Genomic DNA, 57,221 nt, shown 5'->3' on the forward strand with positions numbered 1-57,221 from the left:
TGATGCGCCGCTACGGGCTGTGCACCGTGCAGCTCAAGACCGCCGCTGCGGCGACCGACGCCGTCATCCCGGGCGCCTCCCGCGAGGAGGGCGCTCGGCTGCGTGAAGAGCTCTCCGTGCGCGGCCAGGCTCGCCTGGCCGGTCTGTGAGTCCGCACATGAACGAACCGGCCACCGAGGATCACACCGCTGGGGATCCCAGCTCAGGGGAGCCCGCCGGCGCCGAACGCTGGTTCGACGCGACCTGGACCAAGGTCCACCCGCTGAGCCCGATCGTGCGCGGCGGGCTCGCCGTCGTCGCCATTCCCGGCATCCTGCTCAGCTACAACTGGGAGACCTGGACGAGTGCCTGGCAGGCGTTCCGCAGCGGCGAGATCCAGCGCAACGTGGAGTCCAACCCCACCCCCTTCCTGCTGGGAGCCGGCGCTGTCCTGCTGGTGATCGCGCTGATCTTCGGCGGCTTCGCGCTCTCCTGGTGGTTCACCCGGTACAAGATCACCGCCGAGCACGTGATGGTGAAGTCCGGGATCTTCGTGCGCCAGCACCGCCAGGCCCGGATCGACCGGGTCCAGGCCGTGGACCTGCGCCAGCCGCTGCTCGCCCGGCTCACCGGCCTGGCCGAGCTGAAGTTCGAGGTGGCAGAGGGTGACGGCACCGCCGCGACCCTGGCGTTCCTTACCAAGGCGCAGGCCGAGGCGCTGCGCTCCGAGATCATGGACCGCGCGTCAGGCCGGGATGAGTCCCCCGTGACCGCAGACGGCTCCTCCGCCGCGCAGGGACATCCGGCTCCAGAGCAGCCGTACGGCGCTGCGCACCCTGGCCTCCCAGGCCCGCACCACCCGGATGGCACCTCCTCGGCCCACCATATGTCTGAGGTCCACCCCGAGATGGCTCCGCGTCCGGCCATGGCTGCGGACCGGCTGATCGCGAAGGTCCCCACCGGTCGGCTGATCGGTTCGGTGCTCAGCGGCTGGGGAACCGTCTTCATGCTGATGTTGATCCTCCTCGGAGTCGGCGCCGTCGTCGTCGGCATGATCGTCTCGTCGCTGACGCCTGATGAGGGGTTCGCCGAGATCTCGCCGGCGCTCGTCGCGGCAGGGCTGCCCGCCGCCATCCCGATGGGAATCGCCGCGGTGACCATCTACTACCAGCAGTTCAGCTCCGGCTTCGGGTTCACCTCCACCGCCACCAGCTCCGGGCTGCGTGTGCGCTACGGACTGCTCGAGACCACCAACCAGACCATCCCGCCGGGCCGGGTGCAGGCGCTGCAGATCCAGCAGCCGGTGCTGTGGCGCCCCTTCAAGTGGTTCAAGATCGTGGTCACCGTCGCCGGGTATGGCATCGGTGAGAAGCGCTCGGTGCTGCTGCCCGTGGGTCGGCTCGACGACGTGATGGCCACCGCCGCAGAGATGTTCCCCGACCTCCAGGTGGAGAACCCGGAAGAGGTGTTCACCGCCGGGCTGACCGGGACCGGCACCGATCTGGGCTACACCGAGGTCCCACACCGGGCGCGCTTCTTCGACCCGATCGTGCGGCGTCGCCGTGGGTTCCGCACCACCCCCACCGCGCTGATGTTCCGCGACGGGCGGGCCTCGCGCCGGCTGACCATGGTCCCGCACGAGCGGATCCAGTCGCTGAGCCTGAACCAGGGACCGCTGCAGCGCCGTCGGGAGATCGCTGACATCCTCATCCACTCCCCGGCCGGCCCGTTCGCGGCGAAGCTGAAGAACCAGGACCTCGAGGCGGTCAAGGACCTCTTCGAGTACGAATCGGAGCACGCCGCCCAGGCCCGGCGCTACAGCGACCGCAATCACTGGATGCGCCCCGAGGAGCTTCAGGAGTTCGAGCGCAAGGCAGCCGAGGCGCTCGCCGCCCCGGAGGGCCTGGAAGCGGATGAGACCTCCCAGCACGAACCAGCCACCCCGAGCCAGCCGGGGCTCCCGCTGGAGCCCGCGCCCGCGCCCTCTCCGGAGCCCGCGCGTCCACCGGAGCCCGCGCTCCCACCGACCCACCAGGAACAGGACCCCCGTGACCGCTGAGCAGCCCGTGGACCCCTATGCCGCGGAGCTCCCGCCCTCGCAGCGGGAAGGGCGCCTGGGCGTCGGGGTGATCTCGGCCGGAAAGGTCGGCTCGGTGCTGGGCGCGGCGCTGCGCGGTGCCGGTCACTCGGTGATCGGCGTCCATGCCGTCTCCGAGGACTCGCGCAATCGTGCGGAATCCCTGCTGGGCGGGGTGCCGGTGCTGGGGATCCCAGAGATCATGCGCCGCGCCGAGCTGGTGCTGCTGGCGGTGCCCGATGACGCCCTGGCCGAGCTGATCAATGGGCTGGCCGAGGCCGGGCACATCCAGGCCGGCCAGCTGATCGTTCACACCTCGGGTCGCTGCGGCACCGAGGTGCTCGCCCCCGCGCAGCGCAGCGGCGCCATCGGCCTGGCGATCCACCCGGCGATGACCTTCACCGGGCTGAGCATGGACCTGCAGAAGCTGCACACCTGCGCCTTCGGGGTCACAGCCCCGGGCCCGGTGCTGCCGATCGCGCAGGCCCTGGTGGTGGAGATGGGCGGGGAGCCGGTCGTGATCCGCGAGACTGATCGGCTCACCTACCATGCGGCGCTGGCGCACGCCTCGAACCACCTGAACACGATCACCGGGCAGTCCGCGGAGATGCTGCACCGGATCGGAGTCGACCACGCCGAGACGGTGCTGCGCCCGCTGATGCAGGCATCGCTGGACAACGCGCTGGCCTCGGGCGAGGGGGCGCTCACCGGGCCGGTGGCACGCGGGGACGCCGGCACCCTCCGGGACCACGTGCGGCTGCTGGCGGGATCGGAGCTGCCCGCAGACATCCGCACCGCCTACATGGCGATGGCGCGCGCGACCACCCAGCGCGCACTGGACCGCGGGATCATCAGCTCGGGCAAGGCCGCGGAGCTGCTCGACGTCCTCGACGCCTGACCCGCGCCGAATCGGATCCCGTCCCCGGCGGAGACCCGACCTCCCGGTGCGGACCTAGACTGAACCGGTGATTCAACCGCAGGTCCACACCACCATCGCCAGCCTCCGCGCCGCGCTCGCCGAGGCCGTGGCCGCGCACCTCCGTGACCACGGGGACGCCCCCACCGTGGGGCTGGTCCCCACCATGGGCGCGCTGCACCCCGGCCATGGCATCCTGGTCGACGCCGCCCGGGCCGCCTCAGACATCGTGGTCGCCTCGATCTTCGTGAACCCGCTGCAGTTCGACGACGACGCCGACTACCTCCACTACCCGCGCACGCCGGAGCAGGACGTCGCCCTGCTCGGCGAGCACGGGGCGGACCTGGTCTTCGCTCCGGAGATCGCCGAGATGTACCCCGGCTACCCGCATGCGCCGCTGATCCGGGTCAGCGCCGGTGAGCTCGGGACCCGCTGGGAGGGGGCCGCACGCCCCGGACACTTCGACGGGGTCGTCACCGTGGTCACGAAGCTCTTCAACATCATCAGCCCCCCGGCACCGGCGAGGCTCGAGGCCTGGTTCGGCGCCAAGGACGCCGAGCAGGTCGCGATCATCACCCGGATGATCGCAGACCTGAACCTCGACGTGACCGTGCGCACGATGCCGACCGTCCGCGATGAGAACGGACTGGCCCGATCCAGCCGGAACCAGCGTCTGGATGAGTCCGACTACGCCGCCGCGCTGGCGATTCCGGCCGCGCTCTTCGCCCTGCGTGCGGACGCCGAGTCTGGTGAGCCGCTGGGACTCGCCGATCAGGTCGCCGAGCTCAGCTCGGCCGAGGGCGTGGGGCTGGACTACCTGGTGGTGGTCGACCCCGGCTCGCTCCAGGAGCTGCGGCCCGGTGACGGGCTGCTCGATGACCGCGGCGTCCTGCAGGGGACCGCGCTGGCGCTGATCGCCGCCCGTGTGGGTCCGGTGCGGCTCATCGACAACGTGACGCTGAATCCAAGCAGGTCACAGCCCCGGGAGTAGGCTTGGGCCATGACCGACACCGCGAGCAGCAGCCCGTCAGCACCCGCTTCCTTCCCGTACATCGATCACGACGTGCGCCCGCAGGACGACCTGCAGCGGCACGTCAACGGGGAATGGCTCAAGACCGCCGAGATCCCCGCCGACATGGACGCCTACGGGTCCTTCCACGAGCTGCGGGACAAGGCTGAGGCCGATGTCCGAGAGATCCTGGAGCAGGCCGCGGCAGCTGAGATCGACGCCGGCGAGAGCGGCGGCGACGGATCCATCGCGGCCCGGATCGGTGCCTTCTACACCTCCTTCATGGACGCCGAGGCCGCTCAACGGCGCGGACTGACCCCGATCGAACCGATGCTGGAGAAGCTGGACGCGGTCAGCACCGTGGAGGACCTGGTGCGGCTCTCCGCATCCTGGCAGCGCCAGGGCGTGGGCGGACTCCTGGCCGCCGGTGCGATGCGCGACGCCGGGGATCCCACCCGGATGCTGTGGCACATCATGCAGTCCGGCCTCGGCCTGCCCGATGAGTCCTACTACCGCGAGCAGAAGCTCGCCGAGATCCTCGCCGCCTACCAGGACCACCTGGTCCGGGTGCTTCAGCTCAGCGGAGTCGACGACGCCGCAGACGCGGCCGCCGGCGTCGTCGAACTCGAACGCGTCATCGCCGGCGAGCACTGGGACAAGGTCACCATGCGGGATGCGCAGAAGCGCTACAACCTGGTCACCGACTCCGAGGCCGAGGCGCTGATGCCGCTGCTGCGCGAGGCCTTCGCCGGCTGGGGACTTCAGCCCCGGCACACCGAGCAGCTGGTGCTCGCCCAGCCCGACGTGCTCCCCGGGATGCAGGCGGCGCTCACCGAGCAGCCGCTGCAGACCTGGAAGCTCTGGCTGCGGGTGCAGCTGCTGCGCTGGGCCGCCCCGCTGCTGCACGAGGAGCTGGTCGAGGAGAACTTCGACTTCTACTCCAAGCGGCTCTCCGGAGCCCAGCAGCTCAAGGAGCGCTGGAAGCGCGGGGTCGCGCTGACCAACGCCCACCTGGGCGAGGACGTGGCGCAGATCTACGTGGCGCGGCACTACCCGCTCCAGGCGCGCGCCGCGATGGACGAGCTGATCAGTGCGCTCATCGAGGCGTACCGCCGGTCGATCAGCACGCTGAGCTGGATGGGCGAGGAGACCAAGGGCCGCGCGCTGGAGAAGCTGGACGCGTTCAAGCCGATGGTCGGATTCCCTGACCGGTGGATCGACTATTCCAGCGTCGAGGTGGACCCTGAGGACGTGGTGGCCAATGTCCGGCGCGCCGCCGCGTTCGAATGGGAGCGCGACATCGCCAAGCTCGATGAGGGCCCGGACCCCGACGAATGGCACATGAACCCGCAGACGGTCAACGCCTACTACTCTCCGCTGGAGAACGTGATCTGCTTCCCGGCCGCGATCCTGCAGCCCCCGTTCTTCTCCGCCGAGCGGGACATGGCGCAGAACTTCGGCGCCATCGGAGCCGTCATCGGCCACGAGCTGGGCCACGGCTTCGACGACCAGGGGTCCCGCTACGGGGCCGACGGCTCGCTGAGCAACTGGTGGACCGAGGCGGACCGCAGCGCCTTCGAGGAGCGCACCACGAAGCTCGTGGAGCAGTACAGCGCGCTGCGCCCCTCCCAGGCGCCGGACCACACGGTCAACGGCGAGCTGACCCTGGGTGAGAACATCGGTGACCTCGGGGGCCTGGGCATCGCGCACAAGGCCTACCGGGTCTGGCTGCAGGCACAGGGAGCTGAAGCCGGCGAGGTCGAGGGCTACAGCGCCGACCAGCGGTTCTTCTTCGCCTGGGCGCAGGCCTGGCGGAACCTCACCCGGCCCGAGCGCGCGGTCACGCTGATCAGCATCGACCCGCATTCCCCGGCGGAGTTCCGCGCCACCCAGGTGGTGAAGAACCTCGACGCATTCCACTCCGCATTCGAGACCGAGCCCGGGGATGGGATGTACCTGCCCCCGCAGGAGCGCGTCACCATCTGGTGAGCGTGGGGCCCGCGGTCGGCGCGGTGACTTCTCTAGGGCCTCGCAATCCAGGCAGGTCGCGCGGCGCGTAGAATGGCCGACTGTGACTGCCCAGAATTCCGCCGCCTCCGGCGCCAATGACCTTGACACCAACGACCAGCGCGCGGTCCGCCTGGACAAGCGGGAGCGACTGCTCGCCGCCGGGGTTCAGCCCTATCCGGTGACCGTCGAGCGTTCGGCCTCGCTGGCCGAGGTTCGTGAGCGCTTCCCGGACCTGGAGCCGGGCGCCTCCACCGGCGAGACCGTGGCGGTGACCGGGCGCGTGATGTTCGTGCGCAACACCGGCAAGCTCTGCTTCGCCACGCTCCAGGAGGGCGGACCCGATGGAGCCGGGGTCCGGCTTCAGGCGATGATCTCACTGGCCGAGGTGGGGGAGGCCGCGCTCGCGGACTGGAAGGCGCTGGTGGACCTCGGTGACCATGTCAGGGTCAGCGGCGAGGTCATCGCGTCGCGCCGCGGGGAGCTCTCCATCATGGCGAGCTCCTTCGAGATCGCCTCCAAGGCCGTCCGGCCGCTGCCGGTGCTGCACGCGGAGCTCAGCGAGGAGACCCGGGTGCGCCAGCGCTACGCGGACCTCATCGTGCGTGACGAGGCGCGCCAGATGGTGTTCCGCCGGGCCGCGATCACCCGCTCCATCCGGGAGACGCTGCATGGTCGCGGCTATGTGGAGGTGGAGACTCCCATGCTGCAGCTCATCCACGGCGGTGCCCAGGCTCGGCCGTTCCAGACGCATCTCAACGCCTTTGACCAGGACATGACGCTGCGCATCGCGACCGAGCTCTACCTCAAGCGTGCCGTGGTCGGCGGCATTGATCGGGTCTTCGAGATCGGGCGGGTCTTCCGCAATGAAGGCGTGGACTCCACGCATTCCCCCGAGTTCACCACGCTGGAGTCCTATGAGGCCTGGGCCGACATGTATGTCATGGCCGAGCGGATGCGCGAGATGATTCTCCAGGCGGCGGATGCCGCAGGTGCCAGCCGCCAGATCGAGACGGATCAGGGCATCATCGATCTCGACGGCGAGTGGGCCTGGGTCTCGGTCTACCCCGGCCTCTCCGAGGCGGTGGGGGAGGAGATCACCCCCGAGACTTCCGCCGAGTCGCTGCGCGGCATCGCCGCCAGGCACGAGGTCTCGGTGGACCCGGCCTGGGACGCGCAGAAGCTGGTCATCGAGCTCTTCGGCGAGATCGTCGAGCCCACGCTGATCCAGCCCACCTTCGTCTGTGACTACCCGCCTGCGGCCCAGCCGCTGGCCCGCGCCCACCGGGAGAAGCCCGGTGTCATCGAGGCGTGGGACCTGATCATCGGGGGCATGGAGCGTGGGACCGCGTTCTCCGAGCTGGTGGATCCGGTGCTGCAGCGCGAGCGTCTCATGGAGCAGTCGCGGATGGCCGCGGCCGGTGATGACGAGGCGATGCAGCACGACGAGGACTTCCTGCGCGCGCTGGAGTACGGCGCGCCACCGATGGGCGGCATCGGTCTGGGCATCGATCGACTGGTGATGTTATTCACAGGCGCCGGCATTCGCGAGACCATTCTGTTCCCGCTGCTGAAACCTGAGGCACAGGCTTGAACGTTTTGGAGCTCCAAGACGTAGCATGTAAATCAACGTCATCGGCACTTTTTATACCTGAATGCAGGCAAGGAATTTAATGGAAAACTTCTGGACGTACTTCGAAGTTCTCGCCCCCTCGATCGGTGTCGGGCTGGTCTTCTGGCTGGCGATCCGCGCCATCTTCCGGGCTGATCGCAATGAGCGGGCAGCCGAGACCGAGGTCCGCGAAGAGGTAGCCGACAAGGGGTTTAAGCGAGATCGGCCGTCTTCTGAGCCGCACCGCTGAATTGCTGGTCCGGCGTCGAGTCAATTTCTCCGGGGCTGGGTGTCAGGTCCGAACCCGGTCGAGAACTTGTTGCTGATTGGAATCATCTTCCTATCTGGGAAAACCCTGAATATCTCCGGCTTGACCGCTTATTGTATTTCTTGAAATACTAGTACTCACTTAGATCGTTCTTGATCTATCGCAGTGACTAAAGCGTCGCGAGAGATGGCATCCATTGAGTCTCGACGTGTGAGTGAGCAGTGAGGTAAGAGATGGCCCAGAAGGTAGAAGTAGTTCTCGTCGATGATCTTGACGGCAGCGAAGCAAAGGAGACAGTCACTTTCGGACTGGACTCCCGTTTTTATGAGATTGACCTCAGCGAAGAGCACGCCAAAGAGCTGCGCGAGACGCTGAAGAAGTACATCCGCAAGGGCCGGGCCATTGCCCCGCCCTCGCCGCAGAATGAAGCCCGTCAGATTCGTGACTGGGCTGTGAAGAACGGATATCAGGTCTCCAGCCGAGGTCGCTTGCACCGCGACATCGTGGAGGCCTACCGAAACGCCAAGAAGCGCTGATCCTTTACGCGTCGGCGGGCGGTCTTCCCACGGGGGACCGACCGCACGCGGAGAGTGAAGCCCGGACGCAGCATGGAGCTGCGGCCGGGCTTCACCTGTCTCCTGCCGCGCACCGGCATCGGGGAGAACTTTTCCCTACGGCGAACAGCGGCGACGGGACCGCTCGATGCCCGTAGCCTTGAGGCAGAGCACCAACGCTAGGAGTGTCTGTGGCTATGTTCGAGAGATTTACTGATCGCGCCAGGCGCGTGGTTGTGCTTGCCCAAGAAGAGGCACGCATGCTGAACCACAACTACATCGGCACCGAGCACATTCTGCTCGGGCTGATCCATGAAGGTGAGGGTGTCGCGGCCAAGGCCCTTGAGTCGCTGGACATCTCCCTCACCGGTGTGCGCGAAAAGGTGCAGGAGAAGATCGGACCCGGCCAGAATGCGCCGAGCGGTCACATCCCCTTCACCCCGCGCGCCAAGAAGGTCCTGGAGCTCTCGCTGCGCGAGGCGCTCCAACTGGGCCACAACTACATCGGCACGGAGCACATCCTGCTGGGTCTGATCCGCGAGGGCGAGGGTGTCGCAGCCCAGGTCCTGGTGGAGCTCAACGCTGACCTGAACAAGGTCCGCCAGCAGGTCATCCAGCTGCTCTCGGGCTACTCCGGCGGCAACCAGGAGAAGGCGGGCGCCGGCGTCGGCCAGGGAAGCTCCAATGAGGGCGCCCCTGCCGGTTCCGTGGTGCTCGACCAGTTCGGCCGCAACCTCACCGCCGCCGCCCGCGAGGCGCAGCTGGACCCGGTGGTCGGCCGTGACTACGAGCGTGAGCGCGTGATGCAGGTGCTCTCCCGCCGCACCAAGAACAACCCGGTCCTGATCGGTGAGCCCGGCGTCGGCAAGACCGCCGTCGTCGAGGGTCTGGCCCAGGCCATCGTCAACGGGGATGTGCCGGAGCTGCTGAAGGACAAGCAGCTCTACACGCTGGACCTCGGGTCCCTCGTGGCCGGCTCCCGCTACCGCGGTGACTTCGAGGAGCGCCTGAAGAAGGTGCTCAAGGAGATCCGCACCCGCGGCGACATCATCCTGTTCATCGACGAGATCCACACCCTGGTCGGTGCAGGTGCCGCCGAGGGCGCGATCGACGCCGCGAACATCCTGAAGCCGCTGCTGGCCCGTGGTGAGCTGCAGACCATCGGCGCGACCACGCTCGATGAGTACCGCAAGCACATCGAGAAGGATGCCGCGCTGGAGCGGCGCTTCCAGCCGATCCAGGTCGAGGAGCCCTCCGTGGAGGTCACCGTGCAGATCTTGCGTGGACTGCGCGACCGCTACGAGGCTCACCACAAGGTCTCGATCACCGAGGAGGCCCTTGAAGCGGCCGCCTCGCTGGCGAACCGGTACATCAACGACCGGTTCCTTCCGGACAAGGCCATCGACCTGATCGATGAGGCCGGTGCCCGGCTGCGGATCCAGAAGATGACCGCCCCGCCGGAGCTCAAGGAGTTCGACGGCAAGATCGAAGACGTCCGGCGGGAGAAGGAATCCGCCATCGACGCCCAGGACTTCGAGGGCGCCGCCAGCCTGCGCGACAAGGAGCAGAAGCTTGTCGAAGAGCGCCAGGCCAAGGAAGACGCCTGGAAGTCCGGCCAGATCGACGAGATCGCCGAGGTCGACGCGGATCTGATCGCTGAGGTCCTCGCGTTCTCCACCGGCATCCCGGTCTTCAAGCTCACCGAGCAGGAGTCCGATCGCCTCCGCCGCATGGAGGAGGAGCTGCACAAGCGGGTCATCGGTCAGGACGAGGCGGTGAAGTCGCTCTCGCGGGCGATCCGTCGCACCCGTGCCGGGCTGAAGGACCCCAACCGTCCCTCGGGCTCGTTCATCTTCGCCGGGCCCACCGGCGTCGGCAAGACCGAGCTGGCCAAGTCCCTGGCCGAGTTCCTCTTCGGCGACGAAGAGGCACTCATCACCTTGGACATGTCCGAGTTCTCCGAGAAGCACACGGTCTCCCGGCTCTTCGGCGCCCCTCCAGGCTACGTCGGCTATGAAGAGGGTGGTCAGCTCACCGAGAAGGTGCGCCGCCGTCCGTTCTCCGTGGTCCTCTTCGACGAGGTGGAGAAGGCTCACGCGGACCTGTTCAACTCGCTGCTGCAGATCCTGGAGGACGGTCGACTCACCGACTCCCAGGGTCGGGTCGTGGACTTCAAGAACACGGTGATCATCATGACCACCAACCTCGGCACCCGGGACATCTCCAAGGGCGTGATGACCGGCTTCACCTCCAGTGAAGACACCACGACCAACTACGAGCGGATGAAGGCCACGGTCAGCCAGGAGCTGCGCCAGCACTTCCGGCCCGAGTTCCTCAACCGCGTCGATGACACGATCGTCTTCCCGCAGCTGAAGCAGGAAGAGATCGTCCAGATCGTGGATCTCTTCGTGGACCGGCTGCGCAAGCGGCTCGCCGAGCAGGCCATGACCCTCGAGGTCACCCAGCCCGCTCGGGTGTTCCTCGCTGAGACCGGCTACGATCCGGCGATGGGTGCCCGGCCGCTGCGCCGCACCATCCAGACCCTGATCGAGGACGAGCTCTCCGAGCGGATCCTCTACGGCGAGATCCCCCACGGTGCCGGCATCGCGATCGGCGTCGAGGGTGAAGGCAAGCAGCGCAAGCTCACCTTCGAGTGGCACGATCCGCAGGACGAGATCGAGGCGGCGGAAGAGCCGGCCGCCATCGAGAGCTGATCCACCGGGTCGATCAGCATCGACCCATACACGCGTGAAGCGCCGTCGGATTCTTCCGGCGGCGCTTCACGCGTGTGTGCCTTCTCTCGCGGCCAGGTGAGCCTCGGCGCGGCGACGCGTCGGGGCCGCCAGCTCTGCCGCGCGGTCCACCCTGCCGGGCTGCTAGCCGCCTGGCGGGCCGATGATCAGCAGCACCACGAAGAGCGCGACGACGCCGGCGGCCAGCACTCCGCCGACCAGCGAGGGCCGGTTCAGCAGCACTCGCAGGGCGCGGTCGTGCCAGCTCCGGTCCCGCGGATCCGCAGTGACCTCGGTGCGCCAGGGTCCGTCGAGTCGGCCGCTGCGCGAGAGCCAGAGGTCCACCGGGATGGTCGCGTAGGGGATCACCGCGCTGATCACTGCGATCGCGGTGGGCCCGGCGCTGAAGCGCTGGTTCTTCGCCACGATCACCGCGGTGGCGGCGTAGGCGAGGAAGACGAACCCGTGGATGCCGCCGCCGATGCTCACCGCGATGTCCAGGTCGTTGGTCGCGCGCAGGATCATCCCGCCGATCAGCAGGGTCCAGGACACCGCCTCGGCGAAGGCCAGCACGCGGAAGAAGGTCTTGGGGGTGCGGAACACGGAACTCCTGGGAGTCAGCGGGGGATGGTGGGCTCCGAGCATCGTACGGGTTCTGTCTGAGCTGCACCGGAATATGTCAGTGCTCGGCGGTAACGTAGGAACCATGGCAACTCGCACCGCGTCCCGGAGCACCGGGAAGTCCCGGTCCAAGGGATCCCCCTCCTTCGAATGCACCGAATGTGGCTGGCAGACCGTCAAGTGGGTCGGCCGCTGCCCGGAGTGCCAGGCCTGGGGCTCCGTGGAGGAGAAGGGCCAGGTCACAGCCAGGACGACGGCGGCCAGCCAGCTCGCCCAGCCGGCACGGGTGATCCATGAGGTGGACGCCTCGGAGGCCGAGTTCCGCCCGACCTCCATCGGGGAGCTGGACCGGGTCCTCGGCGGCGGCCTTGTTCCGGGAGCCGTGATCCTGATGGCCGGTGAGCCCGGCGTCGGCAAGTCCACGCTGCTGCTGCAGGTCGCCTCCGCGGTGGCCCGCGCCCACCCCGACTCCCCGGTGCTCTACCTCACCGGTGAGGAATCCGCGGCCCAGGTCAAGAAGCGCGCGGAGCGCATCGACGCGATCTCCGACGGCCTCTATCTGGCGGCGGAATCGGATCTGGGCCAGGCGCTGGGCCAGGTGGAGAAGCTCTCCCCGCAGCTGACCATCATGGACTCGGTGCAGACCTTCTCCTCGGCCGAGGTCGACGGCGCCCCCGGCGGGGTCACCCAGATCCGTGAGGTCACCGCCTCGATGATCGAGTCGGCCAAGCGCAAGAACATGACCACGATCCTGGTCGGACATGTGACCAAGGACGGCAGCATCGCCGGACCGCGGATGCTCGAGCACCTGGTCGACGTGGTCTGCCAGTTCGAGGGGGACCGGCATTCCCGGCTGCGGCTGCTGCGCGCGGTGAAGAACCGCTATGGCCCCACCGATGACGTCGGCTGCTTCGACCTCAACGAGGACGGCCTGACCTCGCTGGCGGATCCCAGCGGACTCTTCGTCTCGGCGATGACCGAACGTGTCCCCGGCACCTGCATCACGATCACGCTGGAGGGGCGCCGACCGCTCACCGCAGAGGTCCAGGCGCTGGTGGCGGAGTCCCAGGCGGCACAGCCCCGGCGGGCGGTGTCCGGACTGGACTCGCCCCGGGTCTCGATGCTGCTCGCGGTGCTTCAGCGCCGCGCCAAGCTCACCGCCCTGATGAAGTCCGAGGCGTACGTGGCCACGGTGGGCGGGGTCAAGATCACCGAACCCGCGGCGGATCTCTCCATCGCCCTCGCGGTGGCCTCCGCGGCGCTGGAGAAGCCGCTGCCGAACCGGTTCGTGGCCTTCGGCGAAGTCGGGCTGGCCGGGGAGGTCCGCCCGGTCCCCGGACTGCGTCAGCGGCTGGAGGAGGCTCAGCGGCTGGGCTTCACCCACGCGATCGTGCCGCGGAAGTCCACCGGCACCGAGAAGGAGGCCACCCCGGAGGGGATGCGCGTCCGTGAGGTCGGCTCGCTCGCCGAGGCGCTGAACCTGGTGCTCGACGGCGGCCAGTCAGGCTGAGCCGGCGGGTGCTCCAGCATGTGCACCTGCAGGCGTACCTGGAGTCGGCGTCGGCGTTCCGGGCAGGCTGATCTGCCCGCCGTCCTCCGCGGCAAGGCCGTCGCGCAGCAGCGAATCCAGGCAGCGGTGCCGCTGCTCCGGGGAGGACTCGGGCAGCGGCAGTCCCTCCAGGAGCTCTCCGCGGGCCACGGTGGCCCCGGTGCGCAGCACCGCCATGATCGCCCCGCGCACCTGACGGTCGGTGCCGGACCAGGCCTGTCCGCGGGTCTGCTGCTCCTGCGTGGGCGGTGGGGATCCTGCGGCTCGCCAGGCGCAGAGGTCCGCCACCGGGCACACCTGGCACTGCGGGGAGCGTGCGGTGCAGATCAGCGCGCCCAGCTCCATGGCTGAGGCGTTCCAGGCGCAGGCGGTGGCGCCGTCGTCGGCCTCGGTGGCGGGCATCAGCTCGTGGGCGAGCCGACGCTGCGCCGAGGTGTAGGTCTTGCCCGGCAGGGCGTCCCCGGTGAAGGCACGCGCGTGGACCCGGCGGATGTTGGTGTCCACCACCACCTCGGGGTGCTGGAATGCGAAGCAGGCCACGGCGGCCGCGGTGTACTCTCCCACGCCCGGAAGTGCGCGCAGCTGCGCGGCGGTGCCCGGCACCTCTCCGCCATGATGCTCCACGATGGCCTGGGCCGCGGCCTGCAGGCGCAGCGCGCGACGGGGGTAGCCCAGCCGGTCCCAGGCCGTGAGGACCTCGGCGGTGGGTGCCTGCGCGAGGTCGACCGGCCGGGGCCAGCGCTGCATCCAGAGCTCCCAGCGGGGGAGCACCCGCACCACAGGTGTCTGCTGCAGCATGATCTCGCTGACCATCACGCCCCAGGGGGTGCAGTCGGGATCGCGCCAGGGCAGCGGCCTGGCACTGTCCTCGAACCACTCGATCACGCGGTCATGGACCAGCGTGGGCTCGGGCGTGAAGCCGGCGTCAGGTCGGGCGGAGCCGCCCTGGGCGGCGACGGGGGTGCTGGTGGGAGTCGTGCTGGGGGGTGTCATCGGCACGAGTCTAGAGAATCGCGGCCCGCGCCGTGATCATCAGCTGCGGCGCGCGCCGCGCGATGCTGAGCCGCACCCGGCGCCGCCCGTTCCGGCTCAGCCATCGAGATCGAGGCTGCTGACAAGCTCTTGCACCCGGGCGCGGATGTCATCCCGGATCACTCGGACCGTCTCGATGCCCTGACCGGCCGGGTCGTCGAGCTTCCAGTCCTCATAGCGCTTGCCGGGGTAGAACGGGCACTCGTCGCCGCAGCCCATGGTGATCACCACGTCCGACTCCTTCACCGATTCATCGGTGAGCTTCTTCGGGATGTTCTCGGCGATGTCGATCCCGAGCTCGGTCATGGCCTCGACGGCGATCGGGTTGACCGAATCCTTCGGAGCCGTGCCGCCCGAGAAAACCTGCACCGCGTCGCCTGCGATCTCGCGCAGGAATCCGGCGGCCATCTGCGAGCGTCCAGCGTTGTGGACGCAGACGAACAGGACGGCGGGCTTGGAGCTGCTCATGGGGTTCCTTCCAAAGATGTGCTTGACCGGAGGGGGTCAGAGGCCGTGCGGGGCGGTGGCTGCGATCGGGCTCTCCTGCTTGGCCGGGATGTTCGAGCCGGTGAAGAAGCGCCGGGTCCACAGCGCCACGTAGACCAGGGCGACCAGCACCGGGACCTCGATCAGCGGACCGACCACGCCTGCCAGGGCCTGGCCGCTGGTGGCGCCGAAGGTGGCGATCGAGACGGCGATGGCGAGTTCGAAGTTATTCCCGGCTGCGGTGAAGGACAGCGTGGTGGTGCGCTCGTAGCCCATCCGCAGCATCCAGCCGATCACCATGGAAGCGGCGAAGATGACCACGAAGTAGACCAGGAGCGGGACGGCGATCCTGACCACGTCCATCGGGCTGCTGAGCACCTGCTCGCCCTGGAGCGCGAAGAGCACCACGATGGTGAACAGCAGGCCGTAGAGCGCCCAGGGGCCGATCTTCGGCAGGACCTTGGCCTCGTACCATTCACGGCCGCGGGCCCGTTCGCCCAAGGTTCGGGTGAGGTAGCCCGCCAGCAGCGGGATGCCCAGGAAGACCAGCACAGAGACCGTGATCGCGACGATGGAGAACTCCGCCGAGGTGGTCTCAAGCCCGAGCCAGCTCGGCAGGACCTGGAGGTAGAACCAGCCCAGCACACCGAACATGAAGACCTGGAACACCGAGTTGATCGCCACCAGCACCGCGGCCGCCTCGCGGTCGCCGCAGGCCAGGTCGTTCCAGATCAGCACCATGGCGATACAGCGGGCCAGGCCCACGATGATCAGCCCGGTGCGGTACTCCGGCAGGTCGGCGAGGAAGACCCAGGCCAGGACGAACATGAAGGCCGGAGCCAGGATCCAGTTGATCAGCAGCGAGGTGACGACCAGCTTCTTGTCCTTCAGCACCCGGCCGGTCTCGTTGTAGCGGACCTTCGCCAGCACCGGATACATCATGATCAGCAGCCCGACCGCGATCGGCAGCGAGACGCCTGCGACCTCCATGGACTCCATGGCCTGACCCACCTGGGGGACGACGGCGCCGAGCGCGAGCCCCAGCCCCATGGCGGCGATGATCCAGACGGGAAGGAATCGGTCAAGCACCGAGAGCTTGGCCACCACGGCCGAGGTGTCGGGGACGGGTGGGGCAGACTGGCGCACGAACACTCCTGGGAAGATCGACAAACTTCGATGCCCCGAGTATCGTCAGAAACATCGACGGATGTCAATCCATATGGAGTGCGCAGGAAACGGCCGCAGATTCGCGCCGGGGGCCGTGCATGCCGATGCCGAAAGACCTGAGGAGAAGCGATGACGACCCAGACCGACTGCAAGGTCCCGCCGGCCCCGCTGGCCGAGACCGTCACGCTGGACCCAGAAGGTGCCGCCGAGCTGGCGATCGGATTCAAGGCGCTCGCAGACCCCAACCGGATCACGCTGCTCACCCTGATCGCCGCCGAGGAGACCGGCGAGGCCTGCGTCTGTGACCTCACCGAGCCGCTCGGCCTCGGCCAGCCCACCGTGTCCCACCACCTGAAGGTGCTCGTCGATGCAGGCTTCCTCACTCGGGAGAAGCGCGGCACCTGGTCCTACTACTCTGTGGTGCCCGGCGCCCTGGAGCACCTGTTCAACACCATGACCGAAAGGACCGCACACTGATGCGCGAGACAGCCATGCACCACTCAGCGACCGAACCCGCCCCGGAGACCACCACCAGCCCCTCGGATCAGCCGGTGCGCGGCGCCGAGGAAGAGGTCGCCCCGGTGGCTGACTCCACCGAGCGCACCGAGACCCCGGCGGTGCTCTTCGTCTGTGTGAAGAACGGCGGCAAGTCTCAGATGGCGGCCGGACTGATGCGCCAGGATCTGGCGGCGGCAGCGCTCGAGGGCGCCGTCGTCGTCTCCTCGGCCGGCACCCATCCCGGTTCGAAGGTCAATGCGCTCTCGGCAGAGGTGCTCGCCGAGGTCGGTGCCGACATCGCCGGCCAGACTCCCACCCAGCTGACGCCTGAGGCGATGCGTGAGGCTGGGCACGTCGTGATCATCGGCGCGGAGGCCGAGGTCGAGCCGCTCGAAGGCGTCGAGATCGAACGCTGGGAGGTCGATGAGCCCAGTGAGCGCGGGATCGAGGGGCGAGCGCGCATGGAGCTGGTCCGTGACGACATCCAGCTGCGGGTGCGCGAGCTCAGGGAACGACTGCTCGGCTGAGAATCGGGGTCAGTCTCCTCCGCTAACCTGGGGCCATGAGTTCCCAGCGAAGGCGGCAGTCTGCCGAGGTCTACAGGCGCCGACGCATCCTTGCCGGGGTGCTCGCCGTGGTGCTGCTGGTCCTCGCCGGATGGCTCACCAGCCTCGCCATGGGCTGGGGCCAGGACGCAGAGGACGCCGACACCTCGGAGACCGCCGAAGGTGACGTCGGAGAAGCCGCGGGGGAGGACCAGGCCGGGCCAGTTCCAGCGGCCAGCGAGGAGCCGGGATCCGACACCGAGGACGCCGAGGGGCAGGACGCCGCGGAGGAGCAGGACGCCACCGAGGAGCAGGCTCAGGATGAGCCGGCCGAGGATGGCAGCTGCCGCACCGGGGATCTCGAGGTCCGCGCGTCCACCGGCTCGGAGTCCTATGGGCCCGGCTTCGCGCCCATGCTGGTGATGGAGGTGGAGAACACCGCCGACTATGCCTGCGAGGCTGACCTCGGCACCGCGGAGCAGGAGTTCCTGGTCGAACATGCCGGAGCCACCGTCTTCTCCACCGCCGAGTGCTCGGTCTCCCGGGAATCGCTGCCGGTGCAGCTGGAGCCCGGACAGGTCGAGCAGGCGCACTTCACCTGGCCACGCTCAGACTCTGCGCAAGACTGCGCGGAGCCGACCTCGCTGGATCCCGGCAACTACGAACTGACGGTGAGCCTCAGCGGCGTCCGTTCTGAACCTCATGAGTTCAGCATGAACGCAGGCTGATCGCACCAGGTCGAGGAGTCACGTCGTGACACCGCCCCGGTGCGACGTCGGCGCATAGACTGTGCCGATGGGTTCCTTCATCATCAGGCCAGCGCGCACCGCCGATGTCGCCGCCATCATGGGCATGGCAGAACCCCTGGTCGACCAGCGGGTGCTGGTGCCCAAGGAGGCCGTCGCCTACTACGAGGCGATCCAGGAGTTCATGGTCGCCGAGACCCAGGACGGCACCCTGATCGGATTCGGCGCGCTGCACGTGATGTGGAAGGACCTCGCCGAAGTGCGCACCCTGGCCACAGATTCCCGCTGGCGCGGACAGGGCGTCGGCTCCGGGCTGCTCACCGAGCTCACTGCCCGGGCCCACGCCCTCGGCGTCAGCCGGGTCTTCTGCCTCACCTTCGAGGTGGACTTCTTCACCCGGCATGGCTTCGGGGTGATGGATGACCAGGCCGCGGTGGATCCCGAGGTCTACGCGGAGCTGCTGCGCTCACCCGATGAGGGCGTCGCGGAGTTCCTGGACCTCGCCAGGGTCAAGCCCAACACCTTGGGCAACACCAGGATGATCCTGCAGCTCTGAGCCCATGAGCTCGGCCTCGGGTCGATGCTCGGCCGGTCACAGCTCGGGCAGCTGCTCCCGCGCGTCCTCGTGGCTTGATCCGGCCGCCTGCAGCAGGTCCACCACCAGCGTGCGCAGCAGCAGCACCACGGTCTCGCCTTCCAGGGTCCCGATGCCCAGCGACTTCGGGTGCAGCCGCTGCGCCAGCGCCGAGAGCGCCTCCTGGGCGGTCTCCATCCGCCGGGTGTAGGCCGAGCCCGGCTCGGCCACCGCCTGGGAGAGCAGCAGCGAGCATTCGGCGAACTCGTCCAGGATCGCTGCGAGGTTCTCCACCGCCTCGTCACTGAGGCTGGCGTGGTCCACGGTGCTGATGATCCGGCGAGCCACCACGCGCATGCTGCGCACCGCGAGGTCCACCTGGTCTGCGACCTCGGCCATATGTCGCACGTAGTGGCGGTGTTTGCGGTAGGCGGGAGAGAAGACGGTGAGCTCCTTCGCGGAGTTCACCGCGCTGCGCAGCTCATCGATCTGCGGCTGCAGGCCGCGGCAGCGGATCAGCGAGTGCCAGGCCTGGCGGGAGTCGGAGTTCCGCACCGCCTCGGCGACGTCGCGCAGCGAGAGGGTCATCGCGTCGACCACGCTCTTGAGCTCGGCGATCGGTTCGCGGCGGGGATCCTTCGGGGTCAGCAGGGTGATCGCCATCGCCACCGCTCCGCCGATGATGGCGTCGAGGCTGCGTGTGAACGGTCCGAGCGCGGCCGCCTCAGGGGGCGGGATCAGCACCACCAGCAGCGCCTGGAGGCCCATCTGCATCGCGAGCACCGGACCTGAGTCCAGGAACCGGGCCAGCATGATGGAGAGGAAGAGCACCAGCGTGGCAGTTCCCAGGTTCGAGCCGAGCTGGTGCAGCAGCAGATCGCCGATCAGGATCCCCAGGGTGCAGCCCACGCTGACCTCGAGCACCTTGCGCATGCGCGGCTCTTTGGTGAACCCCAGCGCGATCAGCGCCGCGATGGCGGCGAAGAGCGGGTCATCATGGCCCAGGACCCGCTCGGCGATCGTGTAGGCGCCGACGCCGGCCACGGTCATCTGCAGCGCCGGGATCACCGAGCGCCGCATCCTGCGCACACCGACCCGGACTCTGCGCGCGGTGAAGCGGCGCGCACGGGCCAGCAGGCGGGGAGTGGAGCGCTCGGTCGTCACCCCATGAGTGTAGGCGGCGGCCGGTGCAGGGGATACGAGGTGCCTCACACCAGCCCGGCCATCGACGTGCTCAAGGACACGCCTGGGTGGCGTTCCAGTTCACCAAGCGTTCATCTTAAGTGAGCGCCATGGTCATCTGCTGAGCGGCCCAGAGTCACCTGCCCTCCCTACTGTGGATCGAGGTTCGCAGGACGCACCCCGGTGGACCGCACAGACTCCTTCAACTGGCGCGACTTGTCGCCTGATGAAACCTCAGAGAGGCACTAATAACGTGAAGATGAAGAGCTTCGGTCGCGCAGCGGCCATCCTGTCTGTATCAACCCTGGCCCTGGTCGGCTGCGGTGAGTCCAACAACCCCGATGCCGGGGGTGACGCAGACGGCGGTGAGAACGGTGCCAGCAGCGAGGTGGCAGGCACCCTGGTGGGCGGCGGCGCGTCGTCGCAGGAGGCGGCCATGACCGCATGGACCGACGGCTTCACCTCTGTGGCGCCTGACGCTCAGGTCAACTACGCATCGGTCGGCTCCGGCGGCGGCCGCGACGGGTTCCTCGGCGGCGAATACGACTTCGCCGGCTCCGACGCCGCGATGAGCGACGAGGAGTGGGAGTCCTCGAAGGAGATCTGCGGCCCAGAGGGCGCCTTCCACATCCCCTCCTACATCTCGCCCGTCGCCGTGGCGTTCAACGTCGAAGGCATCGACGACACGCTGAACCTCGATGCAGACACCATCGCCTCGATCTTCTCCGGTGAGATCACCAGCTGGGACGATGAAGCGATCGCCGAGCACAACCCTGACCTGGAGCTGCCGTCCACCCCGATCTCCGTGGTGCACCGTGCAGATGATTCCGGCACCACCGAGAACTTCGTGGACTACCTCGCGAACGCCTCGGACATCTGGGACTACGAGGTCTCCGGTGAGTGGCCCGGCGAGATCGCAGCGGAGTCTGCCCAGCAGACCTCCGGCGTGGTCGGCCTGACCTCCGAGACCGACGGCGCCATCACCTACGCTGACGCGTCCCAGATCGGTGACCTGAACACGGTCGCCGTCCAGGTCGGCGAGGAATACGTCGAGTACTCCCCAGAGGCGGCCTCCCAGGCAGTGGCCTCCTCGGCCCCGGTCGAGGGACAGGCGTCGAACAACATGGCCTACGAGCTGGACCGCAACACCGAGGAGTCCGGCGCCTACCCGGTGGTCCTGGTGAGCTACCACATCTTCTGCAACGAGTACCCGGAGCAGGAGACGGCTGACCTCGCGACCGCCTTCGGTGAGTACGTCCTCTCCGAAGACGGCCAGGCCACCGCCGAAGGTGCAGCCGGCAACGCTCCGATCTCCGATGAGCTGCGCGACGGGGCCATGGAGTCCCTCTCCGCGATCACGGTCGCCGAGTGAGCTTGAGCAGTCACTTCTACGCATGAAGCACACGGACGTCGGGTGGTCGGGTCGGAGTCGCGACTCAGGCCGCCCGGCGTCCGTCCGTGCTGCATCACGCTTCATCCACACAGATCTGAGAGGCAGACCAGGTGACCAGCTCACTGACTCAGTCCGATAAACGGGGAGTCGCAGGAGACCGTGTCTTCTCGGCGCTGACGGTGTCCGCCGGCGTCCTCATCCTGCTCACCCTGGCCTTCGTGGCATTGTTCCTGACGGTGAACTCTCGGGACGCGGTCTATCAGGAGGACCAGGGGGGTTGGATCCTCACTGCCTTCCTGGACTACGCCTATCCCTTGGTGATCGGCACCCTCATCGCCTCCTTCATCGCGCTGATCCTGGCCGCTCCGGTCGCGGTCGGTGTCGCGCTCTACATCTCGCACTACGCCCCGCCGCGGCTGTCCAAGGGCATCGGCTACGTGATCGACCTGCTCGCGGCGATCCCCTCGGTGGTCTATGGCGCCTGGGGCATGAGCTTCCTCGGACCGGCCCTGATTCCGATCTACGGCTGGCTCCACGAGAACCTCGGATTCATTCCGCTCTTCGCCGGAGACCCCTCGCAGACCGGGCGGACGATCTTCACCGCCGGCGTCGTGCTCGGCGTCATGATCCTGCCGATCATCACCTCCGTCTGCCGCGAGATCTTCATCCAGACCCCGAAGCTCCACGAAGAGGCGGCACTGGCACTGGGTGCGACTCGCTGGGAGATGATCAAGATGTCGGTCTTCCCATTCGCCCGCGCCGGCATCATCTCCGGCATCATGCTCGGCCTCGGCCGGGCGCTGGGAGAGACCATGGCCGTGGCTCTGGTCCTGTCACCAGGAATGCTCACCGCCTCGTTGATCTCCAGCGGCAACAGCACCATCCCGGCGGAGATCGCCCTCGGCTTCCCCGAGGCTCCGCCCGGCTCTGAACGTCAGGCCCAGCTCATCGCCATCGGCCTGGTGCTGTTCCTGATCACCCTGCTGGTGAACATGACAGCCCGTTGGATCGTCAGCCGCCACAAGGAATTCTCGGGAGCCAACTGATGACACAGACACCTACTCCCACGCCGACCGCCGCCTCGGCCCAGGGCGGACCGCCGAGCCTCGGTGACGGCAGCAGCAACGGCCTCGTGCGACGCAGCTCGCTGACGCAGAACACGCTGCCCTCCTGGCTCTGGATCGCGCTGCTGGGCGGGTCCATCGTCCTGGGTGCCGCGCTCTCGGCGCTGCTCGGGTTCAACCTGGCCAGCTTCTTCATCTTCACCGCAGCGATCTACATCCTCAGCAGCTACATCGTCACCCGGACCAGGGTGAACCGCAGACGCGCCACCGACGGGCTCTGGACCAACCTGGTCTACCTCGCCTTCCTCATCGCGCTGATGCCGCTGGTCTCGGTGATCTGGTCGGTGGCCTCGGTCGGGATCCCTGGCCTTCTGGCGCCGGGCTTCATGGCCTCTGACATGCAGGGGATCACCGGCCTGGTGGACCAGGCCTCGCAGACCGAGGGCGCCCCGGTCCTCGGCGGCATCGCCCACGCGCTGATCGGATCGCTGCTGATCACGCTGGCCGCCACCGCCATCTCGGTGCCGATCGGGCTGCTCACCTCCATCTACCTGGTGGAGTACGCCCGCGGCGGTCTGCTCTCCCGCGCCATCACCTTCTTCGTCGATGTGATGACCGGGATCCCCTCCATCGTGGCCGGCCTCTTCGCCGGCGCCGCGATGGCCTGGTTCCTCTCGGTCTTCAGCGGCGTGACCGGGCTGCTCACCACCCAGCGCTCCACCCTCGGCATCACCGCGGCGATCGCGCTCTCGGTGCTGATGGTCCCGGTGGTGGTGCGGACCACCGAAGAGATGCTCCGTGTGGTGCCCAATGAGCTGCGGGAAGCCTCCTACGCCCTGGGCGTGCGCAAGTGGCGCACCATCCTGAAGGTCGTGCTTCCGACCGCCATCTCCGGCATCGCCTCCGGCGTGACCCTGGCCATCGCCCGGGTCATCGGTGAGACCGCACCGATCCTGGTCACCGCCGGCTTCGTGGTCAACACCAACTGGAACCTGTTCCAGGGCTGGATGACCGCCCTGCCGGTGTACATCTTCCGGCAGTTCCAGAACCCGACCTCGCCGAACTTCTCGGACCCCTCCGAGCAGCGGGCCTGGGCGGCGGCCCTGGTGCTGATCCTGATCGTGATGGGACTGAACCTCTTCGCCCGTCTCATCGCCACGCTCTTCGCGCCCAAGCAGACCGGACGTTGACCGCAGCCTCCGCGGTCCCCCTCGTTCTTCCAGAGAAAGTGTGATTATCAGATATGTCTAAGCGAGTAGATGCCGTCGACCTCAACGTCTATTACGGCGACTTCCTGGCGGTGGAGGGCATCAACATCAGCATCGATGCCCGCGCGGTGACCGCGTTCATCGGCCCCTCCGGCTGCGGCAAGACCACCTTCCTGCGCTCGCTGAACCGGATGCATGAGGTATTGCCCGGCGCCCGGGTGAAGGGCCAGCTGCTCCTGGACGGCGAGGACATCTACGATCCCGGCGTGGACCCGGTGACCGTGCGCACCCAGGTCGGCATGGTGTTCCAGCGCCCGAACCCGTTCCCGACCATGACCATCCGAGAGAACGTGTTGGCCGGCTACAAGCTCAACGGCGCCCGACTCTCAAAGTCGCAGTCCGAGGAGATCGTGGAGACCTCGCTGCGCAGCGCGAACCTCTGGAACGAGGTCAAGGATCGCCTGGACCGGCCGGGCTCCGGACTCTCCGGCGGCCAGCAGCAGCGACTGTGCATCGCACGGACCATCGCGGTGAAGCCCGACGTGATCCTGATGGACGAGCCGTGCTCGGCGCTGGACCCGATCTCCACGCTGGCCATCGAGGACCTCATCGGTGAGCTGCAGCAGGACTACACGGTGATCATCGTGACCCACAACATGCAGCAGGCGGCCCGGGTCTCGCAGAAGACCGCGTTCTTCAACATCGCCGGCACCGGCAAGCCGGGCAAGCTCATCGAGTACAACGACACCACCGCGATCTTCAACACCCCGCAGGAGAAGTCCACCGAGGACTACGTCTCCGGACGCTTCGGCTGAGCCCAGGCGGTTCGGCTCAGGCAGGCTCCGGTCGGTCAGACGCGCAGGGCCACTCCCGGTCGACGGTTCGCCGTCGGCCGGGATCTCTGTCTCTGCTCGCCCCAGCGTCTCTGCTCAGCCCAGCAGCGGGCTGATCGCCAGCGTGAAGACCGCCGTGACGACGCCTGCGACCAGCGGGGTCAGCACCCAGTAGCGGCAGATACGGCGAAACTGTCGCCAGTGCACGGTGGCGAAACGCTGGTTCGATCCGGCTCCGATCACCGTGGAGGCCGCAGTCAGCGAGGTCGACAGCGGAAGCGCAAACCCCAGCGAGCCGATGAACAGCAGGGCCGAGGTGGTCGTGGTCGCCACCATCCCGCGCAGCGGGTCGATCTCGACGAGCCGGTGACCCAGCGTATGTCCGATCCGCCAACCGCCGGTGAGGCATCCGGCCCCGATCAGCACGGCGAAGCCGATATAGGCATAGGGCAGCCATGTCTGAGCCCCCTGCACCTCGGCAGCGACGAGCGCGGTGAGCAGCACGAAGGAGAACCGCTGGCCCTGCTGCAGCCCGGTCCCCAGCGAGGTGACGCCGACGCTGACCGACTGCGCCATCCGCGAGGTCGCGTTCACGGCGTCGGGGTCCTCGCCGCGGGCAAGTCGCACGGCGGCGAACACCAGCAGGTAGGCCAGGCCGAAGGCGACCAGCGGGGAGAGCAGCAGCGTCAGCGCGGCACCGGCCCATGGCATGGCCAGGACCTCCGCGAAGTCGAGATCCGCGACGACGGCGGCGGCCAGCGTCCCGCCGAGGAACCCGGCCAGCAGGGCGTGAGTCGTCGAGGTCGGCATCCCGCGCAGGTAGGTGAAGACATTCCAACCCAGCAGCGTCAGCGCGGCGGAGAAGACGACGGCGAGCAGCAGCTGCGGCTCCATCTGCGGAAACTCGAACCAGGTGTAGAGGTAGATGCCCAGCGGCAGCGCCAGCAGGACCCCCAGTGTGTTGAACCCCGCGGCGAGCCGTGTGGCGGCCTGCGGGGTCAGTGCGCGCGTTCGCACCGGGATGGCGATGGCGTTCGGGACGTCGTGGAGTCCCGCGATGACCGCGTTGGGAACCAGCGTCAGGCAGATCAGGCCCAGCAGGATCGCTTCCACGCAGGCGCCTCAGGACTCGCGCACGATGATCGAACCGGCGGTGACCGCCACGGCCCGCTGGTCCTGCACCGCGGCGAGCAGCGCGTCGGCGATCTGCGCCTGCTGCAGGGCGATGTTCGGCTGGAAGGCGTTGTCAGTGGAGGTGACCCATGCCCGGTGAGTGCGATTTGCCTGCTTGGTCAGCCGCTGCATCTGGATCCAGTAGTCCTCGAGCAGATCGAAGTCCTCCAGCCGTGACATCGCCGCCACGGTGAGATCGAGCTGCCGACTCAGGGTCTCCAGCTGGTCGGCGCTCTCGGTGGGCAGCACCAGATGAGGACGGGCGAGGATCAGGTCACCGGCTGCGACCACATGCTCCATGGTGCGGTTGAGCTGCTGGGAGAGCGCGTAGATGTCCTGCCGGGGAAGCGGCGTCACGAAGACGCTGCGGATATGCGTCATCAGGTTGAAGTGCAGGTCAACTGCTCGGCCCTCGAAGCCGAGCAGCTGCTCGCGCAGAGCGGCCCGATCCTCCGCCGTGCTGCCCAGCAGCTGCGAGATGAGCTGGACCCCGGAGCGCACCTCGCGGGCGATGCTGGCCAACAGGTCCGTGGCCTCAGGCTTGCGCTGGCCTCTGCGTACGATCATGCGGTGCGTTTCCCCAGGTGAACGAGTGTCGACGTGTCGGCCACGAGTGTATAGCGCAAACATGAACAGCCTGGATGACCGGGGAGGGATGCGCCGCAGCAGGGCGCCAGGTGCATCGCCGACCGATTCGGTCTGCCGAGATGTCCTGGGAGATGAGGTGTGCCGGGCTGGGAACGCCTCACGGCGCGGGGCCGCTCGAAGCGGCTCAATAATGGAGCCCGGGGGTTACCGCAGCCCGGCACACCTCCAGTGTGCTCCCTGTCCAGGCGTGCGGTCAACTGGGCGGCAGACCTGGCCCTCACGCGCCCCGCATGAGATATGCCCAGGTCTACGCTGAGCGCTGACCTGGGCATATAAGTCTTCTGGGGAGGACTATGGTGGGCCCTGCGGGACTCGAACCCGCGACCAGCGGATTAAAAGTCCGATGCTCTACCAACTGAGCTAAAGGCCCCTGTGAAGCCCCTGAAGACGTCCCCTATGGTATCGCCGCACGCGCCTGCGGCATAATGACGGACACGATGCGGGCCGGCAGATCAGCGGACCGCAGACCGAAGCGAATCTCTTCAAGGAGGACGCGATGACCAGCCAGCCCCGCCACCGCCGGCCGCGCTATACCGAGCCGGCAGCCTTCGATCAGCGGGAGGGCGGCGCGGATCCGGCCATCATCTCCCAGGCCGCCCACGACACCGCGCATGCGCTGGTCTTCCACGGCCGTGATTCCGAGGACCCCGAGGTGACGGAGCGCTTCATCCGGCTTGCCGAGACCGAAGGCATCGAGGCCATCGCCGAGCTCTGGTCCGATTCTCCGGCGCACTCGCTCGCAGGCGGCCTCTGGAGGATCTACGCGATCCGCGCCGCGGTGAACAAGGACCCCCAGCGGATGAGCGAGTACTACCAGCTGGGCAAGACCGACTCAGCCCCGCATGCGATCGCCGGCGTCGCGGAGCCCCCCACCGCCGCGGAGATGGACCGCCTCGCGGACCTGGTGCTCGCGGGGATGTATCGCGGTGACATCGATTCGGCCTTCGATCGGGCCGGCGCCTTCTGCCGCGTCATCGCCCGCGGACAGGCGCTCTGGGCCGGTGGCTCGGAACGGCACAGCCCAGAATCCGCCCGACGTCTCACCGAGCGGGCGGATCAGCTGCTGCGCACCGCAGAGGAGCTCGAGAGCGCCGCCCGCGGCTGCCGAGCCGGGACACTGGACTGATCTGCGGGGATCGTTTGGAATACGGTAAAAATAATGGTGTTCAGACGGCGATTCAATCGATTCTGACGGTACTGTGAGAATCGCGAGACGCGGATCCAGCAGATGCCGCGTCTCGCCGACCGGGCCCGGGGGGGCCACGGCGTACAGAACCAGTCACGAGCCAGCTCACCCTGGCCGCATCAAGGGGCGCACCATGACAGATCAGCAGCCGAACTCTGGCCGGGAACCAGAGCCGAATCGCTTCACTCCTCCAGGCGGGAACCAGCCGAGCTACGGCCAGCCCGGCCATGGACAGCAGGGCTACCGCGAGCAGGGCCAGCCAGGCTTCGACCAGCAGGCGCAATCGGGTCACTCCGGCTACGGCCAGCAGGGTCAGCCGGGCTATGGACAGCAGGGCTACGGCGACTCGGGCTACCCGCAGGCGCCTGCGGGTCCCGGTTATCCGCAGGACCCCCAGGGGCCTCAGGGTCCCGGGGGGCCCAGCTACCCCGAGGGCCCCGGAGGCCCGATGTACCCGCAGGGTCCGGGCGGACCCAGCGGCGGAGGCAAGGGCCCCGGCAAGGGCCTGCTGATCGGACTGATCGCGGCCGGCGTCGTCGTGGTGGGTGTGATCATCGCCCTGGTCATGATGCTCACCGGCGGAAGCGACGCCGAGGCCGATGACCAGACCGGTGACACCCAGGACGCCGAGGCCGGCGACGACTCCGCGGCCGAGGACTCCGAGAGCGTGGACACCGACGCCGCGACTCCCTACTCCGCGGTGGAGTCCTACTTCACCGCACTCAGCGAGGGCGACGCCGAGGCGGCCCGCTCCCTGGTCTACGACGCCGGCGACACGACGTACCTGACCGATGAGGTCCTCGCGGCCTCGCTCGGGCTCGCTCCGATCGCCGACGTCGAGGTCACCGAGGAGGAGATGACCGAGGACATCGCGTACTCCACCGAGGTCCAGGTCAGCTACTCCCTCGGCGAGACTCCGGTGACCAAGCGGATCTACACCTACGAGAACACCGACACCGACACCTGGGAGGTCGATGGGGCTGCCGAGATGATGCAGCCTGACCTCGGTGACCTGGAGACCACGGTCAACGGCGAACCGGTGTCCGGCTCCGAGGTCACCGTGTTCCTCGGCCTGATGTACGAACTGGCGATCGATGACGAGAACTTCACCATCGACGGCAACGGCCTGGTCGAGGTCACCGAGAGCTACACCAGCGCAAACACGCTCGAGGTCGCACTCACCGAGGAAGCCACCGAGACCTGGCGCGAGCTGATCCTCAGCGAGGTCGAAGAATGTGTGGCCTCCACCGATATGGCAGCCGGCTGCGGCCTGGACATGCCGGAGGACGCCTCCGGTGCCACGGTGGTGGAGGGAACCATCTCCCGCTCGCTGCCCGCCGAGACCGAGCAGGAGCTGCAGCGGCTGACCCCGGAGCCCAGCTACACCACCCCGACGCTGGTCGGCGCGGAGTACTTCTCCGGTCTGGTCGATGTCGAGTACGAAGCCGAAGAGGACGGCGTGACCAGCCTCTACGAGCTGTACTACGGGGACCCGGGCACCCTCGGCAGCCCCATGGTGGACATGACCGCCGATGAGCTGGAGGTCATCTGGGAGTAAGGCCCCCTCACGCGGGCTTACACTCTTTTCGTGCAACAGAACACGGCGAATCCCGCAACAGCGCTGCCCACCGGTGAATCGGTCCTGCAGGGCCTGCCCTGGCGGTGGAACACCCAGGGCCGGATCTTCCTCATCGGTGGGCTGGGATTCATGTTCGACGCCTGGGACGTCTCGCTCAACGGCATCCTGATCCCGCTGCTCTCCGAGGAGTGGGGCCTCGCGCCCTCGGACGCAGCCTGGATCGGCACCGCGAACCTGATCGGCATGGCGGTCGGTGCCGTCATGTGGGGCACCATCGCCGACCGCATCGGGCGCAAGAAGGCCTTCGCCTGGACGCTGCTGATCTTCTCGCTGTTCACCGTGGCCGGCGCCATGACCGGAAGCCTGGAGTGGTTCGTGCTCTTCCGCTTCCTGGCCGGCGTCGGCCTCGGCGGCTGCATCCCCGTGGACTACGCCCTGGTCGGTGAGTTCACTCCGGCGAAGCAGCGCGGCCGGGTGCTGACCGCCATGGACGGCTGGTGGCCCATCGGCGCGGCGCTCGCCGGCTTCGTCTCCGCCTGGCTGGTCGGGACCTGGGGCGACTGGCGGCTGCCGCTGCTGGCCATGATCCTGCCTGCGCTGCTGGTCTTCGCGGTGCGGCTCTTCGTCCCGGAATCACCGATGTATCTGATGCGCCAGGGGCAGATGGAGGAGGCGCGCAAGGTCATCGACTCGATGGTGACCCGAACCGGCGCGCCGGTCCGGGCCTACACCCTGGAGACCACCCAGGCGCCGGCGAAGCTCAGCTTCCGCGCGGTGGGGGAGCAGCTGAAGCTCGTCTGGGCGCACGGCTGGCGGGTCACCACCGTGTCCTGGGTGCTCTTCCTGGCGATCATGACGGTCTACTACATCGCGATTCAATGGATGCCCACCCTGTTGATCGAGGCCGGATACGAACAAGATCAAGCGTTCATCCGCACCGCAGGAATGGCCGCCGTCGGGCTCATCGGAGTGGTCATCTCCACGGTGCTAGTGGAGATCACCGGACGCCGGGTGCTGCTGGCGATCTCGGCCCCCGTGGCCACCGCGATGCTGGTGGTGCTCGGTCTCACCATGCACCTGCCCACCGCGGTGCTGATCCTGCTGCTCGGCTTCGGCCTGGTGATCCAGATCGCGATCCCCGTTCTTTACACCTACGTGTCGGAGCTCTACCCCACTGAACTGCGCGGATCAGGTTTCGGCTGGGCCTCGACGATCTCGCGGATCGGCGCCGGGCTGGGACCGCTGCTCTTCATCGCCTGGATGGAGCCGACGTTCGGCCTCGCCGGAGCCTTCGGCATCTGTCTGGTCGGCGTGGTGTTCGCGGTGCTGCTGATGCTCCGGCTGGCTCCGGACACCACGGCCAAACAGCTTGACTGAGCCGAGTCCCCGTTCATCCAGACAGTGAACTCCGCTGAAACTTCCGGGCAATGTTTGATGTAGAAATGTGTCGTACTATTGCCTGCATCACTCGTTTCTCGGCACCCGTCTGGGTGCCGTTCTTGCACCATGAGGAGAGCCCCCGCATGAAGAGGTCCTTCAAGACAAGCGGCGCCATCGCCGCCACTGCCGCCGCAGCACTGCTCCTGTCCTCCTGTGGAGAGGCCCCCGAGGAGGAAAGTGAGGGCACCGCCTCCGAAGAGGTCGATTACAAGGCCTGCCTGGTCTCCGATGAGGGCGGCTGGGATGACCGCTCCTTCAACCAGTCCGCCTTCGAAGGCCTGGAGATGGCCATCGACGAGCTCGGCATCGACTCTGCCGACGCCCAGTCCACCGCTGAGTCCGAATATGGCCCCAACGTGGACACCATGGTCCAGCAGAACTGCGACGTCGTCTTCGGCGTCGGCTTCCTGCTGGAGGAGGGCCTGCGTGAAGCAGCGGAGGCCAACCCCGAGACGAACTTCGCGCTGATCGACTCCTACTTCAACTTCGAAGAGGGCGAAGAGCTCGAGAACGCCAAGCCGCTGGTGTTCAACACCGGCGAAGCCGCCTACCTGGCCGGCTACGTCGCCGCCGCGATGAGCGAGACCGGCGTCGTCGGCACCTGGGGCGGCATCCAGATCCCCTCGGTGACGGTCTTCATGGACGGCTACGCCGACGGTGTGGAGCGCTACAACGAGGACAACGACGGCGACGTCGAGCTGGTCGGCTGGGACAAGGAGGGCCAGACCGGCTCGTTCTCCGGCGACTTCAGCGACCAGACCCAGGGCCGCGAGGTCACCGAGCAGCTGCTGAGCCAGGACGCTGACATCATCATGCCCGTGGCCGGCAACGCCGGCGTCGGCGCCGGCCCCGCCCTGGAGGCAGCCGACGCCCAGATGATCTGGGTCGACTCCGACGGCTACGAGTCCACCGACTACGGAGACATCGTGCTGACCTCGGTGATGAAGGAGATCGGTGCAGCCGTCTACGCCACCATCGAAGAGGGCACCCAGGACGGCTTCACCAGCGAGTCCTACGTGGGCACCCTGGAGAACGAAGGCGTCGGCCTGGCGCCGTTCCACGACTTCGAGGACGAGGTGCCCTCCGAGGTTGCAGAGGCCATCGAGCAGCTGCGCCAGGAGATCATCGATGGCGAGACCGTCATCGAGTCCGAGAACGCCCCGTCCTGACCAACGTATAACTGATTGGCGACACCGCAGCGATGAAGCTTGAGCTCAGAGGGGTCACTAAGCGGTTTGGCTCCTTCACTGCCAACGACCGGATCTCTCTCACCGTCGAGCCGGGCGAGATCCACGCCCTGCTCGGCGAGAACGGGGCCGGCAAGTCAACCCTGATGAACACCATCTACGGGCTCTACAGCCCCGACGAGGGTGAGATTCTCCTGGATGACAGAGAAGTCAGCTTCAACGGGCCCGGTGACGCAGTGGCCGCCGGGATCGGCATGGTGCACCAGCACTTCATGCTGATCCCGGTGTTCACCGTGACCGAGTCCGTCGCGCTGGGCTACGAGCCCACGCGCGCTGCAGGTCTCATGGACATGGCCCAGGCCCGCGCGAAGGTGTTGGAGATCTCCGCACGCTTCGGCTTCGACGTGGACCCCGATGCCCGCATCGAAGACCTCCCCGTCGGCGCCCAGCAGCGCGTGGAGATCATCAAGGCGCTCTCCCGCGACGCGAAGGTGCTCATCCTCGATGAGCCCACCGCGGTGCTGACCCCGCAGGAGACCGACGAGCTGATCACGATCATGGGACAGCTGCGCGACTCCGGCACTTCCATCGTCTTCATCACCCACAAGCTGCGCGAGGTCCGCGCCGTGGCCGACCGCATCACCGTGATCCGGCGCGGCGCCGTGGTGGGGGAGACCTCCCCCCAGTCCACCGAGACCGAGCTGGCCGGACTGATGGTCGGCCGCGAGGTCAACCTGACCACGCTCAAGGAGCCCGCGAATCCGCAGGAGGTCAGCTTCGAGGTGCGCGGGCTGACCGTGCTCAGCAGCACAGACAAGGTCGTCGTGGACGACGTCGACTTCTCAATGCGCCGCGGCGAGATCCTGGTCATCGCCGGCGTCGACGGCAACGGTCAGAGCGAGCTGGCCCAGACCATCCTGGGGATTCGGACCCCGGTGGCGGGCAGCATCCTGCTCGACGACAAGGATCTTGCACCGCTCAGCGTCAAGCAGCGCCTCGCCGCGGGACTAGGCTTCGTGCCCGAGGACCGCAGCACCGACGGCGTCATCGGCGCCTTCACCATCACCGAGAACTACGTGCTGGACATGTATGACCGACCCCCCTATGCCGGGGGTCCCGGCAATGTGGCGCTGCGTCTTCCGGTGATGCGCGAGGCCGCGCAGACCCAGGCCGAACGCTTCGACGTGCGCATGGGCAGCGTGGACGACCCCATCTCCACCCTCTCCGGAGGCAACCAGCAGAAGGTCGTGCTGGCCCGTGAGATGAGCCGCGACCTGCGGCTCTTCGTGGCCAGCCAGCCCACCCGCGGCCTCGACGTCGGCTCCATCGAGTTCGTGCACCGCACGATCATCGAAGAGCGCGACAAGGGCACGCCGTGCCTGATCGTCTCCACCGAGCTCGACGAGGCGCTGAACCTGGCCGATCGGATCGCAGTCATGTACCGCGGGAAGATCGTGGGCATCGTTCCGGCCAGCACCAGCCGTGACGTGCTCGGCCTGATGATGGCCGGAGTGCCCGCCGATGAGGCGCAGGCCCAGGCCGCCACCCACCAGACCGTGATGGCCGAGGCCGATGAACAGGCCGAGGCGGAGGAGAACCAGTGAGCGCATCAGGGTCCCAGCAGGGGATGACCCCTGCCCCGAAGCCCGAGCAGCAGAGCCCGTGGGCTGAGGCCGAGGGCCGGCTCTCGCGTGCGCTGCGCGAGCTGGGCCAGACCTCCTGGGTGGTGACCATCCTCGCCGTCGTCGTGGCCCTGGTGGTCGGCGCGGTGCTGATCCTCGCCGCCAACCGAGACGTCCAGGCCAGCCTGAGCTACTTCTTCGCCCAGCCGACCGCTTTCCTGGAGACCTCGTTCCAGGTGCTGCGCGAGGCCTATTCCGCACTGTTCCGCGGGGCGGTCTTCGACTGGCAGGCCCCCTCGGCGGAGCGTGCGATCCGACCGCTGACCGAGACCATGGTCTACTCGGTGCCGCTGATCCTCGCCGGGCTCGGCATCGCCATCGGGTTCCGCTCCGGGATGCTGAACATCGGCGGCCAGGGCCAGATCATCCTCGGCGCCACCTCCGCGGGCTTCCTCGGCTACGCCCTGTCGATGCCCGTGGGGCTGCACGTGCTGCTGGCGCTGGCCGGCGGCATCCTCGGCGGCGCCATCTGGGGCGGCATCGCCGGTGTGCTGAAGGCTCGCACCGGAGCCAACGAGGTGATCGTGACGATCATGCTCAACAACATCGCCATCTACCTGCTCGCCTGGCTGCTGCAGCAGCAGTGGTACAAGCAGACCGGCTCCAACCAGCCGCTCTCGAGCTCGGTCGACGAGTCCGCGCAGCTCTTCTCGCTGCTGGGCTCAGGATTCCGGCTCCACGCCGGCTTCCTCATCGCGATCCTTGCCACCCTCGGCGTCTGGTGGCTGCTGGAGCGCTCCACGCTCGGCTTCGAGTTCCGCGCCATCGGCGAGAACCCGGAGGCAGCCCGCACCGCCGGGATCAACGTGCCCAAGGCCACCGCCCTGGTGCTGGTGATCGCCGGAGGCCTTGCAGGCCTCGGAGGCGCCGCCCACGTGCTGGGCACCGAATACCGTCTGGCCGGCGGCGTGGCCGGCACCCTGGGCTTCGACGCGATCACCGTGGCGCTGCTCGGCCGCTCCAGGCCTCTGGGCACCTTCCTGGCCGGTCTGCTGCTGGGCGGGCTGCGCGCCGGCGGCGTGCTGATGCAGGCGCAGACCGGCACCCCGATCGACATCGTGCTGGTCCTGCAGGCCGTGATCGTGCTGATGATCGCCGCTCCGCCGCTGGTCCGCGCGATCTTCTTCCTGCCCCACGCCGATGGTCGCCCCCGACTCCGCCGGCGAAGCGCCCGGCGCAAGGCCCGGAGCACCGACTCCGCGGCTCCGGTCCAGGAGCGCGCGCTGCAGACCTCCGGCGCACCCAACGCTGAATCCCCGGGCACGATGACGCCGGGCACCACAACACCGGGCACCCAGCCACCGAGCACCAACACACAGGAGCCTGGCAAGTGAGCGACCAGACCGTGAGCCCCGCCGCCGTCCAGGCCGAGCCGCTCAAACAGTCCACCACCGGAGTCCGTCCGATCTCCTGGAAGTACCCGATCACCTACGCCGTCCTGGCGGCTCTGGCAGTCCTCTTCGCGATCACCCTCCCGGCGGGCGCCCGCACCCACTTCCGACTCTCCTCGGGCGGGGACTTCTTCGAGATCCCGCTGGTGGAGCTGCCCTCACGCCCAGCAGGCTGGATCCTCGCCTTGATCCTGGTCGGGCTCGCCGGACTCGCGATCTGGCAGGCGTCACAACGTGTGCGGACCCGCCTGTGGCTGCCGCTGCTCTTCGGCGTGCTCTTCGTGCTCGCGTTCCTGGTCTGGGCCGGCGCCGACCGCGGCGCCGTCATCCCGCTGGTCACCATGCTCACCGGGGCGCTGGCGCTTTCGGTGCCGCTGATCTTCGGCGCCATGTGCGGACTGGTGGGTGAGCGCTCCGGCGTCATCAACATCGCCATCGAGGCCCAGCTGCTCGCCGGCGCGTTCCTCGCCGCCGTCGCCGCCTCGGTGTTCACCAGCGCCTATATGGGGCTGGTCTTCGCTCCGGTCGCCGGCGCGCTGGTCGGCGCCCTGCTGGTGTTCTTCTCCGTGAAGTACCAGGTGAACCAGATCATCGTCGGCGTCGTGCTCAACGTGCTGATCATCGGGCTGACCGGATTTCTGTTCTCCACCGCGCTGACCCAGAACCCCGAGCTGTGGAATGCCCGCCAGCAGCTGCCGCGGCTTCCGATCCCGGGTCTCTCGCAGATCCCGATCATCGGCCCGGTGCTGTTCAACCAGACCATCCTCGTCTACCTGATGTACCTCATCGTCGGCGTGCTCAATGTCTTCCTGTTCCGCTCCCGCTGGGGACTGCGCACCCGAGCCGTCGGCGAGCACCCCAAGGCCGCGGACACCGTGGGCATCAAGGTCAACCGGATGCGGGTCTACAACGTGATCCTCGCCGGCGGCATCGCCGGACTCGGCGGCGCGTTCTTCACCATCGGACAGGGCCTCGCCTTCGGCAAAGAGATGTCCGCCGGTGCCGGGTTCATCGCACTTGCCGCGATGATCCTGGGCCGCTGGCATCCGATCGGCGCGCTGCTGGCGGCGCTGCTGTTCGGCTTCTCCACCTCATTGGGCAACACGCTGGCCACCATCGGCACCCCGGTGCCCTCGGAGGCGCTGCTGATGCTGCCCTATGTGATCACCATCTTCGCGGTGGCCGGATTCGTCGGCCGGGTCCGTCCCCCCGCGGCGAACGGCACACCCTATGTGAAATAGACCGATCGGCAGAAAGCGTCTTTACCCCGGGCGTCCTTCCGGATAGGATTTCATCGGCTCAAGCAGCGGGCTCTTGGTTCACTATTCAAGGGTTGCTTATGGAGCGTTTCTCACACTTGACCGCCGGGCTCTCCGGCGGTCACACGACTCTTCCCGCGCGAGGTCCCAGCGCCATGCGCGTCGGCGATCTCATGTCTGGGATCGAGTCGGTCGTCTCGGTCACCGCCCCGCTTCGAGACGCCGCCGAGCTCGTGCACCGGCTCGACGCCGCCGCCCTGGTCATCGGACTCTCCCACCAGCCGCTGGGACTGATCACCGAGGCCGCGCTCACCGACGTGGCACGGAGCCATCCCGGGCAGTGGGAGAAGAAGCGCTGCGCCGCGCTGGTCGGCTCCACGCCGGGGCCGCTGAGCCCGGCAGACCCGATCCAGGACGTGCTGGCCCGCTACCGCCGATCCGGAGCCCAGCCGCTGCTGGTTCTCGACGGCGACCAGACCGCAGGCATCATATACCCGGACCCGGTCTTCAGCTGGTGCCTCACTCAGCCCTCCTCGGTCTTCGACGCACTCGGCCTGGGCCGGGATCCGCGCTGACCGTCCACGCTGAGGCCTGCGCTGCGCCTGGGCGGACCAGTCGAGAGACCGGCGTCGTGGATTAGTGTGAGCAGGGGATGTTCTGAGACCCAGCACACACCCCCGACACACTGCCCACACACAGCCCGTCCACACGCAGAAGAGGCGCCATGAGAATCGCAGTCACCGGATCCGCTGGAAAGCTCGGCACGGTCGTAGCGCGAGAGCTGCGCTCCGCGGGTCATGAGGTCATCGGCTTCGACGTCGAGGGCACCCGCGGCCCTGGCTTCGTGAAGCTCGACCTCACCGACTACGGCCAGGTCATCGACGCGTTCAGCGGAGTCGGGGATCAGCACGACGGCGTGGACGCGGTCGTGCACCTGGCAGCCGTCCCGGCGCCCGGAATCCGGACCGACGCGGCCACCTTCCACAACAACATCAGCGCCACCTTCAACGTGTTCTGGGCCGCGGCCAGGCTCGGCATCGACCGGATCGTCTACGCCTCCTCCGAGACCGTGCTGGGGCTTCCCTTCGACACCCCGCCGCCCTATATCCCGGTGGACGAGGCGTACCCCGCCAGACCCGAATCCACCTACTCGCTGGTCAAGCACCTCGAGGAGCAGATGGCCATCGAACTGGTCCGGTGGAACCCGGAGCTCTCCATCACCGCGCTGCGCTTCTCCAACGTGATGAATCCAGAGGACTACGCGGCCTTCCCGGACTTCGACTCCGACGCCTCGCTGCGCAAGTGGAACCTCTGGGGCTACATCGACGCCCGTGACGGCGCCCAGTCGATCCAGCGCGCTCTCGAGGTCGCCGGCCCAGGATTCGAGCGTTACATCATCGCCGCGGCGGACACGGTGATGTCCCGTCCGAACGCCGAGCTCGTGGCAGAGGTCTTCCCCGAGGTCGAGCTCCGTGGAGATCTCGGGGTCAACGACACCCTGCTCTCCATCGAGAAGGCCCGCCGCGAGCTCGGCTACGAGCCCAGGCACTCCTGGCGCGATTCCTGATCAACGTCAGATGCTGAGCACATAGACAGACGGCCCCCGCTCAGGTGATGGAGCGGGGGCCGTCTGTCTGTGGCGGGTCTGCCGAGGCAGGGCCCGGATCAGGAGCGCACAGGCGCCTTTCGGGTCTGCGGATACCGGATCTCTTCGACCATCTCCTGCACGTGTTCGCTCGGTGGCGCGGTGAGCTTCGAGACCACGATCATCACGGTGAGGTTGACCGCGGCGCCGATCGCACCGATGCCCTCGGGGGAGACGTTGAGGATGTGATCGTTCGCGCCGGTGCCGAAGACCTCCAGCGTGTAGATCATGTAGGTGGCGGTGAATGCCAGGCCGGTCAGCATGCCGGCGGCGGCACCCGGACCATTGGCCTTCTTCCAGAAGATCCCGAGGATCAGGATCGGGAAGAAGCTCGCCGCGGCGAGGCCGAAGGCGAACGCGACCACCTGGGCCACGAAGGCCGGCGGGTTGATGCCGGCCCAGATGGCGAACAGGATCGCAAGGCCCATGGCGATGCGTCCGACCATCATCTGCTCCTTCTCCGAGGCCCCGGTCTTCTTGAAGACCCGGAAGTACAGGTCGTGGGAGGCAGCGGAGGAGATGACCAGCAGCAGGCCGGCGGCGGTGGACATGGCTGCCGCCATGCCGCCGGCGGCCATCAGCCCGACGATCGGAGCGGGAAGCCCGCCGATCTCCGGTGAGGCCAGGACCAGGATGTCGTTGTTCACGATCAGGTCCGCCCCGGAGGTCGCGATGTTCGAGACCGTCCCGATCGTCTCGACGTCCTCGTTCACGGTCACCAGACCCGTCGGGGCCCAGGTGTTGATCCAGTCAGGCAGGCTGTCCGGCCCCTGGCCCTGGACGCCCTGAAGCAGGTTCAGCTTGGTGAACGCGCCCACCGCCGGAGCGGTGAGGTAGAGCAGGGCGATGAAGAACAGCGCCCAGAAGCCCGAGTAGCGAGCACCCCGGACGGTCTTGGTGGTGTAGAAGCGCACGATCACGTGCGGCAGACCGGCGGTGCCCAGCATCAGTGACAGCGTCACCAGGAACACGTCGATCTGGCCGCCGGCGCGGCCGGAGAACGCCTCGGTGAACTCGTTGAGCCCGAACTCGACGCTGAGCGAGTCCAGTTCGGTGAGGATCTGGCCGTAGGAGATCTGCGGCACCGGGATGCCGGTGGTCTGGTAGGCCACGGCGAAGGCCGGGATCAGGTAGGCGATGATCAGCACGGTGTACTGCGCCACCTGGGTGTAGGTGATGCCCTTCATGCCGCCGAGCACGGCGTAGAAGAAGATGACGACGGCGACCAGCACCACGCCCCACTCGATGCTGAGCCCGAGGAAGCGGCTGAAGACGATGCCGCCGCCGGCCATCTGGCCGACCACGTAGGTGAAGGAGACCACGATCGCGGCGACGGCCGCGACGATGCGGACCGACTCCGAGTAGCGTTCGCCCACAAACTCGGGCACCGTGAACTTGCCCCATTTGCGCAGGTAGGGGGCCAGCAGCAGAGCCAGCAGCACGTAGCCGCCGGTCCAGCCCATCAGGTAGACCGAGCCGTCGGAGCCCAGGAAGGCGATCAGGCCGGCCATGCCGATGAAGCTGGCGGCGCTCATCCAGTCCGCCGCGATGGCCGCGCCGTTGGCGAGGGTCGGAACGCCCTGGGAGGCGACGTAGAACTCCTTGGTCTCCTTCACCCTCGAGCGCCACGCGATGACGATGTAGATGCCGAAGGTCAGGATGATGAAGAAGAAGGTCCAGAACTGGGTCTCGGTCACTTGTAGCCCCCTTCGTCATTGCGCTCGGCCACGCCGAACTCGTCATCGATCCTGTCCATCCACAGGGCGTAGACCAGGATCAGGATCACGAAGACGTAGATCGATCCCTGCTGGGCGAACCAGAGGCCGAGCGGGAAGCCGAGGATCACGATGTTGTTGAGCGGTTCGATCAGCAGAATGCCGAAGCCGAATGAGACGGTGAACCAGATGGCCAGCAGAGTGATCATCAGCCGGAGGTTCTTCTTCCAGTAGCGCTGGCGCCAGCTGGTGTCCTCTGCCTCTGGTGGTCCGCCGGAGGTACCCTCATGTGCCACATCGGACATGGGAGGCTCCCTTCTTCCTAGTGCGAGGTGATTCGCCCACGCGGGATGCGCAGGGACTGGTCTAAGACAGTCAAAATGTGTCCCAGATCACAAGTCCCGGGACCTTCAGCGGTGGATCTGTGTTTGCCAGCGGCAGGAATTGCGCGATGAACGGTCGGGCCCCGTGCAATGACCGCTCATCGGCAGAAAATCGCCGCCCAGCGTGGGAAATGTGCCGCTCGTCAGGTTCTCCGACGCCGGCTTCGCCTGTGGCACGGATCACATCTAGGATGACGGCATGACCACGACAGCGGACAAGGGCATCTACGGCGGCATCACTGCGCGGCTGAAGGCCGGCAGCGCCACCGGGTGGGGTGTGTTTCACCCCGGAAGCAAGGCGATGATCCTCGGCGGACTCATGCTGATCGTCTCGGCCTTCCTGCCATGGGTCTACCTGCCGTTCCTGGAGCAGGTCACCGGGGAGGTCTACGCGCTGCGCGGCACCGACGGCCCCGGCGTGATCACTCTTGCCGTGGGCTTCCTGGCCTTCGCCGGCGGATTCGTGCCGCGCCGCCGACTGGCGATCGCCCACGCCGCGATCCCCGGCGTCCTCGTGGCCGGCATCGTGCTGCTGCAGACCTGGAACATCCTGGCCTTCTCGGCCAGCTCCGGGGCCTGGGGCGGACTGCTCCCCGGCATGGGACTCGTGCTCGCCGGCGGCGGCGCCGTGGTTCTGCTGAAGTCCTCCTGGACCATGTATCGGACGTGGCTCCCCGCCTGAGGGGCATGCCCGCTGAGGTGGTGAGACACTCTTCCCCGGCCCCCACGCCCGAGGACTTCGATGCTGAGCGGGCTTCTGAGGCCGACGCCTCCCCCGACACCGAGGTCCGCGACACCCCCGCCGAGGTCGATGCCGCCTTCCGCGCCCAGCGCGGCATCGCGCTCGCCTATTTCCTGGTCTTCCTGGTCCTGGTGGCCGCCTTCCCGGTGCTGACCATGACGCTGCAGTGGTGGACCGGCGCCCGCGTCTTCGGAGAGCTCAGCCCCGGCTTCGTCGCCGCGGCCGGAGGTCTCTACCTGGCCTTCGCGGTCATCGGCATCGCGGCGGCCCGGCTCAGCGCCTCGGTCGAATCGCGGATGCTGGGCGGTCAGCAGGAGCTCGATGTCCACGCGGACCGCACCGCGCTCGGCGGGGAGGAACTTCGATGACCTCGACCGCGGTGGTGACCCTGGCGGTGGTGCTGATCATCGCGCTCGGGGTCTCCTTCATCAGCCGGCCCCGCGGCCCCTCCACGGTGGACTTCTACCTCGCGGGCCAGCGCGTCGGCGTGATGACCAATTCCTGGGCCATCTGCGGAGACTACCTCTCGGCCGCCTCCTTCCTGGGGGTGGCCGCCGCGGTGTACGTCTCAGGCCTGGACGGCGCCTGGTACGCCGTGGGGTTCGCCGCCGGCTTCGTGCCCGTGCTGCTGCTCATCGCCGCTCCGCTGCGTCGTTTCGGCGAGTTCTCGCTCGCCGACTTCCTGGGTCGTCGGATGGATTCCGACCCGGTCCGGCTCGCCTCGGTGGGCGTGGTCCAGCTGGTCATCCTCTGCTACCTGGTCCCGCAGTCGGTGGGCGGAGGCATCACCTGGGAGCTGCTGGTCGGGCAGGGCCTGCTGGGACTCTCGCCCTACGCCACCGGGGTGCTGCTCTCCACGGCGGTGGTCGCCGTCGTCGTCGCCTTCGGCGGGATGCGGGGGACCACCTGGAACCAGGCGGTGCAGTTCCTGCTGCTCTTCGCGGCGCTGGTCTGGCTCGCCGTGGTGGTGACCGCCGATGGCTTTCGCTACGGAGAGGCCGTGCAGAGCCTGAGCGAGGCTCCGCTGGCGAACCCCGCCCTCGACGCCGACGGGCAGGCGTGGACGCTCACCGAAGAGACCAACCACATGCACCCGGGGGAGCCGGCGCTCTTCGGGGAGCCCGGCGCCCGCTACGGGCCGCTGGGCCAGGTGGCGCTGGTGGTCACACTGGGTCTGGGCACCGCCGGGCTTCCGCATGTGATGAACCGCTACTTCACCTCGCCCACCGGCAAGGCCGCCCGCACCACCACCGTCTGGGTGCTGGTGCTCATCGGTGCGTTCTACGCGATGGCGATCATGCTGGGCACCGCCGCCCGTGACATCATCCCTGACGCCGTCGCGGGCCGGCCCTGGCTGCAGGAGCTGACCGTCAACGGGGTGCTGCACACCCCGGAGCATGCGCTGCCGGTGCTCGGTCGGATCTACGGCGAGCAGACCGGGCTGGGCCTGATCGCCGCCGCCGCACTGATCGCTGCGATGTCCACCGTGGCGGGGCTGCTGCTGGCCTCGGCGGCGACCTGGGGCCACGATGTCTACGAGCGCCACATCAACCCGCGGGCCACCCAGCGCCAGGCCGTCTGGGTCGGACGGATCACCACGCTGCTGGGCGCGGCGCTCGCGGCCGGCCTCGCGATCGCGCTGCGCCCCGAAGCCTTCGCCCCGGCGATGCCCTCGCTGGTCGCCACCATGGTGACCTGGGCCTTCGCGGTGGCCGGCTCCGCGCTGACGCCGGTGCTGGTGCTCGCCATCTGGTGGCACAGGACGACGGCGGCGGCCTCACTGGCCGGCCTGCTCACCGGGGCGCTCCTCTCGGTGAGCATGTTCCTCACCGCCGGCCTGATCGAGACCGTCTGGCTGCGCGAGCTGCTCGCCGCCCCCACCCTGGTCGTCGCCCCGATCACCGTGGCGGTGGTGGTGCTGGTCTCGCTGCGCACCAGGCCCCCGGACGGAGTGCAGGCCCATTGGGTGCGGATGCACGGCACCGCGGCGGACCGCCGGGCCGAGCGCATGGCCCGACTGACTCGAGGAGGCGTGGATGCGCGGTAGCGCGATGCTGGCAGCAGGAGTGACGCTGATCTGGGTGCTGGTCTATCTCGGCACCCAGGTGTTCTCCGACCCGGCGCTGCCCATGCTGCCCACGCTGGGACTGGGACTCGGGCTCACGGTCGGGGCGGTGCTGGGCTACCCCTCGGCGCTGCGCGGCGCCACCGGGCGGCGTCGTCAGCGCCCGGTCTCACCTCGTGAGGTGGAGGTCAGCCGGGGAGTGCGCAACCTCGCCGCGGCCGGGCGCTCCATGCCGCTGCGCGCCGGGCTCACCCCGGAGGCCGCGCGGCGCACCTGCGAGCTGCTGCGCCCGATGCTCTCCGGGGATGCCGTCTCGATCACCGATCGCGAGCAGATCCTGGCCTATGTGGGACCCGGCGCGGATCACCACCGCGAAGGCGCCCAGATGCAGACCTCCGCGGCCCCGCGCACCATTGCGAAGGGCAAGACCCAGGTGGTCCGCGACCGCGCCGGGCTGGGCTGCCGCAAACCCGACTGCGAGCTGACCTCCGCGGTGATCGTGCCGCTGCGTGTGGGCTCCCGGGTGATCGGGACTCTCGGGGTCTACCAGGCTGAGACTGAGATCCCGCCGCGTCAGCTGGTCGAAGACATGGCAGCGATGCTCTCGCTGCACCTGGAGCTCGCCGAGCTGGACCGCGAGAAGCAGCTGGCCACCGATGCGCGGCTCAACGCGCTGCGCGCACAGATCAACCCGCACTTCCTGTTCAACATCCTCAACACCATCGCATCCAAGGCCCGCACCCGCCCGGATGAGGCCCGCGAGCTGCTGCTGCGGCTCTCCGAGTTCTTCCGCTATGCGGTGCGCCAGGAGGGTCACTACGCCGAGTTCGCCCAGGAGTACTACTTCGTGCGCACCTACGTCTCGCTGGAGCAGGCGCGCTTCGGGGATCGGCTCAAGGTCCGCTACGACATCGACACGCAGGTGCTCACCAGCAGGGTGCCGGTGCTCATGATCCAGCCGCTGGTGGAGAACGCGGTCAAGCACGGCATCGCGGGCAAGCCCGCCGGTGGCACCGTGCACCTGCGCGCCCGGGTGGACCCGCTGGCACGCACCACGACCATCCGAGTCAGCGACGACGGCGTGGGGATGGCCCCTGAGGTGCTGGCGCAGATGGCCGACGCGGCCGGACGCCTCGACGGCGCCGATGCCCTCACCGAGGACCCGAACCATGCCGGGGTCGGCCTGCATAACATCACCGAACGGCTGAACTCGCTCTTCGGGGACCGTTACGACCTCTCCATCTCGACCCCGCGTTCCGGAGGCACGGTGGTGGAGCTGCAGATACCGCTGCGGTGACGGCGATCACATCTACCTGAACATTCCCCCTATACTGTGTGGATGCACCCACGCGCTCTGATCGTGGACGACGAGGCTCCTGCCCGTGAGGAACTGCGGTTCCTGCTCGAGGAGATCGGCGGCGTCCAGGTGGTGGGAGAAGCCACCAATGGCGAAGAGGCGCTCCTGCTGCTGAACTCGCTGGCCTATGACCTCGTCTTCCTCGACATCCGCATGCCCGGGCTCACCGGGCTGGAGGTCGCCCAGCGGCTGCACGGTGCCCCTGGCCCCGAGGGCGTGCGCCGCCCCCAGGTCATCTTCACCACCGCATATCCGGATCACGCCGTCGAGGCCTTCGACCTTGCCGCCGCGGACTACCTGGTGAAGCCGTTCTCCGCCGATCGGCTTCAGCGCTCGGTCCAGCGCGCGCTCGCCGGAGCCGAGGGTGCCGCCTCAGCACCTGGGGCCGCGTCCCCGGCTCCCGCAGAGCCTGCCGCCAGTGCGCCCCCGGTCCGCGGGGCGCAGCAGCTGGTGCGGATACCGGTGCAGAAGGACGGCAGGACCGTGCTGGTGGACGGCGATGCCATCGTCTACGCGGTCGCGGCTCGCGGCTACGCCTCGCTGAAGCTCACCGATGATCGGGTGCTGGTGTCGTTCTCGCTCAACGAGCTCGAGCGCCGGCTCCAGGGTCACTTCTTCCGGGTGCACCGCTCGTACCTGGTGAATCTGCGCTACGTCCGGGAGCTGGTGCCCGATTTCCGGGGCGCGCTGGTCCTGGTGCTCAATGATCGTCAGCGCAGTCGGGTGGAGGTCTCGCGCCGGCACGCCCCTGAACTCCGTCGTCGCCTAGGGGTGTAGCGGCGCTGGGTCCAGCGAGTCCGGGTGTGACGGCTCGCAGTCGCTTCTAGCTCAGCGGACGATCCTCGGGCAGCTCCCGCGGCATCGGCTTGGTCGGCTGAGCCTGCTGGGGGCGGGGCTCGGAGCCTGGTGCTGAGCGTGGTGCTGCTGCGGCAGGCTGCGTCGGGGCCTCCGGGGTCCGGTCGATCCCGCGCGGGGTGCCGGCGGGCTCGCGGTTCGGCGTCCCCTGCGCCGCAGAGCCCTTCGTGCCGGCCGGTTCCCGGGTCGGAGAGTTGCTGGTCGAGGAGCTGCGAGTCGCGGCGTCACGGGTCGTCCCGGTGCGCGTGGGGGAGGGCTGCGCGGCGGGCTGGTGACCCCAGGCCTTGATGCAGCCCAGCACGACATAGGCGATGAGCAGGGCCAGCGCGAGCAGCCCGTGCAGGATCATGGTCGCCGTGGCGCCTTCTGCATCCTGGTTGGTGAACGCCAGCACGAACATGCCGATGCTGTGCACGATGGTCAGCTCCATCAGACCGGGGTAGGCCCGCGGCCGCCAGGCGACCAGGGCGAAGAGCCCGGCGAAGACGATGAGACCGAAGGCATGCCAGGCCTCTGAGAGGAACGTCTCGGGGGTGGTGAGCTGAAGCTGAGCCAGTGACCAGCCGGCGAATCCCGCCGCGCCCAGGGCTGAGACGATCAGCAGGGTGCGCCCAGTGGCTCGGCGTCGTGATGCAGTGACCTCTGCGGCCATGATGGGATCCTCTGTGGTCGGTGCGGGGGAGCCGCACCGGCCTGCGGTGCGTCCTTAGGACCTCAGCTTAGGCCCGTGGGCACCGGACTGACCAGTGAGGAGGGTCTCCCGGAGGTCAAGACGGGCAGGAACCCAGACTGCGAGCGCCAGGACCAGTCTCATGGAATGATCCTGACTGTTGCGTGGTTCACACAACGGGAGGGCAAGGCTGCCCTCAGACATGTACGCAGGATGAGAGAGGTCGCCGATGGCTACTGTTCCCACAATCACACTCAACGATGGGGCTACGATCCCCCAGCTCGGCTTCGGGGTCTGGCAGGTCCCGGCGGACGAGGCCGAGACCGTGGTCGCCGAAGCGCTGAAGGTCGGATACCGGCATATCGACAACGCCGCCGTCTACGGCAATGAAGAGGGCGTGGGACGGGCCATCGCGGCATCCGGCATCCCCCGCGAGGAGCTCTTCATCACCACCAAGGTGTGGGTCAGCGACTTCAAGGCCGGCAACACCAAGCAGGCGCTTCGCACCTCGCTGGAGAAGCTGGGTCTCGACTACGTGGACCTGTACCTGATCCACTGGCCCTCACCGGCCGACGAGGCCTACCTCGATGCGTGGAAGGCGATGGAGGAGATGCAGGCTGAGGGTCTGACCCGCAGCATCGGCGTCTCCAACTTTCTGCCCGAGCACCTTGAGCGCGTGGCCGAGGCAGGGACCGTGATCCCCGCGATCAACCAGGTGGAGATCCACCCGGCGCTGCAGCAGCGCGACTGCCAGGAGGCCAACGAGCGGCACGGCATCGCGACGCAGGCCTGGAGCCCGCTCGCCCAGGGAGCCGTCTTCGAGGACGAGCCAGTGGTCGCTGCCGCCGAGGCGCACGGCGTCTCCCCGGCGCAGGTGGTCATCCGCTGGCACCTGCAGCGCGGACGCATCCTGTTCCCGAAGTCGGTGACCCCGGAGCGGATCGCCTCGAACTTCGACGTCTTCGGCTTCGAGCTCAGCGAGACCGAGCTCGCCGCCATCGACGGGCTGGAGCGTGACGGTCGCACCGGACCCAACCCGGGTGAGTTCAACCCCTCATGATCTGCCTCCCGCGTTCCTGGGTACACCCGCAGGCTGCGGGGAGCCTGGGGATCGCAGGGTCAGCGCATAGACGAGAGCGGGGCCCCAGTTCATCGAACTGGGGCCCCGCTCTCGTCTGTGCCGCGCTCAACAGGTGCGCAGCATCACCAGCGGATCAACGCTGGGTGTCGTCCTTCGTCGTGTCGGGAGTCGGCTCGATCTTCTCGCCGCTGACCGCCTCGTCGTAGATCTGCTCGGATTCCCACTGTCGACCGGTGGCGGACTCGGCGAACTCTGGAGTCTCGAACACCTCATCGGCGATCGGATCGTTGAACGCGACGTCCTCGTCCCAGCCGATGGTGCCCGTCTCGGGGTTGACCATGGTGGAGTGGGCCGGCACGTCCTGGATCGCGAAGACAATGTCATCGGAGTCGAACGGTGTGGAGATCGCGGACTCCTTCGAGGTGGGCTTGTCCAGCCCCGCCAGGGTGGCGGAGGTCCCGCCCAGGACGCCCTTGAGTGCGGTGCGCTGACCGGTGAGGATCGACCGCAGGTTCCGACGGACGCCGGGAGCAGAGTTGCCGCCGCCGGCGGCGCTGCGTGCCGTGTCGACCAGGGCCGCCTTGCTCGCCGTCGGACGGATCCGGACATAGCGCGGCATCGTGGCCGTCTCGTAGTTGAACATCCGCACCTGGGCGATCACGGCCAGCACCATCACGATCGACAGCGGAGCCGCCGCGGCGATGGAGGCGACCTGCAGCACGCGCAGGGAGGCGTCGGCAGCCTCGCCGCCGCCGGCTGCCAGCAGCACGATGGCGGTGACAGCGATGAACAGGGTCCAGAAGACCCGGGTCAGCTTCGGGGTGTCGGTGCGACCGCCGAAGGCGAGCACGTCCACCACCAGCGAGCCGGAGTCGCCGGAGGTGACGAAGAAGATCGCGATGACCACGATGGCGAGCACTGCCGTGATCGACGCCAGCGGCAGCTGCTCGAGCAGGGTGAAGGTGGCGCCGACGGTGTCGATGCTGCCGTCCTCGCCGACCATGACGCCCTCGGTCATCTGGTACCAGATGCCGGAGGATCCGAAGATGGTGAACCAGATCAGCCCGACCAGGGTCGGTGCCAGCAGGACACCCATGACGAACTGCCGGATGGTGCGTCCGCGGGAGATCCGCGCGATGAACATGCCCACGAAGGGTGCCCAGCTCATCCACCAGCCCCAGTAGTAGATGGTCCAGTCTGCGGACCATCCACCCTCGTCGCCGCCGACGTAGCTTGCGCCGCTCTCGAACATCAGCTGCGGGAACGCCATCAGGTATTCACCGAGGTTGCCCACGAAGGACTGCATCAGGAACAGCGTCGGGCCGGCGATCAGCACGAACAGCGCCAGCAGTGCGGCGAGGACCATGTTGAAGTTCGACAGCCACTTCAGGCCCTTGTTCACACCGGAGACCACGGAGAACGTGGCGATGGCCATGATGACGATCACGATCACGGTCAGCAGCATGGTGTTGGCCGGATCCTCGATCCAGCCCATGAAGCCCAGCCCGGCGGCGATCTGCTGGGTGCCGATGCCCAGGGAGGTCACGATGCCGAAGACGGTGCCCACGATGGCGACCACGTCGATGATGTGGCCGACCCAGGATTCGATGAGCTTGCGACCGAAGATCGGTTCCAGCAGCCAGCGGATGGAGAGCGGGCGACCGCGGCGGAAGGTCATGTAGGCCAGGCCCAGTCCGATGACCACGTAGATGGCCCAGGCGTGGAGACCCCAGTGGAAGACCGACTGGCCCATGGCGGTGCCCGCGAGAGCGGACTCCGAGGCTGAGACTGCCTCGCCGCTGGCGTCCACGCCGGCGGTGCCGGTGACCTCGGGTGGAGCGATGAAGTGCCACAGCGGCTCGGCCACGCCCCAGAACACGAGTCCGATGCCCATGCCTGCGGCGAAGAGCATCGTGAACCAGGAGCCGAGCGAGAATTCTGGCTTCTCGTCGTCACGGCCCAGGCGGATGTTGCCGGCCTTGGAGGCTCCGGCCCAGAGGGCGAAGACCACGAAGCCGGTGGCGATCAGCGCGTACCACCAGCCGATGGTGTCCACGATGGTCGAGTTCAGCGTCTCGAACGCATCGGCGCCGTTGGCGGCGCCCCACATGGTGGCGAAGATCAGGCCGATGACGATGATCAGCACCGCCGGAATGAATACGGGCTTGTTCAGGCCGCGCCAGGCATCAGCCGGCGACCAGTCCCGTAGTCGAGCTTCGGGTTGCGAAGCCATGAAGTCCTCCTCCGTCAGGTGAGAGTGTTCTCTAGTTAAGTGCAAGGTGATTCAGTGCTGTGCGATCAATTCGTTCCAGACACAGAAAAAGACGACGTCGACTCCGGGGTCGCTGCGACGGGGCGGGTGTCCGGTCCCGTCGCGACAATCGGCAGAGTTTTGCGTCGTCGTCAGAAGTGTCGTGGCACCCTCGAATTGCAAAGCGTCCGTCTACTATTTACACACCCGATGGTCTTATAATGCAACTGCTGCAGGCTAGGCGAGACTCCCGGCGCCGTGCGGATCTGCCTCTGATTCACGAGTTGCCGGGTCTGTGCCTCGAGTGTCACGCCTTGGTAACTGTTTCCCCAAGTCGCATTCTGGGCTTGGCACGACCAAGGGTCCGCATTACGGTGTAATCCATGCCCAATGGCCAGCATCGATCTGCGCTGCGGGCCAGAGGATTGATGCGCAGTGGATTCACAGGCTGCCTCGTGGCCGGTCTCATAGTGGCCGGATCTTCCGGCGCGCATGCCGCGAACACCACCAGCAGCATCTCCTTCTATCCGGCCCCGGGACAGCCCGTGGTAACGCCTGAGTCTCAGGAGTCGACCACCACCGTGGAGAAGTCAGCAGGCGATATCCGGGTCGCCACCCTGCATGCCGAGATCAGCGGAGGCTCCTCCGCGGAGGTCCTCGAGGACTTAGGCGGAGGGATGCACCCGCAGGCACGCGTCCTGGCCGAGACCGTGCAGGTCAACGCCCCCGACGTGCTCGTGCTGACCGGACTCAGCTACGACGAGCATCAGCAGATCGCCGCCACCGTCAACGACGAGTATCTCGCTCGAGGACAGAACGGCCAGACCGGCATCAAGTACTCCCATGTCTTTACGGCGCCGACGAACTCCGGAATCGAGTCGGGAGCTGACCTGGACGGTGACGGACGTGTCGGTGGACCCAACGACGCGCTCGGCTACGGCCAGTATGCCGGTGATCGAGGCATGGCAGTCTTCTCCACCTACCCCATCGCCGAAGATGAGGTGCGCACCTTCCAGGAGTTCCTCTGGCAGGACATGCCGGAGAACTCGATCCCGCAGGAAGAGTTCTCGGACCTCGAGAGATCGGTGCTGCGACTCCCCGGCACCAGTCTGTGGGACATCCCGCTGGAGGTGCCCGGGGACACCGACCACGTCCACCTCGTGGCCACTGACCTCAACAGCCCTCCAGGTCCCGCCGAGTCGGACATCGCGCGCAGCGAGGATCAGCGCCGGATGCTCGCAGAGTTCGTCTCCGGAACGTCCTGGTACCTCTACGACGACGACGGCGCCTATGGCGGCCTCGAATCGGGTGACTCGTTCGTGGTCGCCGGCAGCCTCGCCGACGCGCAGGAGCTGCAGACCTGGCCCGAGGATCAGGTCCCAGAGCTGTCCTCGCTGCTGGAGGGGGACACCATCCAGGATCCGGGCCCGGAGGCGGTCACCGACGAGCCGCTCCCGCAGCGCCGCGACGCGACCGCGGATCCGCAGGCGACCCACGGCCTGACCGGCGGCACCGCCGTCCGGTCCTCCTATGTGCTTCCCGCGGCCGCTCTCGACATCGACCGCTCGGGAGTCTTCTGGCCGGCGGAGGGTGAGTTCGGCTACAAGCTCGTGGACCCCGCCGATCCGGCCTCCCCGACCGGACGACTCGTCTGGTTGGACATCGCCGGGAGCTGAATCGCTTCCCCCCTGGTCGGGGTCACGTCCTAGACTGAGCCTATGAAGAAGTCTTCTGCGAACGGGAACATCATGCGTACTGCGGCCTCAGGCTTCTTCACCCAGCAGACGGTCTCCATGGTCAAAGGCCACGCCTTCGACGACGCCGGCAAGCTGACCCCGCGGGCCGAGAGCTGGCTGACCCGGGCGGTCACCGTGCAGCGACCGCTGGTGCTGGCCAACCTGCGACGACTGCGCAAGGCCCACCCGAGCTTCTCCAATCGCGAGCTCGCCGCGCAGCTGGACAAAGACTTCACCCGCGCGATGACCGGCGGAGGCGCGCTGATCGGCGCGACGGCCGCGGTCCCGGCCGTGGGCACCGTGACCTCGCTCGGCCTCTCTGCCGCAGCCACCGGCAGCTTCCTCGAGGCGTGCGCGCTCTACGCGCAGTCCATCGCCGAGCTCTCCGGGATCAGCACCGCAGACCCCGAGCGGGCGAAGCTGCTCGTGATGGGCGTGATGCTCGGGGATCAGGGTCGTCAGCTCCTGGGGGAGCTCTCCCAGCAGGCCGGGGGCAAAGGTTCCGGGCCCTTCTCATCCCTGGTCCCGATGAACACCTCCGCCGGATCCTCCGGGGTCTCGGGCCTGGTCGTCAACCAGATCAAACGGCAGTTCGTGCGCCGATTCTTCATCCGCTCGGGCACCTCGATGCTTGCTCGGGCCATCCCCTTCGGCATCGGCATGGTCGTCGGCGGGGCCGCGAACCACCGTCTGGCGACCCAGATCGTGAAGTCCGCGCACAAGACCTTCGGGAAGCTCCCCGAGCAGACTCCAGAGTCCCTGGTGGCTGATATGAAGCGGGCGCTGGAGCGCGAGCGGCTGCGTGCCGAGCGCAAGGAGCGCCGCGGCCGCAAACGCGAGATCCTGGCCCAGCGTGGACCGCAGAAGCGCCGCGAGGGCAAACCCGCAGCCCAGACGCTCGAATCGACCAGCAACCCGACCACGTCGACCGGGCGCTGAGCAGAACGGCCCCCGCGCGGTGATTCACTCCATGTTCACGCAGGATTCTCCGAATCTGCCCCCCGACCGTCGCGCCCCGTTGTCCCGCTAGGCGCAGTCTGAGACCGTGATGTCAGAACTCGCTCAGAACCGAGATTCCGCAGGCTCCCTCCGCCTGGCCCCACCGGTCGGCCTCGACACGACCATGTTGTGCGCCCCATCACCGGCAGACCCGCCGGCACTCGGCGAGACCGCGGCCCACCGTGGTCGACGCGCCAGAGTCTTCGCCCACCGGGGAGCAGCCGGGCTGTTCCCGGAGCACACTCGGGCGGCATACCGTCGTGCCATCGAGGAAGGCGCGGACGGACTCGAGATCGACCTGCATCTGACGTCCGACGGTGAGCCGGTCTGCTTCCATGACGCCACGGTGGACCGCACCAGCAACGGCACCGGCTCGGTGGCCGAGCTGAACCTGGCCCACATGCGCACCCTCGATGTCACCAGCTGGAAGACTCCGAAGCTTCCAGGTGATTACGGGGCCGCTCATGAGCAGCTGATGACGTTCGCCGACGTGTTGGAGCTGATGATCGACGCCGGCCGCGACCTTGAACTAGCCGTGGAGCTGAAGCACCCGTCTCCCTTCGGGGATCTGTTGGAGACCAAGGTGCTGCGGACGCTGCTTCGCTTCGGATGGGACCCTGAGACGTCGGTGATCCCTGCCGGCGAATCCGGCCAGCACGCCGTGACCGTGTCCTTCATGAGCTTCTACCCCGGATCGCTGCTCTACCTTGCCGACATGGTGGCCCCGGACAAGCTCTGTGCGCTGGTCAGCTCGGTCACCGAGGCGCAGGTGCAGAAGCGGCTGGAGCGGATGCCGCTGGCGATGGCGGTACGACCAGTGGTGGCCGCTGTGATGCGCGGAACGCTTCGTGATTCCGAGGCCCTGATCTGGAATGGGCGGGTCGGCATCGCCGGTCCCGGCCTTGCGTATGTCAAGGAGCACCGCGCCGAGGTCAAGGCCTGGGTGGCACGCGGATCTCGGCTCCGCGTGTGGACCGTGGATGACCCGCAGGACGCAGGTCTGCTCATCGACATCGGGGTCCAGGAGATCACGACGAACTACCCCGCACGTCTGCTCCAGGCGGTCACCCCCAGCGATTGAGCCGGTGAGCGGGTGTCTCATCAGGCATGGAGCGATATCATGGGCGCAAGTTGACCGCTATCGCCACCAGGAGCTCACCATGAACCCCGCACCGCACCGTGAATCTCCAGACAGCGCCTCCCTGCGGAGCGGCCGGTCATCCAGCCTCCCCGGCTCAGCGGAGTCCCCGCGCCCCGCCGGTTCGGCCCGCGGCAGGACCCGCGGCGTCGTCGTCGGTGTGGACGGCTCCGAGCAGTCCCTGCGCGCCGCGCACTGGGCCGCCGCCGAGGCCCACCGCAGGAAGCTGCTGCTGACCGTGGTCACCGCCTATTCGATCCCGGCATTCGCCGCCTCCTCGATGGACGGCGGCTACGCGCTGATGGATGACTCCGCGCTTCGTCAGGGCTCGGAGAAGGTCATCGAGCAGGCCGCGGAGTTCCTCCGGGACTACCCCGGGGAGGTCCGCTACGAGGTCGAGTCGGGGGACCCCGCCGGGGTCCTGCTGGACTACTCCCATGACGCGGTGGTCCTCGTCGTCGGCAGCCGCGGCAGAGGAGGGTTCCTGGGGCGGCTGCTCGGGTCGGTGTCCTCCGCGCTTCCGGCCCATGCCAAGTGCCCGACCGTCCTGGTCCCGCTGAAGTTCTCCTCCAAGGAGTCCAACGCGGTCACCACGGCCACCGGCGCCATCCCGATCGTCGGCGGGCCCAACCAGCCGGCCGGCTCGTCAGGGCAGCCGGGCAGTGCCGCGCCGTCGGTGATCGCCGAAGGCGCACCTCCGATTCGGGCCAAGGATTCGCGTCCCGTGGCGGCGGGCGTGGATGGATCCGACTTCGGTCGGGTCGCCGCGCTGGTGGCTGCCCGGGAGGCCAGTGAGCGCGGCACCAGCCTGCGCATCGTATGCGCCCTGCCCCCGGTGGGTGCGACGCTGGTCTGGATCCCGACCAGCATCGACAACGACGCGGCGCTCGAGGAGCTGCGCGAAAAGCTCGAAGCGGGTCGACGCTGGCTGCACAGCCACTACCCGGACCTGCAGATCGACGCCGAGGTGATCGACGGCACCGCGGTGGACGTGCTGGTCCAGGAGACACGCGGCGCGCAGCTGACCGTGATCGGCACCCGCGGCCGCGGCGGCTTCGCGGGGATGCTCCTCGGTTCGACCTCCCAGGGCGTCCTGCACCACGCTGAGGGACCGCTGATGGTGGTTCCAGAGAACGAGGACTCCCGCTTGGAGAACCGCCCGGAGTTCGGACCGGTGCTCGGAGACTGAGCGGTCCGACTGGGGGAATCCAGACACAGAGAAATGAGGGCTCCCGGTGTCCGACGCCGGGAGCCCTCATCATCTTCAGTTCATCTCGCCGCCCTACCGCGAGCGGGAGAATCCAGTGAGAGGCTATTCAGTTGTACGTGCGTTGAACTCAGATCATCCGTCGAACAGCTGACGGGGTCTGGTAGACCGACCGCACGGTGATGCCGCGCGACGGGTTGGAGGCATCGACCATCTGGCCGTTGCCCAGGTAGATGCCGACGTGACCCGGTGCGGTCGCGCTGCCGAAGAAGATCAGGTCTCCGCGGCGCATATCGCCCACAGACACGGCCTGTCCCTCGTTGACCTGGCTGAACGTGGTGCGGCTCAGGCTGACGCCGGCCTGACCGAAGGCCTGCTGGATCAGCGAGGAGCAGTCGAAGGCGTTGGGTCCGTTGGCACCCAACACGTAGCTGACGTCGCCGCGGTTGGCCTGCGCGACCGCCCAGTTGATCGCGATCTCGGCGCCGTTGGAGTTGCTGCTGGCCGGGACCACGTTCGAGGACTGCGACTGGCTCTGCGTCGGAGCAGGGGCCTGGGTGCGTTCCGGTGCAGGTGCTGGCGCCCGGGTGGGCTCAGGGGCTGGTGCCGGTGCAGGGGCCTGGGTGCGTTCCGGTGCAGGTGCTGGCGCCCGGGTGGGCTCTGGCTCTGGCTCCGGCTCGACCTGGGCTGCGAGGTAGTCCACGTGCCAGCGCATCTTGTTCCAGGATGCGTTGCCGTCCGCGTTGGTCAGTGCATCGTTGCTGAGCACTGCCCGGTAGTAGTCCTGAGCTCCTCCGCTGAAGGAGGACTCGAGCTCGGCGCCCTGACGCATCAGCGACTGCATGGTGGTGCTGAGTTCGCCGAATGATGCGATCGCGGGCTCCGGAGCGGGTGCCGGCTGTGGCTCCTCGGAAGGTGCGGCTTCCCCGTCCGCACCTTCCGAGGAAGTCTCTTCTGCGGCCGCTGCAGCTTGTGCGGCGGCGGCCTCTTCAGCTTCAGCTTCAGCCGCTGCAGCCTCGGCAGCTGCGGCTTCAGCGGCGGCTGCCTCCTCAGCGGCAGCTTCTTCGGCGGCGGCAGTCTCGGCGGCCTCGGTCTGCTCGGCCGCTGCAGCTTCGGCTGCCTCGGCCTCAGCAGCCTGTGCTGCTGCCTCTTCAAGTTCCGCTGTCTCTTCGGCTGCGGCTGACTCTTCAGCCTCGGCGGTTGCTGCTTCCTCGGCAGCTGCGGCCTCGGCTGCCTCTTCAGCGGCTTCGTCGGTGATGCGGGCCTGTTCGGCATCCGCCCGCAGCGCGGTGATCCGGTACGTCAGCTGCTCGTGATCGACATCGCCGTTCTCGTCGATGAAGTCACTGTTGCCGAGGATCTGCTCGAAGAAGCTCTGCAGATCGCCTTCCCAGCCTTCGAGCTCCATCAGGTTCTCAAGGAGCCCCTGGAGCGTCTCGCCGACCTGTTCGACGTCATTGCGCGTGGTCTCGGTGGCGCGATCCGCGTTCTCCTCCGCCTCTGCGGCACTGGTGGAGTTCTGGCGAGCCTGCTCCGCGAGGCTCTCGGCCTCGGCGGCCGCCTGCTCGGCGGCGACGGCGTCCAGTTCAGCCTGCTCTTCAAGCTGCGCATCAGTTGCGGCGTCGGCCAGGCTGTCCTCTTCGGTGAGCAGGACCTCTGCGGCGGAGGTCTCAGGCTCCTGATACTCCTCCACGGCGGCGGCCTGGGTCTCTTCAGCGGCGGTGCGCGCTTCATCGGCCTCGGCGGCTGCCTCATCGGCCTCGACCTGGGCCTGGACGGCGGCCTGGTGCTGTTCCTGCATCGAGGTCTCCAGCTCAAGGGCTCGCTGGCTGGCCTGTGAGATCCGGTCAGAGATCTCGTCGATCATCTGGTCGGTGGCCTGGGATGAGTCCCGAGCCGTGGAGATCTCCTTCGCGGAAGGGACCGCGGGGAGTTCAGTCACAGCGACTGAGTTCTTATCATTCTGTTCGACGGCATTGGCGGCCCGGTCGGCCACCAGGTCGGGGAGAGTTGTCCCGACCAGCGCTGTCGTCACGACGGCGGCAGTGACTGCGGCCACCGCAAGATTGCGACGGTATTTCACGGTAGATCCTCACTTAGTCCTCACTGGGGAAGCGCCGCAGCCCGTCTCACGGGGCAAGGTTCGACTCGCGGGTGCCTCAGCTCTTGGACTCACGTGGCCAGGCGGACCTAGGGAAAGACAGTAATAAAACCCTCAATCAAAAAGGTGATCGCCTTGCGGTGATAGCCGTGTGATCCAGAGGCCGAAGCGTAACGATGGGAACGCGATTCGAGCCTTTTGGCGCTACGCCGGCAACGATAGTTGTGGATTTGTCATGTTGGCAACAGGTCGTGTCGTTCCTGTGATCTAGCTGTGAGGTCTACTTCCCTGTCATTCCGGGGATGTAGCGGCATAAAGCATAAGGCTCAACCTTCAAGTAGGTTGAAGGTTGAGCCTCCCCGGCATTGCAATGAGACTGTGCTATTGGCTTTTTCCTCGACGGTTATTGCCGAGAGTCAGCCGCATTCAGCCCCAGCCGAGGCGATGCAGGGTCTCGTCGTCGATGCCGAAGAAGTGGGCCACCTCGTGGATCACGGTGATGGTGACCTGATCGATGACTTCCTCGCGGCTGTGGCACATCTGCAGAATCGACTCCTTATATAAGGTGATGCGATCTGGCATGGACCAGCCCTCTCCGCCGCGCTCGGTCAGCGGGATGCCCTCGTAGAGTCCAAGGAGCACCATCGAGGGGTCTTCCCACGGCTGAGGCTCGTAGCGGTCCTCGACGAAGATCGCCACATTCTCGAGCTGGTCAGCCAGATTCGCGGGAATGCTGTCCAGGGCCTCGGTCGTGGCGGCGTCGAAATCCTCATCGCTCATGGGAAATGCCATGGCCTCATCCTAGGGAAGCAGAACCTGGATGCTGGCCCGGAGGTTCGGATTTGCTCTGCGGGGGTGCTGGACCTAAACTTTTACAGGTTCCCACCAGGGATCGGGCCCCCATCGTCTAGCGGCCTAGGACACCGCCCTTTCACGGCGGCGGCACGGGTTCGAATCCCGTTGGGGGTACTCTGGTGAAACCGAGTCTGCGGTGACAAGTCGCAGGTGGGGGTTCGAGTCTCGCGAAAGTGGGATTTGGCCAGCAGGGGTGAGACTGGTAAAGTTTCTCTCCGTGCCAATCGGCACAAAGTAAGGCCCTGTAGCGCAGTTGGTTAGCGCGCCGCCCTGTCACGGCGGAGGTCGCGGGTTCAAGTCCCGTCAGGGTCGCTTCACTCTCTGTACAGAGAATCTGGTCGGAGAGCGAGTCGTCGCTCAAGTAGGCGAACTATGGCTCTGTAGCTCAGTTGGTAGAGCGTTCGACTGAAAATCGAAAGGTCACCGGATCGACGCCGGTCGGAGCCACCTTTACCCGGCATCGGGTGAGAAAACCCCTGGATATCCGGGGGTTTTCTTGTGTCTGGGGTCGCTTTGCAGGTCTTCGACGCCGGACCCAGCGGTGTCGACGGCCTTGTGTCCACCGAGGTGGAGGACGAGTATAGGAACCAGGACCACATAGCGGAGCTGGGATCGGCTCGACCTCCGCGAGATTCCCCGCCCACCCGTGATCGGCGGACTTCACTCTCGCTGCTGAGTCGTCCCCTGACGGAAGGACCAACTCAGTGAAGATCTCGACCACCGAGGACACCTGCGTGGCGGCCGGACAGTGTGTGCTCTCAGCCCAGAACGTGTTTGCACAACGTGCCGAGGACGGCAAGGTGCAGCTGCTCGATGACGATCCT

At 67.6% G+C, this 57,221-nt stretch carries 51 protein-coding genes and 4 tRNA genes (2 of these 55 running past the window's edge); 41 read left to right on the forward strand and 14 right to left on the reverse strand.

Annotation, left to right across the window (positions count from 1 at the left end; translation table 11 throughout):
* The 9 genes from BCL67_RS04375 to BCL67_RS04415 form a co-directional block, all read left to right on the forward strand.
* Nucleotides 1-149, forward strand: the 3' end of a protein-coding gene (locus BCL67_RS04375) for a PH domain-containing protein (protein WP_106122236.1). 364 nt of this gene lie to the left of the window's left edge; only the last 149 of its 513 coding nucleotides appear in the window; its start codon lies off the left edge, out of view; it ends in the stop codon at nt 147-149.
* 8 nt (nt 150-157) lie between these two features.
* Nucleotides 158-2,038, forward strand: a complete 1,881-nt coding sequence (locus BCL67_RS04380) for a PH domain-containing protein (RefSeq protein ID WP_106122237.1) — start codon at nt 158-160, stop codon at nt 2,036-2,038.
* A complete protein-coding gene (locus BCL67_RS04385; RefSeq protein ID WP_181255891.1) occupies nt 2,028-2,954 on the forward strand; it encodes a Rossmann-like and DUF2520 domain-containing protein in 927 nt (308 codons plus the stop codon). Before BCL67_RS04380 ends, BCL67_RS04385 begins: the two co-directional genes overlap by 11 nt.
* Before the next feature lie 67 nt (nt 2,955-3,021).
* A complete protein-coding gene (gene panC / locus BCL67_RS04390) occupies nt 3,022-3,963 on the forward strand; it encodes a pantoate--beta-alanine ligase (RefSeq protein WP_106122239.1) in 942 nt (313 codons plus the stop codon).
* A gap of 9 nt (nt 3,964-3,972) precedes the next feature.
* Nucleotides 3,973-5,970, forward strand: coding sequence for a M13 family metallopeptidase (locus BCL67_RS04395; RefSeq protein ID WP_106122240.1), 1,998 nt, complete (start codon nt 3,973-3,975; stop codon nt 5,968-5,970).
* Between the two features lie 82 nt (nt 5,971-6,052).
* Nucleotides 6,053-7,582 carry a lysine--tRNA ligase gene (gene lysS, locus BCL67_RS04400; protein WP_181255881.1) on the forward strand — a complete coding sequence of 510 codons (1,530 nt, stop codon included), beginning with the start codon at nt 6,053-6,055 and terminating at the stop codon, nt 7,580-7,582.
* 79 nt (nt 7,583-7,661) lie between these two features.
* On the forward strand, nt 7,662-7,850 hold the full coding sequence (locus tag BCL67_RS04405) for a hypothetical protein (RefSeq protein WP_106122242.1): 189 nt from the start codon (nt 7,662-7,664) through the stop codon (nt 7,848-7,850).
* 251 nt (nt 7,851-8,101) lie between these two features.
* Nucleotides 8,102-8,404 (forward strand): histone-like nucleoid-structuring protein Lsr2, encoded by a 303-nt coding sequence (locus BCL67_RS04410; protein WP_036474614.1) that lies wholly within the window; start codon nt 8,102-8,104, stop codon nt 8,402-8,404.
* Nucleotides 8,405-8,619: 215 nt separating this feature from the next.
* Nucleotides 8,620-11,136, forward strand: a complete 2,517-nt coding sequence (locus BCL67_RS04415; protein ID WP_106122243.1) for an ATP-dependent Clp protease ATP-binding subunit — start codon at nt 8,620-8,622, stop codon at nt 11,134-11,136.
* A gap of 162 nt (nt 11,137-11,298) precedes the next feature.
* Here BCL67_RS04415 and BCL67_RS04420 read toward each other — a convergent pair whose 3' ends face one another.
* A complete protein-coding gene (locus tag BCL67_RS04420) occupies nt 11,299-11,757 on the reverse strand; it encodes a DUF3817 domain-containing protein (protein WP_106122244.1) in 459 nt (152 codons plus the stop codon).
* A gap of 103 nt (nt 11,758-11,860) precedes the next feature.
* Between BCL67_RS04420 and radA the strand changes: the two genes are divergently transcribed.
* Entirely contained in the window at nt 11,861-13,285 is a 1,425-nt protein-coding gene (radA, locus tag BCL67_RS04425; RefSeq protein ID WP_106122245.1) for a DNA repair protein RadA, read from the forward strand.
* Here radA and BCL67_RS04430 read toward each other — a convergent pair.
* The 3 genes from BCL67_RS04430 to arsB form a co-directional block, all read right to left on the reverse strand.
* A complete protein-coding gene (locus BCL67_RS04430; RefSeq protein ID WP_106122357.1) occupies nt 13,277-14,317 on the reverse strand; it encodes an A/G-specific adenine glycosylase in 1,041 nt (346 codons plus the stop codon). The two genes, radA and BCL67_RS04430, sit on opposite strands and share 9 nt — an antisense overlap.
* A gap of 96 nt (nt 14,318-14,413) precedes the next feature.
* Nucleotides 14,414-14,824 carry an arsenate reductase ArsC gene (locus BCL67_RS04435; protein ID WP_106122246.1) on the reverse strand — a complete coding sequence of 137 codons (411 nt, stop codon included), beginning with the start codon at nt 14,822-14,824 and terminating at the stop codon, nt 14,414-14,416.
* 36 nt (nt 14,825-14,860) lie between these two features.
* Nucleotides 14,861-15,988, reverse strand: a complete 1,128-nt coding sequence (gene arsB / locus BCL67_RS04440; protein ID WP_106122247.1) for an ACR3 family arsenite efflux transporter — start codon at nt 15,986-15,988, stop codon at nt 14,861-14,863.
* Between the two features lie 150 nt (nt 15,989-16,138).
* Between arsB and BCL67_RS04445 the strand changes: the two genes are divergently transcribed.
* The 4 genes from BCL67_RS04445 to BCL67_RS04460 all read left to right on the forward strand — a co-directional run bounded on the left by BCL67_RS04445 (nt 16,139) and on the right by BCL67_RS04460 (nt 18,354).
* On the forward strand, nt 16,139-16,486 hold the full coding sequence (locus BCL67_RS04445; RefSeq protein ID WP_106122248.1) for an ArsR/SmtB family transcription factor: 348 nt from the start codon (nt 16,139-16,141) through the stop codon (nt 16,484-16,486).
* Nucleotides 16,486-17,034, forward strand: a complete 549-nt coding sequence (locus BCL67_RS04450) for an arsenate-mycothiol transferase ArsC (protein WP_308737950.1) — start codon at nt 16,486-16,488, stop codon at nt 17,032-17,034. Before BCL67_RS04445 ends, BCL67_RS04450 begins: the two co-directional genes overlap by 1 nt.
* Nucleotides 17,035-17,069: 35 nt before the next feature.
* Nucleotides 17,070-17,780 carry a hypothetical protein gene (locus tag BCL67_RS04455; RefSeq protein ID WP_146131074.1) on the forward strand — a complete coding sequence of 237 codons (711 nt, stop codon included), beginning with the start codon at nt 17,070-17,072 and terminating at the stop codon, nt 17,778-17,780.
* Nucleotides 17,781-17,847: 67 nt separating this feature from the next.
* Complete coding sequence (locus BCL67_RS04460; protein ID WP_106122250.1) at nt 17,848-18,354, forward strand: amino-acid N-acetyltransferase; 507 nt, start codon at nt 17,848-17,850, stop codon at nt 18,352-18,354.
* Between the two features lie 36 nt (nt 18,355-18,390).
* Here the strand turns inward: BCL67_RS04460 and BCL67_RS04465 are convergent, their stop codons facing one another.
* Entirely contained in the window at nt 18,391-19,536 is a 1,146-nt protein-coding gene (locus tag BCL67_RS04465; RefSeq protein WP_258174752.1) for an FUSC family protein, read from the reverse strand.
* Between the two features lie 277 nt (nt 19,537-19,813).
* Here BCL67_RS04465 and pstS point away from each other — a divergent pair, with 277 nt between their 5' ends.
* From pstS to pstB, 4 genes are all read left to right on the forward strand, one after another.
* Entirely contained in the window at nt 19,814-20,926 is a 1,113-nt protein-coding gene (gene pstS / locus BCL67_RS04470) for a phosphate ABC transporter substrate-binding protein PstS (RefSeq protein ID WP_106122360.1), read from the forward strand.
* Nucleotides 20,927-21,057: 131 nt separating this feature from the next.
* Complete coding sequence (gene pstC / locus BCL67_RS04475; RefSeq protein WP_106122251.1) at nt 21,058-21,993, forward strand: phosphate ABC transporter permease subunit PstC; 936 nt, start codon at nt 21,058-21,060, stop codon at nt 21,991-21,993.
* Entirely contained in the window at nt 21,993-23,201 is a 1,209-nt protein-coding gene (gene pstA / locus BCL67_RS04480; RefSeq protein ID WP_106122252.1) for a phosphate ABC transporter permease PstA, read from the forward strand. The genes pstC and pstA overlap by 1 nt, the downstream gene beginning before the upstream one ends.
* 53 nt (nt 23,202-23,254) lie before the next feature.
* A complete protein-coding gene (pstB, locus tag BCL67_RS04485) occupies nt 23,255-24,034 on the forward strand; it encodes a phosphate ABC transporter ATP-binding protein PstB (protein ID WP_106122253.1) in 780 nt (259 codons plus the stop codon).
* Between the two features lie 114 nt (nt 24,035-24,148).
* On the opposite strand, the gene BCL67_RS04490 is transcribed toward pstB, so the two are convergent.
* The 3 genes from BCL67_RS04490 to BCL67_RS04500 all read right to left on the reverse strand — a co-directional run bounded on the left by BCL67_RS04490 (nt 24,149) and on the right by BCL67_RS04500 (nt 26,243).
* Entirely contained in the window at nt 24,149-25,165 is a 1,017-nt protein-coding gene (locus BCL67_RS04490) for an inorganic phosphate transporter (RefSeq protein WP_106122254.1), read from the reverse strand.
* Between the two features lie 9 nt (nt 25,166-25,174).
* The gene (locus BCL67_RS04495; RefSeq protein WP_106122255.1) at nt 25,175-25,792 is read right to left on the reverse strand and encodes a DUF47 domain-containing protein; all 618 of its coding nucleotides are present in this window, start codon (nt 25,790-25,792) and stop codon (nt 25,175-25,177) included.
* 375 nt (nt 25,793-26,167) lie between these two features.
* Nucleotides 26,168-26,243: transfer RNA gene (locus tag BCL67_RS04500), tRNA-Lys, on the reverse strand.
* Nucleotides 26,244-26,369: 126 nt separating this feature from the next.
* Between BCL67_RS04500 and BCL67_RS04505 the strand changes: the two genes are divergently transcribed.
* The 9 genes from BCL67_RS04505 (at nt 26,370) to BCL67_RS04545 (ending at nt 37,164) form a co-directional block, all read left to right on the forward strand.
* Nucleotides 26,370-26,999: a hypothetical protein gene (locus tag BCL67_RS04505; RefSeq protein ID WP_106122256.1), complete on the forward strand. Its 630-nt coding sequence runs from the start codon at nt 26,370-26,372 to the stop codon at nt 26,997-26,999.
* A 193-nt stretch (nt 27,000-27,192) separates the two neighbouring features.
* Nucleotides 27,193-28,617, forward strand: coding sequence for a hypothetical protein (locus BCL67_RS04510; protein ID WP_146131075.1), 1,425 nt, complete (start codon nt 27,193-27,195; stop codon nt 28,615-28,617).
* A 30-nt stretch (nt 28,618-28,647) separates the two neighbouring features.
* Nucleotides 28,648-30,015 (forward strand): MFS transporter, encoded by a 1,368-nt coding sequence (locus BCL67_RS04515; RefSeq protein ID WP_106122258.1) that lies wholly within the window; start codon nt 28,648-28,650, stop codon nt 30,013-30,015.
* A 146-nt stretch (nt 30,016-30,161) separates the two neighbouring features.
* Entirely contained in the window at nt 30,162-31,247 is a 1,086-nt protein-coding gene (locus BCL67_RS04520) for a BMP family lipoprotein (protein ID WP_106122259.1), read from the forward strand.
* Nucleotides 31,248-31,279: 32 nt separating this feature from the next.
* Nucleotides 31,280-32,869: an ABC transporter ATP-binding protein gene (locus tag BCL67_RS04525; RefSeq protein WP_106122260.1), complete on the forward strand. Its 1,590-nt coding sequence runs from the start codon at nt 31,280-31,282 to the stop codon at nt 32,867-32,869.
* A gap of 23 nt (nt 32,870-32,892) precedes the next feature.
* Nucleotides 32,893-34,281: an ABC transporter permease gene (locus BCL67_RS04530; protein WP_106122261.1), complete on the forward strand. Its 1,389-nt coding sequence runs from the start codon at nt 32,893-32,895 to the stop codon at nt 34,279-34,281.
* Nucleotides 34,278-35,579 carry an ABC transporter permease gene (locus BCL67_RS04535; protein ID WP_374955624.1) on the forward strand — a complete coding sequence of 434 codons (1,302 nt, stop codon included), beginning with the start codon at nt 34,278-34,280 and terminating at the stop codon, nt 35,577-35,579. Before BCL67_RS04530 ends, BCL67_RS04535 begins: the two co-directional genes overlap by 4 nt.
* A gap of 173 nt (nt 35,580-35,752) precedes the next feature.
* Nucleotides 35,753-36,172, forward strand: coding sequence for a CBS domain-containing protein (locus BCL67_RS04540; protein ID WP_181255882.1), 420 nt, complete (start codon nt 35,753-35,755; stop codon nt 36,170-36,172).
* 149 nt (nt 36,173-36,321) lie between these two features.
* On the forward strand, nt 36,322-37,164 hold the full coding sequence (locus BCL67_RS04545; RefSeq protein ID WP_106122263.1) for an NAD-dependent epimerase/dehydratase family protein: 843 nt from the start codon (nt 36,322-36,324) through the stop codon (nt 37,162-37,164).
* Between the two features lie 98 nt (nt 37,165-37,262).
* On the opposite strand, the gene BCL67_RS04550 is transcribed toward BCL67_RS04545, so the two are convergent.
* Together BCL67_RS04550 and BCL67_RS04555 are read right to left on the reverse strand one after the other, a co-directional pair.
* The gene (locus tag BCL67_RS04550; protein ID WP_106122264.1) at nt 37,263-38,939 is read right to left on the reverse strand and encodes a sodium:solute symporter family protein; all 1,677 of its coding nucleotides are present in this window, start codon (nt 38,937-38,939) and stop codon (nt 37,263-37,265) included.
* Nucleotides 38,936-39,262: a DUF4212 domain-containing protein gene (locus tag BCL67_RS04555; protein WP_106122265.1), complete on the reverse strand. Its 327-nt coding sequence runs from the start codon at nt 39,260-39,262 to the stop codon at nt 38,936-38,938. Before BCL67_RS04555 ends, BCL67_RS04550 begins: the two co-directional genes overlap by 4 nt.
* 277 nt (nt 39,263-39,539) lie before the next feature.
* Between BCL67_RS04555 and BCL67_RS04560 the strand changes: the two genes are divergently transcribed.
* The 5 genes from BCL67_RS04560 to BCL67_RS04580 are packed head-to-tail and all read left to right on the forward strand — an operon-like array spanning nt 39,540 to nt 44,281.
* Nucleotides 39,540-40,022 carry a hypothetical protein gene (locus BCL67_RS04560; protein WP_106122266.1) on the forward strand — a complete coding sequence of 161 codons (483 nt, stop codon included), beginning with the start codon at nt 39,540-39,542 and terminating at the stop codon, nt 40,020-40,022.
* A gap of 20 nt (nt 40,023-40,042) precedes the next feature.
* Nucleotides 40,043-40,450 carry a hypothetical protein gene (locus tag BCL67_RS04565; RefSeq protein WP_181255883.1) on the forward strand — a complete coding sequence of 136 codons (408 nt, stop codon included), beginning with the start codon at nt 40,043-40,045 and terminating at the stop codon, nt 40,448-40,450.
* The gene (locus tag BCL67_RS04570) at nt 40,447-42,129 is read left to right on the forward strand and encodes a sodium/solute symporter (RefSeq protein WP_106122267.1); all 1,683 of its coding nucleotides are present in this window, start codon (nt 40,447-40,449) and stop codon (nt 42,127-42,129) included. The genes BCL67_RS04565 and BCL67_RS04570 overlap by 4 nt, the downstream gene beginning before the upstream one ends.
* Nucleotides 42,119-43,444 carry a histidine kinase gene (locus BCL67_RS04575; RefSeq protein ID WP_106122268.1) on the forward strand — a complete coding sequence of 442 codons (1,326 nt, stop codon included), beginning with the start codon at nt 42,119-42,121 and terminating at the stop codon, nt 43,442-43,444. Before BCL67_RS04570 ends, BCL67_RS04575 begins: the two co-directional genes overlap by 11 nt.
* A gap of 42 nt (nt 43,445-43,486) precedes the next feature.
* Nucleotides 43,487-44,281 carry a LytR/AlgR family response regulator transcription factor gene (locus tag BCL67_RS04580; RefSeq protein ID WP_106122269.1) on the forward strand — a complete coding sequence of 265 codons (795 nt, stop codon included), beginning with the start codon at nt 43,487-43,489 and terminating at the stop codon, nt 44,279-44,281.
* 46 nt (nt 44,282-44,327) lie between these two features.
* On the opposite strand, the gene BCL67_RS04585 is transcribed toward BCL67_RS04580, so the two are convergent.
* The gene (locus BCL67_RS04585) at nt 44,328-45,011 is read right to left on the reverse strand and encodes a hypothetical protein (RefSeq protein ID WP_106122270.1); all 684 of its coding nucleotides are present in this window, start codon (nt 45,009-45,011) and stop codon (nt 44,328-44,330) included.
* A gap of 247 nt (nt 45,012-45,258) precedes the next feature.
* On the opposite strand from BCL67_RS04585, the gene BCL67_RS04590 reads away from it, so the two are divergent.
* Nucleotides 45,259-46,089 carry an aldo/keto reductase gene (locus BCL67_RS04590; RefSeq protein ID WP_106122271.1) on the forward strand — a complete coding sequence of 277 codons (831 nt, stop codon included), beginning with the start codon at nt 45,259-45,261 and terminating at the stop codon, nt 46,087-46,089.
* Between the two features lie 154 nt (nt 46,090-46,243).
* On the opposite strand, the gene BCL67_RS04595 is transcribed toward BCL67_RS04590, so the two are convergent.
* Nucleotides 46,244-48,343, reverse strand: coding sequence for a BCCT family transporter (locus BCL67_RS04595; RefSeq protein ID WP_106122272.1), 2,100 nt, complete (start codon nt 48,341-48,343; stop codon nt 46,244-46,246).
* Between the two features lie 473 nt (nt 48,344-48,816).
* Here BCL67_RS04595 and BCL67_RS04600 point away from each other — a divergent pair, with 473 nt between their 5' ends.
* The 4 genes from BCL67_RS04600 (at nt 48,817) to BCL67_RS04615 (ending at nt 53,423) form a co-directional block, all read left to right on the forward strand.
* On the forward strand, nt 48,817-50,037 hold the full coding sequence (locus BCL67_RS04600) for an endonuclease/exonuclease/phosphatase family protein (RefSeq protein WP_106122273.1): 1,221 nt from the start codon (nt 48,817-48,819) through the stop codon (nt 50,035-50,037).
* 42 nt (nt 50,038-50,079) lie between these two features.
* On the forward strand, nt 50,080-51,036 hold the full coding sequence (locus BCL67_RS04605) for a hypothetical protein (protein ID WP_106122274.1): 957 nt from the start codon (nt 50,080-50,082) through the stop codon (nt 51,034-51,036).
* Between the two features lie 109 nt (nt 51,037-51,145).
* Nucleotides 51,146-52,177: a glycerophosphodiester phosphodiesterase gene (locus BCL67_RS04610; protein ID WP_258174769.1), complete on the forward strand. Its 1,032-nt coding sequence runs from the start codon at nt 51,146-51,148 to the stop codon at nt 52,175-52,177.
* A gap of 79 nt (nt 52,178-52,256) precedes the next feature.
* The gene (locus tag BCL67_RS04615; RefSeq protein WP_106122275.1) at nt 52,257-53,423 is read left to right on the forward strand and encodes a universal stress protein; all 1,167 of its coding nucleotides are present in this window, start codon (nt 52,257-52,259) and stop codon (nt 53,421-53,423) included.
* A 148-nt stretch (nt 53,424-53,571) separates the two neighbouring features.
* Here the strand turns inward: BCL67_RS04615 and BCL67_RS04620 are convergent, their stop codons facing one another.
* Nucleotides 53,572-55,524: a C40 family peptidase gene (locus tag BCL67_RS04620; protein ID WP_146131077.1), complete on the reverse strand. Its 1,953-nt coding sequence runs from the start codon at nt 55,522-55,524 to the stop codon at nt 53,572-53,574.
* A gap of 444 nt (nt 55,525-55,968) precedes the next feature.
* Complete coding sequence (locus BCL67_RS04625; protein WP_106122277.1) at nt 55,969-56,334, reverse strand: metallopeptidase family protein; 366 nt, start codon at nt 56,332-56,334, stop codon at nt 55,969-55,971.
* 104 nt (nt 56,335-56,438) lie between these two features.
* Here BCL67_RS04625 and BCL67_RS04630 point away from each other — a divergent pair.
* The 4 genes from BCL67_RS04630 to BCL67_RS04645 form a co-directional block, all read left to right on the forward strand.
* Nucleotides 56,439-56,511 (forward strand) — tRNA-Glu (locus tag BCL67_RS04630).
* Between the two features lie 124 nt (nt 56,512-56,635).
* Nucleotides 56,636-56,709 (forward strand) — tRNA-Asp (locus BCL67_RS04635).
* Between the two features lie 62 nt (nt 56,710-56,771).
* Nucleotides 56,772-56,844 (forward strand) — tRNA-Phe (locus BCL67_RS04640).
* 257 nt (nt 56,845-57,101) lie between these two features.
* Nucleotides 57,102-57,221, forward strand: partial view of a ferredoxin gene (locus BCL67_RS04645; RefSeq protein ID WP_106122278.1) — the 5' portion only. Its footprint extends 75 nt past the window's final position; 120 of the gene's 195 nt are visible here — the first part of the coding sequence; it begins with the start codon at nt 57,102-57,104; the stop codon falls past the right edge of the window.

This window comes from Nesterenkonia sandarakina (assembly GCF_003003175.1).
Taxonomy (GTDB): Bacteria; Actinomycetota; Actinomycetes; order Actinomycetales; family Micrococcaceae; genus Nesterenkonia; species Nesterenkonia sandarakina_A.

Bases quoted from the DNA above. Each gene is read 5' to 3' on its own strand.
- BCL67_RS04380 (WP_106122237.1), top strand. From the start codon at position 158: ATGAACGAACCGGCCACCGAGGATCACACCGCTGGGGATCCCAGCTCA.
- BCL67_RS04395 (WP_106122240.1), top strand. From the start codon at position 3,973: ATGACCGACACCGCGAGCAGCAGCCCGTCAGCACCCGCTTCCTTCCCG.
- BCL67_RS04405 (WP_106122242.1), top strand. From the start codon at position 7,662: ATGGAAAACTTCTGGACGTACTTCGAAGTTCTCGCCCCCTCGATCGGT.
- BCL67_RS04410 (WP_036474614.1), top strand. From the start codon at position 8,102: ATGGCCCAGAAGGTAGAAGTAGTTCTCGTCGATGATCTTGACGGCAGC.
- BCL67_RS04415 (WP_106122243.1), top strand. From the start codon at position 8,620: ATGTTCGAGAGATTTACTGATCGCGCCAGGCGCGTGGTTGTGCTTGCC.
- radA (WP_106122245.1), top strand. From the start codon at position 11,861: ATGGCAACTCGCACCGCGTCCCGGAGCACCGGGAAGTCCCGGTCCAAG.
- BCL67_RS04430 (WP_106122357.1), bottom strand. From the start codon at position 14,317: ATGACACCCCCCAGCACGACTCCCACCAGCACCCCCGTCGCCGCCCAG.
- BCL67_RS04435 (WP_106122246.1), bottom strand. From the start codon at position 14,824: ATGAGCAGCTCCAAGCCCGCCGTCCTGTTCGTCTGCGTCCACAACGCT.
- BCL67_RS04445 (WP_106122248.1), top strand. From the start codon at position 16,139: ATGACGACCCAGACCGACTGCAAGGTCCCGCCGGCCCCGCTGGCCGAG.
- BCL67_RS04450 (WP_308737950.1), top strand. From the start codon at position 16,486: ATGCGCGAGACAGCCATGCACCACTCAGCGACCGAACCCGCCCCGGAG.
- BCL67_RS04455 (WP_146131074.1), top strand. From the start codon at position 17,070: ATGAGTTCCCAGCGAAGGCGGCAGTCTGCCGAGGTCTACAGGCGCCGA.
- BCL67_RS04460 (WP_106122250.1), top strand. From the start codon at position 17,848: ATGGGTTCCTTCATCATCAGGCCAGCGCGCACCGCCGATGTCGCCGCC.
- pstS (WP_106122360.1), top strand. From the start codon at position 19,814: ATGAAGAGCTTCGGTCGCGCAGCGGCCATCCTGTCTGTATCAACCCTG.
- pstA (WP_106122252.1), top strand. From the start codon at position 21,993: ATGACACAGACACCTACTCCCACGCCGACCGCCGCCTCGGCCCAGGGC.
- pstB (WP_106122253.1), top strand. From the start codon at position 23,255: ATGTCTAAGCGAGTAGATGCCGTCGACCTCAACGTCTATTACGGCGAC.
- BCL67_RS04495 (WP_106122255.1), bottom strand. From the start codon at position 25,792: ATGATCGTACGCAGAGGCCAGCGCAAGCCTGAGGCCACGGACCTGTTG.
- BCL67_RS04505 (WP_106122256.1), top strand. From the start codon at position 26,370: ATGACCAGCCAGCCCCGCCACCGCCGGCCGCGCTATACCGAGCCGGCA.
- BCL67_RS04510 (WP_146131075.1), top strand. From the start codon at position 27,193: ATGACAGATCAGCAGCCGAACTCTGGCCGGGAACCAGAGCCGAATCGC.
- BCL67_RS04520 (WP_106122259.1), top strand. From the start codon at position 30,162: ATGAAGAGGTCCTTCAAGACAAGCGGCGCCATCGCCGCCACTGCCGCC.
- BCL67_RS04525 (WP_106122260.1), top strand. From the start codon at position 31,280: ATGAAGCTTGAGCTCAGAGGGGTCACTAAGCGGTTTGGCTCCTTCACT.
- BCL67_RS04530 (WP_106122261.1), top strand. From the start codon at position 32,893: ATGACCCCTGCCCCGAAGCCCGAGCAGCAGAGCCCGTGGGCTGAGGCC.
- BCL67_RS04540 (WP_181255882.1), top strand. From the start codon at position 35,753: ATGCGCGTCGGCGATCTCATGTCTGGGATCGAGTCGGTCGTCTCGGTC.
- BCL67_RS04545 (WP_106122263.1), top strand. From the start codon at position 36,322: ATGAGAATCGCAGTCACCGGATCCGCTGGAAAGCTCGGCACGGTCGTA.
- BCL67_RS04555 (WP_106122265.1), bottom strand. From the start codon at position 39,262: ATGTCCGATGTGGCACATGAGGGTACCTCCGGCGGACCACCAGAGGCA.
- BCL67_RS04560 (WP_106122266.1), top strand. From the start codon at position 39,540: ATGACCACGACAGCGGACAAGGGCATCTACGGCGGCATCACTGCGCGG.
- BCL67_RS04570 (WP_106122267.1), top strand. From the start codon at position 40,447: ATGACCTCGACCGCGGTGGTGACCCTGGCGGTGGTGCTGATCATCGCG.
- BCL67_RS04575 (WP_106122268.1), top strand. From the start codon at position 42,119: ATGCGCGGTAGCGCGATGCTGGCAGCAGGAGTGACGCTGATCTGGGTG.
- BCL67_RS04580 (WP_106122269.1), top strand. From the start codon at position 43,487: ATGCACCCACGCGCTCTGATCGTGGACGACGAGGCTCCTGCCCGTGAG.
- BCL67_RS04585 (WP_106122270.1), bottom strand. From the start codon at position 45,011: ATGGCCGCAGAGGTCACTGCATCACGACGCCGAGCCACTGGGCGCACC.
- BCL67_RS04590 (WP_106122271.1), top strand. From the start codon at position 45,259: ATGGCTACTGTTCCCACAATCACACTCAACGATGGGGCTACGATCCCC.
- BCL67_RS04595 (WP_106122272.1), bottom strand. From the start codon at position 48,343: ATGGCTTCGCAACCCGAAGCTCGACTACGGGACTGGTCGCCGGCTGAT.
- BCL67_RS04605 (WP_106122274.1), top strand. From the start codon at position 50,080: ATGAAGAAGTCTTCTGCGAACGGGAACATCATGCGTACTGCGGCCTCA.
- BCL67_RS04610 (WP_258174769.1), top strand. From the start codon at position 51,146: ATGTCAGAACTCGCTCAGAACCGAGATTCCGCAGGCTCCCTCCGCCTG.
- BCL67_RS04615 (WP_106122275.1), top strand. From the start codon at position 52,257: ATGAACCCCGCACCGCACCGTGAATCTCCAGACAGCGCCTCCCTGCGG.
- BCL67_RS04625 (WP_106122277.1), bottom strand. From the start codon at position 56,334: ATGGCATTTCCCATGAGCGATGAGGATTTCGACGCCGCCACGACCGAG.